This window comes from Sulfurimonas sp., assembly GCF_026991475.1.
Taxonomy (GTDB): domain Bacteria; phylum Campylobacterota; class Campylobacteria; order Campylobacterales; family Sulfurimonadaceae; genus Sulfurimonas.
Genome location: NZ_JALXBK010000096.1, coordinates 1 through 42,679, shown reverse-complemented (window position 1 = coordinate 42,679; position 42,679 = coordinate 1). Strand labels below are relative to the sequence as shown.

Annotated in this window: 37 protein-coding genes and 1 tRNA gene; 26 read left to right on the top strand and 12 right to left on the bottom strand. The window is 34.8% G+C overall.

The window, feature by feature from the left end; genetic code table 11:
- The 6 genes from MV589_RS08515 to MV589_RS08490 all read left to right on the top strand — a co-directional run.
- A partial coding sequence (locus MV589_RS08515) for an RNA polymerase factor sigma-54 (RefSeq protein WP_521966174.1) occupies window positions 1-470 on the top strand: 470 nt, incomplete at its 5' end.
- Complete coding sequence (locus MV589_RS08510; protein ID WP_297433875.1) at window positions 467-1,210, top strand: TIGR02757 family protein; 744 nt, start codon at window positions 467-469, stop codon at window positions 1,208-1,210. The genes MV589_RS08515 and MV589_RS08510, both read left to right, overlap by 4 nt.
- A 21-nt stretch (window positions 1,211-1,231) precedes the next feature.
- Window positions 1,232-1,417: a hypothetical protein gene (locus MV589_RS08505; RefSeq protein WP_297433872.1), complete on the top strand. Its 186-nt coding sequence runs from the start codon at window positions 1,232-1,234 to the stop codon at window positions 1,415-1,417.
- Between the two features lie 72 nt (window positions 1,418-1,489).
- Window positions 1,490-1,735: a hypothetical protein gene (locus MV589_RS08500; RefSeq protein ID WP_297433870.1), complete on the top strand. Its 246-nt coding sequence runs from the start codon at window positions 1,490-1,492 to the stop codon at window positions 1,733-1,735.
- A gap of 320 nt (window positions 1,736-2,055) precedes the next feature.
- Window positions 2,056-2,814, top strand: a complete 759-nt coding sequence (locus MV589_RS08495) for a patatin-like phospholipase family protein (protein ID WP_297433868.1) — start codon at window positions 2,056-2,058, stop codon at window positions 2,812-2,814.
- Window positions 2,808-3,260, top strand: a complete 453-nt coding sequence (locus MV589_RS08490; protein WP_297433866.1) for a YaiI/YqxD family protein — start codon at window positions 2,808-2,810, stop codon at window positions 3,258-3,260. The genes MV589_RS08495 and MV589_RS08490 overlap by 7 nt, the downstream gene beginning before the upstream one ends.
- Window positions 3,261-3,265: 5 nt before the next feature.
- Here the strand turns inward: MV589_RS08490 and MV589_RS08485 are convergent, their stop codons facing one another.
- Window positions 3,266-4,183, bottom strand: a complete 918-nt coding sequence (locus tag MV589_RS08485) for a hypothetical protein (RefSeq protein WP_297433864.1) — start codon at window positions 4,181-4,183, stop codon at window positions 3,266-3,268.
- A 103-nt stretch (window positions 4,184-4,286) separates the two neighbouring features.
- On the opposite strand from MV589_RS08485, the gene MV589_RS08480 reads away from it, so the two are divergent.
- From MV589_RS08480 to MV589_RS08450, 7 genes are all read left to right on the top strand, one after another.
- Window positions 4,287-4,715 (top strand): CoA-binding protein, encoded by a 429-nt coding sequence (locus MV589_RS08480; RefSeq protein WP_297433862.1) that lies wholly within the window; start codon window positions 4,287-4,289, stop codon window positions 4,713-4,715.
- A gap of 9 nt (window positions 4,716-4,724) precedes the next feature.
- Window positions 4,725-5,930, top strand: a complete 1,206-nt coding sequence (gene ilvA / locus MV589_RS08475) for a threonine ammonia-lyase (RefSeq protein WP_297433860.1) — start codon at window positions 4,725-4,727, stop codon at window positions 5,928-5,930.
- A gap of 4 nt (window positions 5,931-5,934) precedes the next feature.
- A complete protein-coding gene (locus MV589_RS08470; RefSeq protein ID WP_297433858.1) occupies window positions 5,935-8,061 on the top strand; it encodes a WD40 repeat domain-containing protein in 2,127 nt (708 codons plus the stop codon).
- A gap of 77 nt (window positions 8,062-8,138) precedes the next feature.
- Entirely contained in the window at window positions 8,139-9,836 is a 1,698-nt protein-coding gene (locus MV589_RS08465) for an acetolactate synthase large subunit (RefSeq protein WP_297433855.1), read from the top strand.
- Entirely contained in the window at window positions 9,836-10,312 is a 477-nt protein-coding gene (ilvN, locus tag MV589_RS08460) for an acetolactate synthase small subunit (protein WP_297433853.1), read from the top strand. Before MV589_RS08465 ends, ilvN begins: the two co-directional genes overlap by 1 nt.
- Window positions 10,313-10,316: 4 nt before the next feature.
- Window positions 10,317-11,267 (top strand): UDP-3-O-(3-hydroxymyristoyl)glucosamine N-acyltransferase, encoded by a 951-nt coding sequence (lpxD, locus tag MV589_RS08455; protein ID WP_297433851.1) that lies wholly within the window; start codon window positions 10,317-10,319, stop codon window positions 11,265-11,267.
- 18 nt (window positions 11,268-11,285) lie between these two features.
- Entirely contained in the window at window positions 11,286-11,489 is a 204-nt protein-coding gene (locus MV589_RS08450; RefSeq protein ID WP_297433849.1) for a hypothetical protein, read from the top strand.
- A gap of 10 nt (window positions 11,490-11,499) precedes the next feature.
- Here the strand turns inward: MV589_RS08450 and MV589_RS08445 are convergent, their stop codons facing one another.
- From MV589_RS08445 to MV589_RS08405, 9 genes are all read right to left on the bottom strand, one after another.
- The gene (locus MV589_RS08445; RefSeq protein ID WP_297433847.1) at window positions 11,500-12,672 is read right to left on the bottom strand and encodes a pyridoxal phosphate-dependent aminotransferase; all 1,173 of its coding nucleotides are present in this window, start codon (window positions 12,670-12,672) and stop codon (window positions 11,500-11,502) included.
- 67 nt (window positions 12,673-12,739) lie between these two features.
- Entirely contained in the window at window positions 12,740-13,441 is a 702-nt protein-coding gene (gene cysE, locus MV589_RS08440; RefSeq protein WP_297433845.1) for a serine O-acetyltransferase, read from the bottom strand.
- A gap of 9 nt (window positions 13,442-13,450) precedes the next feature.
- On the bottom strand, window positions 13,451-15,280 hold the full coding sequence (speA, locus tag MV589_RS08435; protein ID WP_297433843.1) for a biosynthetic arginine decarboxylase: 1,830 nt from the start codon (window positions 15,278-15,280) through the stop codon (window positions 13,451-13,453).
- A gap of 11 nt (window positions 15,281-15,291) precedes the next feature.
- Complete coding sequence (hisS, locus tag MV589_RS08430; RefSeq protein ID WP_297433841.1) at window positions 15,292-16,506, bottom strand: histidine--tRNA ligase; 1,215 nt, start codon at window positions 16,504-16,506, stop codon at window positions 15,292-15,294.
- 16 nt (window positions 16,507-16,522) lie between these two features.
- On the bottom strand, window positions 16,523-17,098 hold the full coding sequence (gene tmk, locus MV589_RS08425) for a dTMP kinase (RefSeq protein WP_297433840.1): 576 nt from the start codon (window positions 17,096-17,098) through the stop codon (window positions 16,523-16,525).
- Window positions 17,083-17,580 carry a pantetheine-phosphate adenylyltransferase gene (coaD, locus tag MV589_RS08420; protein WP_297433838.1) on the bottom strand — a complete coding sequence of 166 codons (498 nt, stop codon included), beginning with the start codon at window positions 17,578-17,580 and terminating at the stop codon, window positions 17,083-17,085. The genes tmk and coaD overlap by 16 nt, the downstream gene beginning before the upstream one ends.
- On the bottom strand, window positions 17,567-18,109 hold the full coding sequence (locus MV589_RS08415) for a UbiX family flavin prenyltransferase (RefSeq protein ID WP_297433836.1): 543 nt from the start codon (window positions 18,107-18,109) through the stop codon (window positions 17,567-17,569). Before MV589_RS08415 ends, coaD begins: the two co-directional genes overlap by 14 nt.
- On the bottom strand, window positions 18,106-18,984 hold the full coding sequence (flgA, locus tag MV589_RS08410; protein ID WP_297433834.1) for a flagellar basal body P-ring formation chaperone FlgA: 879 nt from the start codon (window positions 18,982-18,984) through the stop codon (window positions 18,106-18,108). The genes MV589_RS08415 and flgA overlap by 4 nt, the downstream gene beginning before the upstream one ends.
- A 39-nt stretch (window positions 18,985-19,023) precedes the next feature.
- A tRNA-Leu gene (locus tag MV589_RS08405) sits at window positions 19,024-19,107 on the bottom strand.
- Between the two features lie 133 nt (window positions 19,108-19,240).
- Here MV589_RS08405 and MV589_RS08400 point away from each other — a divergent pair.
- From MV589_RS08400 to acnB, 4 genes are all read left to right on the top strand, one after another.
- Window positions 19,241-21,310: a flagellin N-terminal helical domain-containing protein gene (locus MV589_RS08400; protein WP_297433833.1), complete on the top strand. Its 2,070-nt coding sequence runs from the start codon at window positions 19,241-19,243 to the stop codon at window positions 21,308-21,310.
- Between the two features lie 82 nt (window positions 21,311-21,392).
- A complete protein-coding gene (locus tag MV589_RS08395; protein WP_297433831.1) occupies window positions 21,393-23,603 on the top strand; it encodes a DNA translocase FtsK in 2,211 nt (736 codons plus the stop codon).
- Window positions 23,603-23,998 (top strand): putative quorum-sensing-regulated virulence factor, encoded by a 396-nt coding sequence (locus MV589_RS08390; RefSeq protein WP_297433829.1) that lies wholly within the window; start codon window positions 23,603-23,605, stop codon window positions 23,996-23,998. The genes MV589_RS08395 and MV589_RS08390 overlap by 1 nt, the downstream gene beginning before the upstream one ends.
- Before the next feature lie 125 nt (window positions 23,999-24,123).
- A complete protein-coding gene (gene acnB, locus MV589_RS08385) occupies window positions 24,124-26,670 on the top strand; it encodes a bifunctional aconitate hydratase 2/2-methylisocitrate dehydratase (RefSeq protein WP_297433828.1) in 2,547 nt (848 codons plus the stop codon).
- Window positions 26,671-26,711: 41 nt separating this feature from the next.
- On the opposite strand, the gene lolA is transcribed toward acnB, so the two are convergent.
- On the bottom strand, window positions 26,712-27,227 hold the full coding sequence (gene lolA / locus MV589_RS08380) for a LolA-like outer membrane lipoprotein chaperone (RefSeq protein ID WP_297433827.1): 516 nt from the start codon (window positions 27,225-27,227) through the stop codon (window positions 26,712-26,714).
- Between the two features lie 129 nt (window positions 27,228-27,356).
- Here lolA and secA point away from each other — a divergent pair, with 129 nt between their 5' ends.
- Complete coding sequence (gene secA, locus MV589_RS08375) at window positions 27,357-29,951, top strand: preprotein translocase subunit SecA (protein ID WP_297433825.1); 2,595 nt, start codon at window positions 27,357-27,359, stop codon at window positions 29,949-29,951.
- Window positions 29,948-31,150 carry an ABC transporter permease gene (locus MV589_RS08370; protein ID WP_297433824.1) on the top strand — a complete coding sequence of 401 codons (1,203 nt, stop codon included), beginning with the start codon at window positions 29,948-29,950 and terminating at the stop codon, window positions 31,148-31,150. Before secA ends, MV589_RS08370 begins: the two co-directional genes overlap by 4 nt.
- 17 nt (window positions 31,151-31,167) lie before the next feature.
- On the opposite strand, the gene MV589_RS08365 is transcribed toward MV589_RS08370, so the two are convergent.
- Window positions 31,168-34,296, bottom strand: coding sequence for a YhdP family protein (locus tag MV589_RS08365; protein ID WP_297433823.1), 3,129 nt, complete (start codon window positions 34,294-34,296; stop codon window positions 31,168-31,170).
- On the opposite strand from MV589_RS08365, the gene mltG reads away from it, so the two are divergent.
- The 7 genes from mltG to MV589_RS08330 all read left to right on the top strand — a co-directional run bounded on the left by mltG (window position 34,277) and on the right by MV589_RS08330 (window position 42,645).
- The gene (gene mltG, locus MV589_RS08360) at window positions 34,277-35,221 is read left to right on the top strand and encodes an endolytic transglycosylase MltG (protein WP_367271586.1); all 945 of its coding nucleotides are present in this window, start codon (window positions 34,277-34,279) and stop codon (window positions 35,219-35,221) included. The two genes, MV589_RS08365 and mltG, sit on opposite strands and share 20 nt — an antisense overlap.
- Before the next feature lie 132 nt (window positions 35,222-35,353).
- Window positions 35,354-37,546, top strand: a complete 2,193-nt coding sequence (locus MV589_RS08355; protein WP_297433822.1) for an NADP-dependent isocitrate dehydrogenase — start codon at window positions 35,354-35,356, stop codon at window positions 37,544-37,546.
- Between the two features lie 145 nt (window positions 37,547-37,691).
- Complete coding sequence (gene mdh, locus MV589_RS08350) at window positions 37,692-38,648, top strand: malate dehydrogenase (RefSeq protein WP_297433820.1); 957 nt, start codon at window positions 37,692-37,694, stop codon at window positions 38,646-38,648.
- 4 nt (window positions 38,649-38,652) lie between these two features.
- Window positions 38,653-40,044 carry a class II fumarate hydratase gene (gene fumC, locus MV589_RS08345; protein WP_297433818.1) on the top strand — a complete coding sequence of 464 codons (1,392 nt, stop codon included), beginning with the start codon at window positions 38,653-38,655 and terminating at the stop codon, window positions 40,042-40,044.
- A 40-nt stretch (window positions 40,045-40,084) separates the two neighbouring features.
- Entirely contained in the window at window positions 40,085-41,257 is a 1,173-nt protein-coding gene (gene sucC / locus MV589_RS08340; protein WP_297433816.1) for an ADP-forming succinate--CoA ligase subunit beta, read from the top strand.
- Between the two features lie 6 nt (window positions 41,258-41,263).
- Window positions 41,264-42,139 carry a succinate--CoA ligase subunit alpha gene (sucD, locus tag MV589_RS08335; RefSeq protein WP_297433814.1) on the top strand — a complete coding sequence of 292 codons (876 nt, stop codon included), beginning with the start codon at window positions 41,264-41,266 and terminating at the stop codon, window positions 42,137-42,139.
- Window positions 42,140-42,294: 155 nt separating this feature from the next.
- Window positions 42,295-42,645, top strand: a complete 351-nt coding sequence (locus MV589_RS08330; RefSeq protein WP_297433811.1) for a 4Fe-4S dicluster domain-containing protein — start codon at window positions 42,295-42,297, stop codon at window positions 42,643-42,645.
- Window positions 42,646-42,679 lie beyond the last annotated feature (34 nt).

Sequence of the window (42,679 nt, the reverse complement as noted above, 5' to 3'; positions counted from 1 at the left end):
AGATAAAAGAGGCAAAATCACTTGTAGATGCGCTCGATATGCGAAAAGCAACGCTCTACAAAGTAGGGCTGATGATAGTTGAGTACCAGTACGACTTCTTTACAGGCGGACAGATAATGCCGCTGACTCTCAAGACTTTGGCAGATGAGTTTGGACATAACCCTTCAACCATTTCACGCGCCATTGCCAACAAGTACATAGCGTGTGACAGAGGTGTGCTTGCTATGAAGGAGTTCTTCACCACAGCCATAGATGAAGATGTCTCAAACGCAGCCATAAAAGAGTTTTTGATTGGGCTTATAAAAGAGGAGAGCAGAGAAAAACCGCTGAGCGATATGAAGCTGCTCGATCTCATTCAAGAAAAATTCAAAGTAAAAATGGTGCGTAGAACCATTGCAAAGTACAGAAAACAGCTCAACATTGCAGGTTCAAGTGAGCGTAAAAAGCTCTACAAACTCGGACTCTCATGAGTATAAAAGCAAGACTTGATGCCGAAGTTGTCAAACGCAACAAAAGCGATGAAGTAAGCAGCGAAAAGCTCGACCCCATCATCGTTGCCAAACGCTACAATGATGCAAATATCGCACTTATTTGTGCGCTCTTCTCTTATGGAAATGTTACTCAAATAGTAAAGTTTTTGGACTCTTTGGACTTCTCACTGTTGCAAAAAAGTGATGAAGAGATAGCAAAAGCGTTGCAAAATCACTACTACAGATTTCAAAAGAGTGAGGACATCATCGCTCTTTTTATAGCACTCAAAAGGCTAAACGCAGTGACAACGCTTGAGGATGTTTTTGTAGAGAATTATACTCCTAAACGCAGTGTAATAGATGGGCTAAACGCTCTCATAAGCCGACTCAGAGAACTCTACCCACACAACTCAAGAGGCTATACCTTTTTACTTGGAAATGTAACGACTAAACGCAAGGGAGCAGGGGCACTCAAACGCTGGATGATGTTTTTACGCTGGGTAGTACGAAAAGACAACATAGATATGGGGCTGTGGAGTGGTGTAAATAAAGCAGACTTGATAATTCCACTCGATACACACACTTTTAATGTAGGGTTGCGTTTAGGACTGCTCAAAAGAAAAACCTACGACCTTGAAGCTGCGTTTGAACTGACACAGACGCTAAAAAGTTTTGATGCAGAGGACCCTTTAAAGTATGACTTTGCTCTTTATCGTTTGGGGCAGGAAGGGTTGGCGTGAGAATATGCTTTAAGGAATAATTTGTTTGTTATTGGCAAAATCTTGCAATTAACATACTCTGAAACAACTCTTTCATGGACTTCTTCAACTAATCCAATGATGGTTTTACAACTTGATGTATTTGCTGGAATTAAAAGATCGCAACTTGCTAACGAAGGTTCTGCAAAAGAAAATATCTATAGGCTTCTTAAAGAATTTCAAACATAATTATTGAAAAGTGACAAATAAGATTTAGTAAATTTTTGTTATAATGTACCTAATTAAAGATTGGAGTATATTATGCAAAATATAGCGATTCAGGTTCAAGATGATTATGTTAGTGATTTCATGAACTATGTTAACAACCATAGTGACAGCATAATAATAAAAAAAGATACAAATTTAGAATATGATCCTTATTTTTATGAGAGAAAAAAAGAACTTCATCAAATTAGAGATGCTGTTAAAAGTGGTAAGATGGAGATGTTATCAGAAGAACAATATGAAAAAGAAATAGAACAGTTTTTTTCAGAACTTGAAAAATAAATATGAAGATAATTCGTTCAAGAAAATTTCAAATAAATTTTTTGGTAACTTTGCAAAATATTGCCAAGGATAAAGTCAGCGCTAGTAAAAACTTTCAAAAATAGTTAGATAAACTCATCAAAAATATTCCAAACTTTCCCTATAAATATAGGCAATCCATTTATTTTAATGATAAAAATATGAGAGATTTAATATATAAAAAGCATACAATAAATTATGAGGTCAACCTAGAAGAAAATAGTATTGAAATTTTAAATATTTTTAATCAAAACAAACCATTACTCCAAGTTGTAAATTGACAAAACTTTAGGAGCATCAAAATGAAAAAGAGTGAGTTTCCAAAAGAAGTAGCACTTTGTCTCTCTGGTGGCGCAGCGCGTGGTGCGTACCATTTAGGGGTTATATCGGTTTTACAAGAGCATAACATAGGCATAAAAGCCATTAGTGGTACAAGTATTGGCGCGCTTATAGGTGCATCTTTAGCGTGTGGCAGGAGTGCCGATGATATATTTAACGTGCTAAAGTCCAAAGAGTTTCGGCGTGTATTTAAACTGAGTCTTGGAAAAGGTTACATTTTTAAGATTGACTATGCTGCAAAGGTTATTGAGAAGCTTATAGACAGAGCTGCGTTTGAAGAGTTGTCAATTCCGCTGAGCGTTTGCGTGTGTGATGTTGCGGACGAGTCGGCACTACATTGCAGCAGAGGAGAGGATCTTAAAGAGCTTGTTTTGGCATCGTGCTCCATCGCTCCTCTTTTTCAGCCCGTTTCTTTGCATGGCAAGATATATGTCGATGGTGGCGTGGTAGATAACTTTCCTGTAGAGGAGTTGCAAAAATATAACATGCCCATCATAGGAATAAACCTCCATCCCAAACAGAGATATATACCAAAAAGTATTTTTGGATGGCTGAAAAAGAACATACATACTGCTTGGCAGAGTCAGTATTATAAAAAAAGTGAACTGTGCCATCTCTATCTAAGCAATGAAAAGCTAAATGATGTTAAAATCTTCTCTTTTAGAGACTTAGACAAAGCTTATGCCCTTGGAGTGGAAGATATGAGAGAGATTTTATGTTAAAAATGTACATAGACGGAGATGCGTTTCCCAACCTTTTAAAGCCTATAGTCTTACGTCAAATAGATAAATACGCCATAGAGACCTACGCAGTTGCAAACAAAAAAATAAACATAGGTAAATCACCAAACATCCACTACATCATTGTAGAAGCCGGAGCGGATGAAGCCGACCACAAAATAGTAGAAATGGCAGAAGAGGGCGATTTGGTCATCACCGCGGACATCCCACTAGCAGACAGAATCATAAGCAAAAATGCCCACGCCATAGACCACAGAGGTGAGCTCTACAGTGAAGACAACATCAAACAATATTTGGCGATGCGAAACCTGATGGAGAGCATACGAGAGATGGGAGAAACCACCAAAGGACCAAAAGCTTTTGGGCAAAAAGATGCAGAGCATTTCGCAAATCAGTTGAATATGTTTTTACAGAAGTATATGAAATAGATATTCTATAAATTATCTCTAAACTTCGGATGATGAAAATGTAAACGTTTGTCACAAGATTCAGAAACCACCGAAGTGTCTAAAATAATCTTTCCAATTTTTTGCCATACTCTCTTTTCATCGATAATTTCACTCGAAACAGAGATGTCAAAAACTAACTCTTGCCCATCTTCTATTTTCAACTCATCTCGAAAATCTTTAGCGTTTGATACATTAGATTTTGAGATCTCTATTTTCATCCATTTTGGAGTTAAAATACCCTCTTTTGAATCTTCGCCCATATAAGAAATCTCATACAGTTGTCTTATTGTAGGGTTCTTGTTTGCCTCTGAAAAAGAAGAAGAGACTTTCATTGCATAGGCTAGATTTTTGACTACTTCATAGGTAATACTTACAGATGGTTCGTTGATCAGTGAAACGTCTCTATAAAACGCAGCGTCAGTGCCACCCAAATCATCGATGAGAAAGAAGTTTGCACTTGGTGTTACATTTACTTGCTGAGGGTTCATAGTACCAAAAAGTTTACCTGCAAAGCCAAAGGCGCGAGTGCTGCTACTCTTTGTATGACTCATAGCCGTTGAAGCCCTTGCAATAATGAGTGACTCACTCCCTTTTTTAAAGTAGCCGCCATAAGGATTTTCTTTTTCTATCTTCCATACCCCTTTAAAACAGATGCCATTAGGGTGTGCTAATTTTTCAAAAGGCTCTAGTAAGTCAGAGTCGTCATTTAGCGTTCGAATTGCATTTTCTAAAATAATATTTTCCCCATCTTTAGAGAGCTTAAAGTAAGAAACTTCTGTTTGTGGCAGTTTTATATAAGGGTCTGACTCAAGTTGAGACCAAACATTTGCAAAACTATGTTTCACCCCATTAGAACAAGTACCAAAAACAAACAACAGACAAATAAGAAATAGTGCTTTCATTTTCTCTCCTACAGCGGATCATAGCATATATTTGGATTTTCACATAAGCTCTTTTTAGCTATAATCACCAAAATTAAAATATCATTGACAAAAGGATGTAATTATGGAGTGTGAGTTCCCTACAGTAAATTCAAATATGGATGAAGTAAAAGAGATTTTTGATACGGTGAAGACCATTGCAGTTTTGGGTCTTTCTCCTGATGCGACAAAAGATTCTCATAGAGTTGCTGCATATTTGCAGGCTCATGGGTATAAAATCATTCCTGTATATCCAAAAGGTGATACTATTTTAGGTGAAAAGGTTTACACATCTTTGGCGGAGATTCCTGATCAGGTCGATATGGTAGATATTTTTAGAAAGCCTGCTGCACTTGATGCTATTGCCGATACATGCATCGCTCGTGGTGATGTGAAAGTATTTTGGGCACAAAAAGGCATAGTGAACAATGAAGCGGCGAAAAAAGCAGAAGATGCCGGTATGAAAGTTGTGCAAAATCAATGCTCTATGGTTGACCATAGAAATCTTTACTAGGGAGTTTCATTGATAGAACTTACAAAGATACAAGCAGCACAAGAGCGCATCAAAGATGTTGCAGTAAACACTCCTTTTTCGTATGCTCCCTATTTGAGCGAAGAGGCAGGGTGTAATGTTTACCTTAAAAAAGAGAATCTGCAGATTACCGGTGCATTTAAACTTCGTGGGGCTTACAATAAATTGGCAACACTTAGCGATGCACAAAGAGCAGCTGGTGTAGTAGCTGCAAGTGCAGGAAACCATGCACAAGGCGTTGCCTACTCTGCCGCTGCGTTTGATACAAAAGCTGTCATTGTTATGCCCGAGTCTACACCGCTTACAAAAATAGACGGCGTGAAACACTACGGTGCAGAGGTGATTTTAGCAGGCACAAATTACGATGAAGCTTATGCTTATGCCAAAGAGTATGGTGAGAAAAATCATCTTACTTTTGTGCATCCTTTTGAAGATGAAGAGGTTATGGCAGGGCAGGGAACTGTTGCATTAGAAATTTTAGACAAATGCCAAACGCTTGACGCTGTTTTAATACCAGTTGGTGGCGGTGGGCTTATAGGCGGTATGGCAAGTGCCATAAAAGCACTCTCTCCATCTACAAAAGTAATAGGTGTAAGTGCAAAAGGTGCTCCTGCGTTTAAGAACTCATATGAGCTTAAAAAAGCGGTAGATACTACAAGTGTTCGCACCATTGCCGATGGCATAGCAGTGCGTGACACTTCCCCTATGACACTTGCAACGGCACTTGAATGTGTTGATGAGATGATAGGTGTAGATGATGAAGAGATAGCGAGTGGCATTTTGTATCTTTTAGAGAAGCAAAAGCTTGTTGTTGAGGGTGCTGGTGCTGTTGGTGTGGCTGCATTGCTGCATCATAAGTTAGAGCATTTAAAAGGAAAAAATGTAGCTGTGGTGCTTAGTGGCGGAAATATGGATGTCACACTGCTGTCAGTTATCATCGAGAAAGGTCTTTTGAAATCGCATCGTAAGATGAAAGTTACGGTCACACTTATTGACAAGCCGGGCTCTTTAATGCGTTTTACGGAGATACTTCAAGAGCTAAACGCAAACATTGTTCACATTGCGTATGACAGAACATCTATCTCTCTTGATTATGGGGATGCAAATGTGACTGTACATATGGAGACAAAAGGAAAAGAGCATCAAGAAGAGATACGAAGAGCTCTTAAATCTGAGGGATACTTAAGAGAGCACTAGAGATATGAAAGTTGTAAACAGCCAAACTGTATCTAAGCCAGTTATTTTATTAAAAATACTCGACAACAATACTTTGGCAGCTATTAATGCTGATAGTGTGGTACGTATTTTAAATGTAGAGACACTTGAACTTATCAATGGTTTTAAAGTTGGAATTACACATCAACACTACAAAACACAAGTTGTAGACTATAGTCGTGATAGCAAGTATTTTGCAACACTCTCTGCAAATGCAAGGGAGTCTTTACTCTATAGTGCTGAGACAAAAAAAGTGTTGGGTATGGTTAAAAGACACCACGGAGAGGTTTCGTGTGTTGGTATAGATCCTCTTTCTCGTTTTATGTTTTCATGTGGAGATGATGGGAAAACTTTTGCAATAGATACCAAAAGTGGTAAGCTCGTTTTTACACTTCCTATGCATACCGACACCATAAATGACATAGCCTTTTCTCAAAATGCAAACTGGGTAGCAGTTGCAAGCTATGACAGAAAAGTCTCTCTTTTTAATCTTGTTACGATGACACCTGTAGAGAAATTTACCGGGCACTCTGCACCTGTAGTGAAATTAGAATTTCTTTCACAAAATGAGCTTCTAAGTATAGATAAAAAATCTTCTGCAATTGTCTGGGATATTCATACCAATAAAATCATACACAAACTAAAGGGTGTGCATGATGATGTAACACAAATTTGTGTTGCAACAGAGGAGAATCTTCTCTTTTTAGCAACAGAACTGGGCTATATTTTACTTTATCAGTTAGATACATATCAGCAACTCTCCGAAAAATATATTAAGATCTCTTCTATGGTTACGGCATTAGAGTTTGACACGCAGAGCAAACATCTAATAATAGGCACTGAAGATGGTTTTGTAACTCGTTATGATATTTATGAGGGGCAAGAAAAACTCAAAGCACTTTTAAAAGTGAAAAATTTTGAAGCTATTCATCTTGAAATTGAAAAAAATCCGGTATTGCAATTTACAAAAATTGCTGGATTGGTTTCAAATTTTTGGAAACATAGCTTTGAAAAAGCAAAAATATTGCTTGAAAATGGAGATAAGAAAACTGCTCACGCTCTTGTAAAAAGTTTTCAAAATATACCTGTAAAAAATAGAATAATTCAAAAACTATTTAAAGATTATGAACATTTTGATAAATTTAAACAGAGTGCACAAGAGGGAAAGCTGACTGTTGCATATAACTTGGTAAATACATATCCTATTTATAAAGAGTCAAAAATATATAAAGCCTTAGAAAATAGGTGGAAAAAGAGTCTTATTACTGCACAAAAATATGCGCTTGACCAAAAAAGTATGGCAAAAGCACAAGAACTTTTAACTCCCTATAGAGGAATAACTGAGAAGACAAAGTTTATTCAAGAAGTGATGAGCAAAGGGGAAATATACAAGCGTTTTCGTGTGGCAATAGGACAAAAAGACTTCAAGGTCTGTTTTGAACTTATTAAACATAACCCTTTTTTAAAAGAGTTTCCCGAGTATGACGCTTTGATGAAGTATGCTGATACACTTTATATAAAGGCAAATAAATTTTTGCAAGAGGGTGATACCCATTCGGCTATTAAAATTTTGAGAATTTTAACGGACTTTACAGACTTCAAAGAAGAAGCACAAATACTTATGAAAGAGCTTGTATCCAAGCAGAAATTTTTCAATACCATTGAGAATGATGACATTACAACAGCCTACAATATGATGGCTATAGCAGAAGAGTTACTTCTTAGCAATGAGGGAAAGGAGCTGCATGAAAAGTGGAATACAGACCTACAAAAGGCAAACACTTTTGCTGCTCTTGGAGATGCTCATAGTGTGCAAAAGAGTTTGGCAAAGTATATAAATATAAGTTCCAAATATAGATCTTTGGCGACTATTTTTGCATGGACATACATAGTACAGTTGGAAAATGCTCTGCAAGCTGGAGAGTCACAGGCAGAACTTGAAAATGGCATTAAAAATTACATTTTAAATTTTGGTTTGCAAGAGCAGATAGAGAGCTTTTTCACTGCGTTTAAGGAGAAATACCCCACTTCAAAATTAAATTCCGAACTCCTAACAAAAGGCTCTTTGGCCATGTGGAGACCTTCTATGATAGTAAATTCAATTTTAGACTGAAATTTTAACCTCAAATATAGCTCTTTTTGAGTAAAATCTGGCAATTTTTAAAATATAATATTTCTAGGAGACTTTTCATGCAAATTAGTGGTGCACAGATGGTCATTGAAGCGTTAATTGCTGAGGGTGTAGATACAGTATTTGGCTACCCTGGTGGGGCAATTATGAATGTATATGATGCAATTTACAAACAAGATAAATTTCGTCATATTTTAACTCGTCATGAGCAAGCAGCAGTTCATGCTGCTGAGGGTTACGCAAAAGTCAGTGCAAAAGTCGGTGTTGCTATGATTACAAGTGGTCCTGGGTTTACAAACGCAGTTACAGGTTTAGCAGATGCTTATATGGACTCTATTCCTTTAGTTGTTATCTCGGGACAAGTTCCTATGAGCCTTATCGGTACTGATGCATTTCAAGAGATTGATGCTGTTGGTATAAGTCGTTCATGTACAAAACACAACTATCTTGTAACAGATGCAGCAGATCTTCCACGCATTTTAAAAGAGGCATTTTATATTGCAAGAAGTGGTCGTCCTGGTCCTGTTCATGTTGATATTCCAAAAGATGTTACAGCACAGATTGCAGAGTATAATTATGACATTAAGCTTGATTTAGAGACTTATAAACCACATACAAAAGGAAATCCTCGCCAAATTAAAAAAGCGATACAGGCAATAGCAAACTCTAAGCGTCCTGTTTTTTATCTTGGTGGTGGTATTATTAATTCAAACGCAGCAGACGAAGTGCGTGAACTAGTACATAAAACCGGTATTCCTGCAGTTGAGACATTTATGGCGCGTGGAACACTTGTCCATGATGATGCGCTACTTATTGGTATGCTTGGTATGCATGGTTCTTACGCGGCAAATATGGCGATGAGTGAGACTGATATGGTCATTGCTTTAGGTGCTAGATTTGATGACCGTGTAACTGGGAAACTCTCGGAATTTGCAAAAAATGCTACAGTTATTCATGTAGATATAGATCCTGCTAGTATCTCTAAACTTGTAAATGCAAACTTTCCAATTGTTGGAGATATCAAAAATGTTGTAAATGATATGCTTGCGCAATCTTCAGTGATTGATGCACAAAATTATGAGCAGTGGAGAGAGACTATTATTAATTTTAATGAGTTACATCCACTCACTTACTATGAAGACAGTGAGAGACTTAAGCCTCAATGGGTTATTGAGCGTGTTGGTGAGTTGCTTGGTGACGATGCAAATATCTCTACAGATGTTGGACAACATCAAATGTGGACAGCGCAGTTTTATCCATTTAGCAGACCGCGTCAGTTTATTAGTTCTGGTGGACTTGGAACAATGGGTTTTGGTTTTCCAGCAGCAATTGGTGTAAAAGCGGCAGCTCCTGAAAAAACGAGTATAAACTTTACTGGTGATGGCTCAATCCTTATGAATTGTCAAGAACTTATGACTGCAGTTGAGAAAAAACTGCCTGTTATTAACATCATTTTAAACAATAATTTTCTTGGAATGGTGCGTCAATGGCAGACACTTTTCTATGACAAGCGCCACTCTGAGACAGATTTGTCAGTACAGCCAAACTTTGTAAAACTTGCAGAAGCATTTGGTGGAATTGGATACAGAGTTACTACAAAAGAGGAGTTTGACGCGGCGCTTCAAGATGCAATTAAAAAAGATGTTGTTGCGTTTATAGAGGTAAAAGTGGAACGATTTGAGAATGTAATGCCTATGGTTCCATCAGGTGGAAGTCTATTTAATATGATGTTATTAGAGAAAAAGGAGAGTAAATAATGAATGACAACAATGCAAGAAGAGTAGTTTCGGTTATCGTTGTTAATGAGGCAAGTGTTTTGTCTCGTATTACTGATCTGTTTTCCGGTCGTGGTTATAATATTACTTCACTTACTGTTGCACCAATTCCTGAGAGTAAATACTCTCGTTTGACAATTGTTACTTCAGGAAGTGTGCGTGTAATTGAGCAAATTACTAAACAGTTGCATAAACTTATTCCTGTTTTACGTGTGTATGAACATGAAGATATGGTTGAAAAAGAGATGGCACTTATTAAGTTTCCAATCAGTGAAAATTTGAGCGATATTAATACCATCTGTGAAGCATACAATGGAAAAATTGTAAATGTTGGTGAAAATGTAGTTATTGCAATGGTTTCAGATGAACCAAAACGCATTGATAATTTTCTTTGTGCAGTAAAACGCTACAATCCAAAAGAGATAGTGCGCAGCGGTGCTGTTGCACTTGAGAGATAATAAAATGAAATTAAGTGAAATAGCTTCCATAATTGGCGCAGAATTTCAAGGCTCTGATATAGAGATTATAGGTATGAATACCTTAAAAGATGCAAAAAAAAATGAACTCTCTTTTGTCTCTAATGCAAAATATGTTAAAGATATAAAAGAGACAAACGCAGCAGCCGTAATTGTCTCTGAAGATGTAAAGAATGAAGTTCCTTCTGACTCTTTGGCGCTTGTTGTTGCAAATCCTTACTGGTCTATGGCAATTTTGTCAAAATATTTTGCTCCTGTTATTGAAGATGAAAATTTACCTGTAGCCATCATTGGTAAAGGCTCTAAGGTATCTGCTAAAGCTGAAATAGCAAACGGTGCAGTGATTGGTGAAAATTGTACAATTTTGGCACATGTTTATGTAGGTACTGAAGCTGTTATTGGTGACAATACTATTTTATATCCAAGTGTTACTGTTTATAGAGACTGTAAAATTGGAAATGAGTGTATTATTCATGCAAACAGCGTTATTGGTTCTGATGGTTTTGGATTTGCTACCAACAATATGGGCGAACATAAAAAGATTTATCAAAATGGAAATGTAGTTGTTGAAGATGATGTCGAAATTGGCAGTAACACGAGCATTGACCGTGCTGTATTTGGTGCAACACTTATTAAAAAAGGTACACGTATCGACAATCTTGTCCAAATTGGGCATAACTGTGAGATAGGAGAATATAGCGTAATGGTTTCTCAATCTGGTCTTGCAGGTTCTACAAAACTTGGACGCAATGTTGTCATGGGTGGTCAAGCTGCAGCTGCTGGACATTTAGAAGTTGCACCATTTTCTACCTTTGCAGCGCGTAGTGGTATTACAAGTTCCATAAAAGAACCAGGTAAGACTTATGCAGGTTTTCCTTTGATGGGACATAGACAGTGGCTTAAACTTCAGGCAAAACTTGCTAAACTTGTTAAATAAAACTAGAAGGAGTGAGGGATGTCAAAAACAATTCCATTAAACGGTACAAAAAACGGTGTTATTTCTGTAACAAAAATTGAAGAGCCTTATGGGGCAGGGAGTGGTTCTGTAGCAAGTGTAGGTATCTCTTTAGCGGGAAATTCTAATGAACCAGAGTGGAAGGTGCATATTCCACTTGAAAATATTGATGCAGTTATAGAAGCTTTATTAGCGTTAAAGTAGGTTTTAAAACCTACTTATTTTTGAGTTCTTCAGTGAACTCAGCTATTCTTTTTATTCCTTCTCTTATAGTTGTCATGCCTGTCGCAAAACTAAATCTAAAGTAGCCTTCACTTCCAAAACCAACGCCAGGAACAACTGCAACACCTTTACTTGCAAGTAAATCTTTTGCAAAGTTAAGTGAATCATTGCTTACTTCTTGAATATTTACAAAGAGATAAAATGCACCATCTGGTTTTAAAACACTAAGACCCTCTACAGCATTGAAAAGTTCTACCGCTTCATCACGGCGTTTTATAAACTCTTTTCTCATCATCGCCACATCTTCATCGGCAGAACCATTAAGACCAGCAATAGCAGCATATTGTGTAATAGAAGAGATGTTTGATGTACTTTGAGACTGTAGTTTTTTCGTTGCTTGAATAAGCTCCGTATCGTAAGCTGCCATATATCCAAATCTCCAACCTGTCATTGCAACAGATTTACTAAGACCATTAATAGTAACAGTTCGTTTAAACATATCTTCACTAATTGCAGCAGCAGAGGTAAATTCACCATCATAAGTAAGTTTTTCATACATCTCATCACTAGCAACAATGATGTCTGTACCTTTTAAAACTTCTCCAAGCGCAGCCAGTTCTTCTTTTGAATAAATTGCACCAGTAGGATTTGATGGCGTAGTAAGTACTAACATCTTAGTTTTTGGTGTAATTGCATCTTTGAGTTGTTCAGGTGTGATTTTAAACGCAGTCTCATCACTTGTTTGGATCTCTACAACTTTTCCACCACAATATTTTACAAGTTCAGGATACGTAACCCAGTAAGGTGCAGGAATAATAACCTCCGCACCATCTTCAATAGTTGCTGAAAAAAGATTAAACAAAGAGTGTTTTGCACCATTACTAACTATAATTTGCTTTGGTGTATATTCAAGATTATTGTCTCGTTTGAGTTTGTTTGCAACTGCAGCTTTAAGTGCAGGAATTCCATCAACAGCAGTATATTTTGTAAAACCATCATTAATGGCGGTTATTGCCGCATCTTTAATAACTTGAGGTGTATCAAAGTCTGGTTCACCAGCAGAAAAGCTTAAGATGTCTTTTCCTTCATCTTTTAGCTCTTGTGCAAGTGCAGAAACAGCGATTGTAATTGATTCAGATAGTGTATTGATGCGTTTTGTTAGCATAAAAACCCTTTAAGCGAAATATTAAAGGAATTATACTAAAACTATTGTATAGATAAGTTTAGAGAGATTAACTTTTCATAGATTTTATGAAAGATTCGTAGATATTTTCAAGTTCTAAATCTTGATCGAGTAACTCATGGTGATCTTTGATAAGAATATGCTCAAGTACAGCAACCCTTTTTAGCATATATTCAAACATCTCTTTATTAATATCAGGAAGCATATTGTGCATAAAAGGGTCTTTACATCTTCCTTTTTCGATGATATGCGCAGGAATACCAATAGCAGTAGAACAATCTGGAACGGCTTTAACAACAACAGAGTTTGCGCCAACTTTTGCATACTCTCCAATTTCAATATTGCCAAGTATTTTTGCTCCAGCACCAATAACTGCGCCTTTTCTGATTGTAGGATGGCGTTTGCCGTGTATGAGTGAAACACCACCAAGAGTAACTCCCTGATAAATGAGCACATCATCTTCTACAATGGCTGTTTCTCCAATGACAACACCGACACCATGGTCAATAAAAACACGACTACCAATAACTGCAGCAGGATGGATGTCAATATTTGTAAGAATTTGGTTTATGCCCATAATGATTCTTGCTGTTCTTTTGAAGTTAGAAGTATAAAGTTTATGTGCTACTCTATACCATGCAACAGCCCAAACACCAGGATAGTTAAATATAAAATCAAGTCTAGAATTGAGTGCTGGATCATTTTTATAAGCGTTGGCAAAGTCTTCTCTAATATTTGCAAAAACACCCATTTTTATCCTTTAGTTTGTAGTTCTTAAATAGCCATTTTGACTTAAAAGTTTTTTTAATATCGCAAGTGTATCACTTTTTTCTTTTTCTGCAATAAATTCACTATTTTCAAGTTCTGAATTAAGTTTTGTTACAATATTATTGCCGTCATAGCCAATAGATTCTAGGATTTGTAAAATATTTTTTGATTCGACTGCGTTTGATATTTCATAATCTGTATCATTAATGATGATGGTATATTCATTTGGATGGGTAAAAAGATTGTGATTCATACCTAAGGTCTCTTGGTAAGCGCCGACATTAAAAAATCCAAGAAAATACTCCTCTTCATCAAGGTTTACATCGTGAAGATAGAGAGGCTTCTCAGGATTAAAGCCAATCTCTCCATCACTATCACAAGTTATGTCCCACAAAGAAGCAGCACGAAGTGGCGTAGTGTTGAGATGATGAATTGGCATTACTGGAAAATGTTGTCCTAGTCCCCAATAATCGGGCAGACTTTGAAAAATAGAGGCGTTTATAAGGTAGCGTTCTTGGAGCTTTGTTTGCAGTGCTTCAAGCTCATTTGTAGGATTTGAAGATTTTAAATAGAGTGCTTTTTTAATGATATTGTGGACGAGTATCTCTGCGTTTGAACGGTCTTGTAGGTCAATATAACCTAAATCAAAGAGTGTAAAAAGTGACTCCATATGGTCAAGTGCATCGTGGAGATACTCTATACAGTTTGCATTGTTTAAAAGACGGTTGAGTTCAATGAGCTCTTCAATAAGTGGCGGATTTTCCTCTTTAAAGTTAAGCAACTGCTCTTGGTAATCTTGTGAAAAAAGCTCTAGTACAGGGGTGATAAGCAGCGCATGTGAAGCCACCACAAAACGCCCTGATTCTGTAAATATATCTGGATGTGCTACATTTTTTGCATCCATAATTTCACCAAGCAGAAAAACAACAGAACTTGAAAACTCATCTATGGAGTAGTTTCTTGTGTCTGATTTGGTGTGTTGCTCATACTCAACTGCAAGTCCTCCTCCTATATTTATACTTGAGAGTGAAACTGCTCCCATTTTCTTAAGCTCTGCATAGATATTTCCCGCTTCACGCAGCGCTTTTTTAATGGGTGCAATATCTGCCATCTGTGAGCCAATATGAAAGTGAATCATAGTGAGTTTATCTAAAAGATTCGCACTTTTGAGCAGACTTATAGCCTCTATAATCTCTGTAGAAGTGAGTCCAAATTTTGCATCCATTCCACCGCTTTTTGCCCAGCTACCACTGCCCGCACTATGCAGTCTTACGCGTATGCCGATATTTGGAACTTTTAAATGATGTTTTGAGGCAACATTAATTATGGTCTCTAACTCGTTAAGTCCTTCAATAGTAACAGTAATATTGTGTCCACTTTGTGCTGCAATAAAACTGAGTGTAACCATCTCTTCGTCTTTAAAACCATTTACTGTAATGTTTGCGTTATGAGAAGTTTCACTCATAGCAATGATGAGTTCTGCTTTACTTCCTGCTTCAAGTCCATAGTTAAACTTTTGACCTTGTTTGCTTATTGCATCTACAACAGCTGGAAATTGGTTTACTTTGAGAGGAAAAACAGCATTAAATTTTCCCTGATAAGAATTTTCTTCTATTGCTTTTTCAAAGTAGTTGTAGAGAGTCTGTATCTGCTTGTTTATTAGATGTGGAAAACGTAAAATAATAGGACCTTTTACATCATTTTCGCGTATCTCTTTTGTTATATTTAAAATAGAAGGCATAGATTTATAGTTGAGTTTTATCTCACCATCTTCTATAATAAAATTTTTATTTGCCCAGATATTTAAACCAAAATTATTCACTTGTATGACCTTTAGAAATCTTTGAGTTTAACTGTTTCTTCTCTTTTTTCTTCTAAATCTTTTACCCAAATCGTACCATTTTCAAGTTCATTTGAACCGATGATACAGCAGTATCTTGCATTTGCTTTGTCTGCGTTTTTGAGGTGTGCTTTGAGATTTCTTGCACGGTATTCACACGTTGCTTTGTCAGATTTACGTTTTTTTTGTGTTGTAGTGATTATGAGATCAACCGCCTCATCGTCCATAGCACCAAGATAATAGCCGCTGCGTTTTTCTTGTGGCATCTCTATAAGCTCAATAAGACGCTCGATGCCCATAGCAAAACCAACAGCAGGAGTAGGGCGACCATCAAGAAATTCTACAAGTCTGTCATACCTTCCACCACCTGCTATAGCGCTTTGAGAGCCGATGTTGTCACTGACAAACTCAAACGCAGTCTTTGAGTAGTAATCAAGTCCACGGACAAGGTTTGTATCTATCTCATAGGCGATGTTATTTGCATCAAGGATCTTTTTGAGTTTGTTGAAGTCACTTTCACACCCATCACAAAGTGCATTGATGAGTTTTGGTGCATTTTCATAGAGTGCTTGACACTTCTCATTTTTACAATCAAGCACACGAATAGGGTTCGTCTCTTTTCTGCGTTTACAATCTTCACAGATCTCCTCTTCAACACTCTCAATGAAACTCACAAGACTGTCACGATACTGTGGCATACAGTTTTGATCACCCAAAGAGTTTAGTTGGAGTCTGTAACCAACGCCAAGCTCATTTAAAATGTCCGCAACCATCATAATCATCGCAGCATCTTCATAAACGCTATCAAGCCCAAAACTCTCTACACCAAACTGATGAAACTCTCTTAGACGTCCTTTTTGTGGTCGCTCGTAGCGAAACATAGGTCCATAGTAGAAAAAGCGGTGTGTACCACCTGCACGGTCAAGCTTTTTTTGTATAAAAGCACGAACCACACCTGCAGTTCCCTCTGGGCGCAGACAGACATCATTTTCACCTTTATCTATAAACTGGTACATCTCTTTTCCAACAATGTCACTACTCTCGCCAACGCTGCGTTTAAAGAGTGCTGTCTCTTCTAAAAGAGGTGTTTCAATGTAGTGAAAACCATATCTTTGTGCTACAGCAGTAGCAACTTGTAAAAAATATGTAAATCTTTTATACTCATTCTCTTCTAGTATGTCATTCATTCCACGGAGTGATTTTATCATGTCTGTTTCTTTCCTTTTAGTCTTTAATATTATTTAGTATGTCTAGTGTTATAGCCTCTATGCTCTTGGTTGCATCGATCTCTACAAGTTCAAGTCCCAGAAGCTTTGTTGCCTCTATAATTGCCTCTTGAATAGCTAAAAGATACTTACTTCCACGAAGCTCAATGCCGTCAAGCTCTTTTTGTGAGAGTCTAAATTCAAGCTCCTCTTTTGTCAAACGCAGTAAGAAGACCTTTTGTGGATAGATACTCTTTGTAGCAAAATTGTTAAGTTCTACAAGGCTTTTTTTGTCGATGTCACCTTGAATAAGAGCGTAAGCAACACCGCTCACCGCACTTCTGTCTGAGATTATCATCTTGTCGAGATTTGGCTCGATTACTTCTGCTACATGCTCTGCACGATCTGCTAAAAAGAGTAAAAATTCCGCTCTTTTACTTTTTGTTTTGGCACTGAGTACCATCTCTCGAATCTCTTTGCCTATGGCCGTGCCACCTGGTTCTTTTGTAATGACTGCGTTTGTAAAGTGCTTTGCAAGTGCTGCTATTTGCGTGCTTTTTCCCGCAGTATCTATGCCTTCTATAGCAATGTACATTGACTTGTCCGAATAACCATATCTTGAATCTCTGCAGGAAGAAGATGTTCTATTTTTCCATTGAATTTTAGTAAATTTCGCACAATGGAGGAACTTACAAAGGCATGTTTGAGTGTTGGCATGAGGTAAACTGTCTCAATTGTATCATCAAGAGAGTTATTAAGGTAACCAAGTTGGAGTTCATATTCAAAATCACTTACCGCACGAAGCCCGCGAATAAGGACACCAGCATCATGTTCATGTGCGAGTTCTATTGTGAGATTGTTAAAACCAACTACGCGAACATTATCAAGTTTCATAGTTGCTAAGCGTGCCATCTGGATTCTATCATCAAGATCAAACATAGGATTTTTATCTTTTGACTCAGCTATTGCAACTATAACCTCATCAAAAAGTTTTCCTGCACGTTCAATAATGTCAAAATGTCCATTTGTAATAGGGTCAAATGTCCCCGGATATAGTGCAATTTTACAACTCTTCACTCTGCCACCTTTTATATAAACTATTTTCAATTCCAAGCAAATCAAACCACTTTCCAATAACAAAATTTTCCATTTCATCAAGCGTCTGTTGCTCGGAATAATACGCCATTACAGGGGGTGCAATGATAATTCCAAGAGAAGAGAGTTTATGCATATTTTCAAGTGCTATTGGGGAAAAAGGCATCTCACGAGGTGCAAGAATGAGCTTTTTTTGCTCTTTTATCATTACCGCTGCACAACGAGTTGTAAGATTATCTGCAATGCCACAGGAAATTTTTGCTAAAGTATTCATAGAACAAGGTACTATTATCATAGCATCAACTCCAAAAGAGCCCGAAGCTATAGAGGCTGAAATATCTTCATTGTCATGAACATAAACATTTTTCATCTCTTTATCAAGTACAGTTTTTGCATTTTGTGACATCACAAAATGCTTTTCAACAGAAGAGGGAAGTAGTTCTAAAACTTTTATGCCTATATTGACACCACTTGCGCCACTAACAGCCACTACAATTTTTCTTTTTTTCATCTTACCTCTGCTCTGTTTTTACCAGTTACAACAACTTTTATTTTTCTTCCTTCTCTGTTAAGGACATTTATAGTCTCTCCTAACTCTCCGTTTTGTAGAGCTTTTGCCAAAAAAGAAATTTGCATATTTTCATCACCCATAAAAACATTGATTCGCGAGCCGCGTCTCACTAAATCAAGACCTGTTACATTACGCATTGTAATTGTACGCCCAGCTCTAATGTTATATTTACTCTGGTATTGATGTTTGTTTATATCTTGCACGGGCATAGCCCAAAATTTATCTAACATTATACTCTTTTTTTGACAATTTCTATTTTCTAAATGAGTACCTTTCCTTATATCTCTTTTTGCTTGGTAAATACCAACTTTTGCATTCACAAGATAATGAAAAAATATTTTTCTTCTTTCTTGTGTTTTAATATAAAGTACGCCTTTATTAGAGAGATAAGATTTTTCTTCAAAATGAACCGTATAGGATGAAGGAAGTTTTTCCAAATATACATTTGGTTGCACAGATATGTTTTTAATTGTAATAGAGTTATATTTTGTTTTGTAAAGTTTTCTAATTTTTGTAATGATTTTTTTTCTATTGATGGGACTGCGTTTGGTAAATTGAATATATCCCCTATGTTTTGAGACATATCCGCTATATCCATTTTTTTTTAATAATTTAACAAGCTCTCTTGTTTTGACTCTAATTGTATGCCTATCTGTTTCAAGTGAAAAAAGCTTTTTATCATTTGTTTTAGCACTATGCACTACATCTGAGAGCATTACGAAATCATTTTTAATATAATATTCATTTTTTAAAATATTTTGTGAATATAAAAAGGAAGAGATAAATAGGAGTAAAAGAATTGTTTTTATATGCATGACAATCTCTCAATTTGAGGATTTGTATTTGTTAAAAGATGGTACCAGAGAGGGGATTTGAACCCCTAAGCCGCGAGGCGGCGGATTTTGAATCCGCTATGTATACCGTTCCATCACTCTGGCATTTTATCTTTGAAGTGAAATAATAGTGATTTTTTACTTAAAAGTAAATAACTTTATGCCGATTTGGCTTGTAAGTGGAACTTTTATTGCTATAATTAGCCAAAAGAGTAAATATATTATATGGAGGTATATCATGCGTGTAACATCAAGTATGTATTACCACAGTTTATACGGTACAAATAATTCAAAAATTAATAATGAACTTTTCGATGTTAATAAACAAATAGCATCTGGATTGAAAATTCAATATGCAAAAGATGATGTTGCTACTTTTACACAGACAATGCGTCTTGATAATGAAATGACAACGCTGGGACAAGTGAAAAAGAGCACAGAGAGTGGTTACAAAGTTTCAAATCAATCTGATGTTGTACTCAATGAATTTGAAACTTCTATGAATAGAATGAGAACCCTTTTACTCCAAGCTGCCAATGGAGCTAGTGATGATATTTCTCAAGATGCTATTGCTGAGGAGTTAAAAGGAATAAAAAAGAACCTTAAATCTTTAGCCAATACTTCCATCAATGGACAGTATCTTTTTTCAGGCTCTTCTGTAAATGTTAAACCTATTGATGATAATGGAAAGTATCACGGTAATGATAAGTCTATGAATGCCTTTTTAGGTTCAAACAATCAACAGCAGTATAACTTAACGGGATCAGAACTTTTTTTAGGAGAAGAGCATAATACTAAAAGAGAGATTACATCTAATGTCATTAACAATAATTTAATTGACGATGGGGTAATCACAACAGATAGTAGTATTCGAGATCTTATGGGTGATATTGATAATGATAAAACTACAGTAAATAAAAATTATTTTTATATCAGAGGTATAAAAAGTGATGGAACTGCTTTTAAAAAGAAACTAGAACTTGATGACACTGCTAAGGTGAGTGATTTGTTAACTGATATAGGCAAAGAATATGGAAATAGTGGAAATTTAGATTTGGTGAATGTAACATTGAACTCTAATGGAGAGATAGTTGTACAAGATAAACAAAATGGTTCAAGTAAACTTGATTTTCATATGGTCGGTGCTGTTGATTTTAATGATACAGGTAGGGCGAATGTTGATGATATTGATGATTTAAATAGTGGAGAGAGTGATTACGATAAAGTAAAAGATGATAATGATGGAGATACGAATCATCTATTTGTGCATGAATTTATAAAATCAGGGTTGAAACCAGCATCAGGTGCAGCAGATAAGATAGAGGGTATTGTTTATGATAGAACACAATTTTCTCAAGATGGTGCGAAACTTTCATCAAATGTAACTCAGGTTTTAAAAGCAGATAATGCTTTTGCTTCTCCATCTACAAAAATTTCAGAGGTTGCTGATTTAACTCGGGGTGAGGGAACACTTGATGGTACTGTTTTTAATTTGAGTGGAAAAGATATTGGGGGAAATGATTATAGCTTTGAAGTTCATTTAGATAAAAATGATCCAAATGATTCTAATAAAAATGGATCTTATTTTACTCCAGATGGTGGAACTACTAAGTACCATATATATGATATGGATCCAAATGGAAGAAAAGCAGTAGATGCAGATGAAATGACCTTTCAACAGTTGATGGACACAGTAAATATGGCGGTAACTAATACTTTACCAGCGGCAGATACAGCTGATAAATATGATGAAGCTATACAAGAGTCAAATGTAAAGGGAAAAACAGAATTAAGTTATGATGGAAAAATAACTTTTTCTGATCAAACATCTAGTATTACAAAAGCAAGTATTGCTTTGTATGACTCAAATAGTGATAATTTTACTAAAGATGCATCAGTTATGACATTTAATACTAACAATGCACTTACAATCTCTGATCCAAAAACAGATTTTTTTAAGACAATTGATGAAGTAATTACTTCTGTTTCGGACCATACAAATTATCCTGATGCAGAAAATGCTAACCCTAATACAATTGGAATAGAAAATGCAATTCAGAAAATGGATGATCTGCAGTCACATGTTGCGCGTATGCACTCTAAGGTTGGTGCACAATCAAACACACTAAATACATCTTTACAACGAACACAACTTTTAGAAGTGAGTACGACGACACTCCGTTCATCAGTTATTGACACGGATGTAGCAGAAGCTTCTTTAAAACTGCAACAATTGACTTTAAATTATCAAGCAATGCTCTCTACAGTAGGAAAAATTTCAAAACTTAGCTTGGTAAATTATCTTTAAATTAATAGCTATACTTTTTTTAGCTATACTTCATTTAGACTTCTTCTAAGAAGTCTATAATTCATTTGAAAGGTTCTCTACTTTGAAAGATACGCTCTATATTATATTTTTTGGTTTACTTATTTACTTCGGATTTTCTACAATTTTTGGTGATACTGGTTTAATGGGCTCTTATGGTGCAACTTTCGCACTTTATAATAAACTCTATTTTGGTTATGTTGCTTATGCTTGGCTTTTTATGCTTCTTGTACCTCTATATTTTTCGTATAAAAATGCTCGTTTTGACTTTAGAGTTGCAGAATTGATTGTTGCATCTTTTTTGCTACTATACTCATTTTTACTTGCACAATCTCTTCTGGTACATGGAGCTTTTCGAGGGAAATTTGGGGCTGATTTTGTTGATTTTTTATCTCCTTATATTGGTGTTTTTGGTTTATGGGTTTTTTGGTTTATTATTACTGCAGTTTCTATCATAATTTTAGCAGATAAAAACTCATCTCAAATTCTATCCCTTGTACTCTCTTTAGTGAAAAATAAAACTTCAAAAATAGATTTTTCATCTGAAAAAGAAGAAGAGCCTAAAAAAGAGATAAAAAAGAAGAAAAGAGCAGCATTAAAACAAGAAGAAGCTATTGAAATAGAAGATAAAGCACAAAAGAAAGAAGAGGAAAATCTTCAAAATATAACGCCAGTAATTGACACTGAAATTGTTTTAGAAGAGGAGATAGATAAACCTGCATATCTTCGTCATGAAGAGAACAAAGAAGAAAAAAAGAAAAATATTCTTGATATTGCAACAGAAGTTAAAGAGAAAAAAGCGACTGTTATTGTCGATGAACTCGAAGAGAACACAAAGCTTTTGGCAAATATTGAAAAAGGAAAAGTTGCAAAGCCTAAGAATTTTAAACTCCCTTCTATTGATTTTTTACAAAAACCAAAAGTGAGCAAGCATACGATTGATGAGAGTGAACTTGATGATAAAATACGCTATCTTATAGATAAACTTGCACATTTTAAAATAGATGGAGATGTTGTACGAACTTATGCTGGACCTGTTGTTTCTACATTTGAGTTTAAACCTGCAGCGAATGTAAAAGTGAGTAAGATTCTAAATCTACAAGATGATTTAGCAATGGCACTCTCTGCAGAGACCATTCGTATTCAAGCACCAATTCCCGGTAAAAATGTTGTAGGAATTGAGATACCAAATGAGACAGTAGATACTATTTATTTAAGAGAATTACTTGATGATAAACTCTTTAAAGACTCCTCCTCACCACTTACTATTGCACTTGGAAAAGATATTGTTGGAAAACCTTTTGTAACAGACCTGAAAAAGCTTCCTCATTTGCTTATAGCTGGAACAACAGGAAGTGGTAAAAGTGTGGGTATAAACGCAATGATTCTCTCATTGCTCTATAAAAACTCTCCAGACCAGTTGCGTTTACTTATGATAGATCCAAAGATGCTTGAGTTTTCCATTTACAATGACATTCCGCATTTGCTTACACCTGTTATTACAAAGCCAAAGCAGGCAATAGCTGCTCTTAATAATATGGTAGCGGAGATGGAACGCCGTTATGAACTTATGGCAGAAAGTCGTACAAAAAATATTGAGAACTATAATGAAAAAATTAAAAAAATAGGTGGTGAGCATTTTCCTTACATCGTTGTTATCATAGATGAACTTGCTGATTTGATGATGACAAGTGGTAAGGATGTAGAGATTTCAATTGCGCGTCTTGCTCAAAAATCTCGTGCGTGTGGTATTCACCTTATTGTAGCAACGCAACGCCCATCTGTGGATGTTGTAACTGGTCTCATTAAAGCAAATCTTCCATCAAGAATATCTTACAGAGTAGGACAGAAGATTGATTCTAAAATTATTTTAGATCAAATGGGGGCAGAGTCACTTTTGGGACGTGGAGATATGCTTTTTACTCCTCCAGGTGCAACTGGTCTTGTGCGCCTGCACGCTCCATGGGCAACCGAAGAGGAGATAGAAAATATTGTTGAATTTATTAAGTCTCAAAGAGAAGCAAATTACGATAAAAGCTTTTTAGTTGAAGAGAGTGAAGGTGGTGCTTCATCATCAAATGAATCATACGAAGAGCTAGATCCACTGTATGAAGAGGCAAAAAGTGTTGTGCTTACAGACAGAAAAACTTCTATCTCTTACTTACAAAGAAAATTGCAGATAGGATACAACCGTTCTGCAAGGGTTGTTGAACAGTTAGAACAAGAGGGTGTACTCTCTGCTCCAAATGCAAAAGGTATAAGAGAGATACTTTAGTGAAAAAAATTGAGCTTGTATTTACGGAGTATTCAAACTCTTTTAGTGTCTTTGTAAAAAACTTAGAGCAACTCAGTGTTGTACAAATTCAAGAACTGCAAAAGTTTGTTCTTGTGCGACATGGATATTTTTATTTTAACAGTTTTACTTTTTCTATTCAAAAAAGAATTACATTTACAGAGTTTAAAAAGCTTATATCTTCGTTAAATATAGATGCTGTTATTACACAAAAAAAGCTGCCTAAAACAAATTCTTCTAAACAAGTTAGCTTTGGAAAATACAAGGGTATGCTCTATAGTGAAGTACCTGACTCTTATCTGCTATGGCTTAAGAAAAACTACAATGGCGAAGATAGAGCAATAATTGTTTCCGAACTGAAAAAGAGAAAACTTTAAAGGTGTTACATTTTTTCACATATTCTAAGTAAAATAAAATTATACTGTTCCATAGTGTAACACTGTTGTATAAGTCACAATTCTTTAAGATATAATGGCTAAATATTAAAAACATAGGAATTATTATGGGATTTATTGAAGAGTATAAAGCGCATGTAGCGCAAAGAGAAGCTTTAGGTGTTCCACCTTTACCACTTACTGCTGCACAAACTGTAGATGTAATTGAGTCAATCAAAGTAGGTGAAAATGTAGCAGAGATGCTTGAACTTTTACGTAACCGTGTCTCTCCTGGTGTTGATGATGCCGCATATGTGAAAGCAGCATTTTTAAATGAAGTTGCATCTGAGGAGCATCATGTAGCATCAATTGCACCAGAAGAAGCAGTTCAAATGTTGGGAATGATGCTTGGTGGTTATAACGTAAAACCTCTAGTAAACTGTTTATCTTCAAAAAACAAGAAAGTAGTTGAAGCAGCAGTTGACGCACTTTCACATACTCTTCTTGTTTATGATGCGTTTAATGATGTTGAAGAGTTACACAAACAGGGTCTAAACGCAGCTAGTCAAGTTTTAGCATCTTGGGCAGAAGCTGAATGGTTCACTTCAAAACCTGCTTTAGCTGAAAAAATCACTGTAACGGTATTTAAAGTTGCTGGTGAAACAAATACAGATGATTTATCTCCTGCCTCAGAAGCTTTTACTCGTTCAGATATTCCTCTGCATGCAAACTCTATGCTGGCAGCTAAAATGGAAGATCCAATAGGTACTATTAATAAATTAAAAGAACTTGGTCATCCAGTTGCTTATGTTGGTGATGTTGTTGGAACTGGTTCATCAAGAAAGTCGGGTATTAACTCTGTTCAATGGCATATGGGTGAAGACATTCCGGGTGTTCCAAATAAACGTACTGGTGGCGTTATTCTGGGCGGAACTATTGCTCCTATATTTTTTGCAACAGCAGAAGATTCAGGTGCACTTCCTTTAGAACTTGATGTAACACAAATGGAGACCGGTGATGTAATTGATATCTTTCCATATAAAGGGGAAGCACATAAAAATGGTGAGTGTATTGCAACTTTTAATCTTCGTCCAAATACAATTACTGATGAAGTTCGTGCTGGTGGACGTATTCCTTTAATTATTGGTCGTGGTCTTACTTCAAAAGCTCGCGGTGTTTTAGGATTTGATGCAACTGACATTTTCCTTACAGCTGAGCAACCAGAAGATAATGGAAAAGGTTACACTCTTGCACAAAAGATGGTTGGAAAGGCTTCTGGTTTAGCAGGTGTTCGCCCAGGTATGTATGTAGAACCTGAAATGAGTACAGTAGGTTCTCAAGATACAACAGGACCTATGACAAGAGATGAAATTAAAGAGCTAGCAGCACTTGGATTTAATGCTGATTTGGTAATGCAATCATTTTGTCATACAGCTGCATATCCAAAACCATCAGATGTAACAATGCACCATACACTTCCTGATTTTATAGCAAATCGTTCAGGTGTTGCTCTTCGTCCTGGTGATGGTGTTATTCATTCATGGTTAAATAGAATGGTTCTTCCAGATACTGTTGGTACTGGTGCAGATAGTCATACACGTTTTCCTATCGGTATCTCTTTTCCTGGTGGATCTGGAATTGTTGCGTTTGCAGCTGTTACAGGTTCTATGCCACTTACGATGCCTGAGTCTGTTCTTGTAAAATTTAAAGGTGAAATGCAAGCAGGTATTACACTTCGTGATCTTGTAAATGCTATTCCTCATCAAGCAATTAAAGAAGGACTTTTAACTGTTGAAAAAAAAGGTAAGAAAAATATCTTTGCTGGTCGTATTTTAGAGATTCAGGGGCTTCCTAATTTAAAAGCTGAGCAGGCATTTGAACTTTCAGATGCTTCCGCTGAGAGATCGGCTGCAGCATGTACAGTACAACTTAACAAAGAACCCGTTATTGAATATTTAAAATCAAATGTTGTACTTTTAGAGCAGATGATTGATGCTGGTTATGAAGATCATAGAACACTTCGTCGTCGTATTGCTAAAATGGAAGAGTGGTTAGCAAATCCAACCTTAATGACTGCAGATGAAAACGCTGAATATGCGGCAGTAATTGAAATTGATTTAAATGAGATTACAGAGCCAATTTTAGCATGTCCTAATGATCCAGATGATGTAGCAACACTTTCAGAAGTTTTAGCATCTGATAGACCGACGAAAATTGATGAAGTATTTGTTGGTTCTTGTATGACAAATATTGGTCACTATCGTGCATTAGGTGAAGTTCTAAAAGGTGAGGGTGCTGTACCAACACGCCTATGGGTATGTCCACCAACAAAAATGGATGCAAAACAGCTAACAGAGGAGGGATACTACTCTCTATTTGGTGCTGCTGGTGCTAGAACTGAAATTCCTGGATGTTCTTTATGTATGGGTAATCAAGCGCGTGTTGCTGACAATGCTATTGTATTTTCAACATCAACGCGTAACTTTGATAACCGTTTAGGTAAAGGTGCACAAGTGTATTTAGGTTCAGCAGAGCTTGCTGCGGTATGTTCTCTTCTTGGTAAAATTCCAACAAAAGAAGAGTATATTGCATTGACGCAAAAAATTCAAGGTAAAGAAGATGATATTTATAAATATCTTAACTTTAACCTTATTCAAGATTATAAACTTAACTAGTTTATAATCTTAACGAGAAGCAGAATCATTCTGTTTCTCTTTTACTCTTTAATCAAATCGTAATCTTCTGGGATTTGTGGTATAAAGCTTTTTTCTTCTATTTTTTTATCTGTATTTGTATTTGTAAAGTTTATAGTGATTTTATTGTCAAGCTCATCTTTGTATGATATAGAGACTAAAATACTATTATTTATAGTGATTAAATAATTTTTTCCTCGAAAATTCGCAAGGTAATGTTTATTGTCTATCTTTTTTGCATTTTTTATTAAAGAGAAAAAATCAAAATTATCGCCTATCCTTTTAATAATAGCCTGTTCTAATTCTGGTTCTACTATAACAATTTTATGAGGAAGTATATAAACTTGTTTATCTACTGGTGATTTATATTGCCACAGAGCATATTGTGGTTTTGCTGCTTTAATATGCCCTTTGTATGTAATGGTTTTATTTTCATCATCGACTATATTTTGAGTAAAATTAGCTTCAAAATATTGAATGTTTTTAATGCTTGCTTGAGCAGTAACTGTCACAAGTGCTAAGAATAGTAACTTTTTCATCTCTCTCCTTTGATAAGAAATTATAGCAAATTATCTATTTATACTTTTTATTATGTTTAATGTGATAAAATAAAGCAATTTAAATAACTACTATATAGTAAATTATATAGTATGACAATAAGGTTGCAAATGCTACAAGCATTCATGGGTAAGGTATTTGGTACTGCAAATGACCGAGAATTAAAAAAATATGTAAAAAAAGTTAATAAGATAAATGCGCTAGAAGAGAAATATAAAGCGCTTAGTGATGAGGAACTTCAAGCTGCGTTTGAAGCTTTAAAAGAGAGTGTGTTAAATGAAGAAAAAACACTTGATGATGTACTCTTTGATTCTTTTGCAATAACAAGGGAATCATCACATCGTGTATTGGGTATGCGTCATTTTGATGTACAGCTTATAGGTGGTATGGTTCTTCACGAAGGGCGTATAGCTGAGATGAAAACAGGTGAGGGTAAAACACTTGTAGCAACTTTGGCGATTACATTAAATGCAATGACAAACAAAGGTGTTCATTTAGTTACGGTAAATGATTATCTTGCTTCGCGTGATGCAAATGAGATGGCACCACTCTATAATTTTCTAGGCTATAGTGTTGGAACAATTTTAGAAGATATGAATGATCCTGCTCAAAAAAGAGAGGCTTACGAAGCTGATATTACTTATGGTACAAACAATGAGTTTGGATTTGATTTTCTAAGAGACAATATGAGTTATTCTCGTGATCAAATGGTACAACGCGGACATAATTTTGTAATTGTTGATGAAGTCGATTCCATTTTAATTGATGAAGCAAGAACGCCACTTATTATTTCTGGTCCAACAAATCAAAATATGCAAGATTATATCCGTGCAAATTCTATTGCTGTACAACTTGAAAAAGAGACACATTTTACTGTAGATGAGAAAGATAAAATAATTCTAATAACAGAAGATGGGATTACAAAAGCTGAAGAACTTTTCGGTGTTGAAAATTTATACTCTCCTGAAAATGCATCACTTCCACATATGCTCGATCAAGCCCTTAAAGCAAATCACCTTTTTGAAAAAGATGTGGATTATGTTGTAAATGATGGTGAAGTTGTTATTGTTGATGAATTTACAGGTCGTTTAAGTGAAGGACGAAGATTTTCAGAAGGATTGCATCAAGCGCTTGAAGCGAAAGAGGCAGTTGAAATAAAAGAAGAGACACAAACACTTGCAGACATTACATTTCAGAACTACTTTAGAATGTATGATAAGTTAGCAGGTATGACAGGAACAGCAGAGACTGAGGCAACAGAATTTGCAGAGATTTATTCACTTGATGTTGTCTCTATTCCTACAAATATTCCAATTTTAAGAGAAGATTTAAATGATCTTATCTATAAAACAGAAGAAGAAAAGTTTGGCGCAGCTATTGAGACAATAAAAAAACTTGCAAAAACTGGACAACCTGTACTTATTGGTACTGCTTCGATTGAAAAGTCTGAACTTTTACATGAGCTTTTAAAAGAGAAAAAAATTGCACATACCGTACTTAATGCAAAAAATCATGCTCAAGAGGGTGAAATTATTAAGCATGCTGGTGCTAAAGGTGCTGTAACTATTGCAACTAATATGGCAGGGCGTGGTGTTGATATTAAAGTAGATCAAGAGGTAAAAGATCTTGGTGGTCTCTATATTATTGGTACAGAAAGACATGAAAATAGACGAATTGATAATCAACTCCGTGGACGTTCAGGTCGTCAAGGTGATCCTGGTACTACACAGTTTTATCTCTCTTTAGAAGATAATCTCTTAAGAATTTTTGGTTCAGACAAGATTAAATCTATTATGGAAAGACTTGGTGTTGAAGATGGTGAATATATAGAGTCTAAAATGGTGACTCGTGCAGTAGAAAAAGCACAGAAAAAAGTTGAAAATATGCACTATGAAGGTCGTAAGCAAATCGTTGAATATGATGATGTTGCAAATGAGCAGAGAAAAATTGTATATAAATTTAGAAATCAACTCTTAAGTGATGAGTATGATATTACATCAAAAGTAAATGAAATTAGAGAAGAGTGGTTAATAAATCTTTTTTCTCTTGCGGATATATATGAAGGTTCAGATGCAGAAGATTTTAATCTTGAAAAACTTGCTGAATTACTCAAAGAACAAACGAATTTTGATCTAGATCTTGATGTTTTAAAAGATTTAGAATATGAAGAGTTATTTACAAAAGTTTTAGAAATTTTAAAAACATCTTATGATGAAAAAATGAGTGTTATAGATGAAGAAACACGCCAAGCAATAGAAAAAGAGTTTTATCTTAAAGAACTTGATAATTCATGGAGAGAACATCTATATGCAATGGATAATATGAAAACAGGTATTCGCTTACGTGCATATAATCAAAAAGATCCTTTAGTAGAGTACAAGAAGGAGAGTTTTAATCTTTTTGGTGAACTTATTAATGATATTAAGTTTAATACTATTAGAACGCTTCATATTATTCAATTTCAAGTTGAAACAGCAGAAGAAGAAGCGGCAAAACTTGCCCAACAACTAGAAGAAGAAAAACGTGCTCAAGAGGCGTTAATGCACTTTAACCTTCGTGATGATGTAGATATTGATGCTGAAGATGATTTACCAGTAATAGAGAAAAAAATAGCAAGAAATGAACCTTGCCCATGTGGCAGTGGAAAAAAATATAAACAATGTTGTGGTAAGAGTGGTCCTAAAAAAGGTGTATTTGCCTCTTGAAACACTCAGTAGTAACTTATCTTGTAAAAAGATTTTTACGCTTTGATAAAGAACAGCCTTTTATCTTTATCTCTGCGCTCCTCGCATTTTTAGGGATTACTTTAGGTGTTATGGTACTTCTTATTGCCATGGCACTTATGAATGGTTTTGATAAAGAATTTAAGCATAAACTTACTATTATGAATTATCCCTTGACTATACTTCCCAAATTTTATGGTTCAGTAAATCAAAACCTTCTTATAGATTTAGAATCAAAATTTCCAAATTTAAAATTTAGTCCTTATGTTCAATCGTCCGTTATGGCAAGAAGTGGAAGAAAACTAGAAGGTGGTTATCTTTTTGGTGTAAATTTTGATGATGAAAAGAGTGTTAATTCTGTCCTGAAAAAGGCTATTGATGGACATCATTTTAAGAAATTTGATGTGCTTATTGGACATAGCCTAAAAGAAGAGTTTGACCTCAATACCAACGATAAACTTATGTATATTTTTACAAATTTAGAACCAGGAGGACTCTCTGTAACTCCTAAAATAAAAAGATTTCATGTACGCTCTGTATTTGACTCTGGCTTGTCTGCTTACGATAAGGCTTACTCTTACACTACATTAGCATCTTTGCAACTTATTTTAAATATGCCACGAAATGAGTACGATGGAATCCATATATATTCACAAAATCCACATGAAGATATAAAAAGAATTCAAAAGGCACTTCCAATTACTACTACGGTCAAAGGTTGGTGGGAAGATAATCTTAATTTTTTTGCTGCTCTTGAAATGGAAAAAACTTCTCTTTTTATTGTTTTAATGCTCATTATTCTAATCGCAGCCATAAATATAATTTCATCTTTACTTATGACCGTAATGAATAGGCGTGGCGAAATTGCATTACTCTTGTCTCTTGGTGCAACAACGGGTGAGGTAAAAAAGGTATTTTTATATCTTGGTGTTGTTATTGGTATTGGAGGCATAATTGCAGGAACTGTTTTAGGCTTAAGTGGCATCTGGATTTTAAGTAATTTCGATATAGTTTCCTTACCCAAAGATGTCTACCCTACATCAACTTTACCCTTAGATTTAAGCCTTTGGGATTTTTTCATGATTATTGTTGGAGCTTTTGTAATTGTAGTTGCTTCTTCTTATTATCCTGCTAAAAAAGCAAGTGAAGTAGATATACTTACTGTTCTTAGAAACGAATAGTTATGATGCTTAGGTACTTATTGATGGCTAGTACCACTTACATTATCTACTGCCTTTTTAATTAGTCTGTATGGCAGAGTAAGTGTTCGTTTAATAATATTTAAAGGTGCTGCAACTATATCTTTTGCAAGTTGCGTTTGTATTTTTGGATTATTTAGTTTGCCCGTGACTTTTAATGTAGTAGAGAGGCTCTTACCATCAAATATAATATATCCTACTAATGGAATCTTTGAAACATCACTTGCTAAATCCGTTTTTAAATTTAATAACAAATTGATTTTATTTTGTTTTATATTTGCAGTTCCTTTCCCTACAATTTTTAACTCTTTTGAGTTAAGATAAAGGTTAGAAATATTCATTAATCCATTTTTAGATGAAAAATTAAGATAAGCATTTTTTACATAAAGTCCATCTTTATTGTAGTTTGGTAAAGAAAAAGTTACTAAAGAGGGAACAGTGTTGACAAAGGCAAGAATATTATTTAAGAGTTTATAATCAACTATTGTTGTATTGTTCATAAAGAAAACACCTGAGTAATCATCAAAAGTTCCTTGCATGGAAAAATCCAATCTCCCTCCTATAAATTTTGAAAATGCTGAGAATTGTTCCATAAATTTGTCATTAAAATCTTTTCCATAGAGATAAAATTTATTGTGAGCAAGTCTAAAACCGGCTTGTCCTTCTTTATATGTTAATTGTGCAGTAATGATATTGTTAATATATTGCATATATATTTTATCAGATATTGCATATCTATTTTTTCCTATGTATATATATGAATTTGTCGCGTTTAAATATATTTTAGGTGCTGGTGCAGAAGATTTTGTATTGGTTTGTGTTGTTTGAATGCTTTTAACTAGCTTGATTATTTCATTTATATTGATACCACAATTTTTGGGATTAATTTTTACTTTGTCGTCGATTTTTATTTTAACACTATTATTTACATTCATATATATTTTTCTATCTTTAGTAATTTTACCTACTATTTTATATTTATGAATTTGCTTGTTTTTATCCATAAGTATTGAATATGGATAGATGATATCTGCTTGGAACTTTGTACTTGTTTGTATGCTTTTTTTATAAAAACTTACTGAACCATTAGAAATATTCAACTGTTTTAAAACATCTGAATTTTTTGCTATTGTATTCAATGAAAATAGATTAAGTCCCCATTTTTCTTTATCTGAAAAAAATGTGGCATCGAGTTGAGGAGATTTAACTGTGATGTTTCTGTCACTAAAAAATGCTTGCACTCTAATCTTTTTATTATTATAAAGAATTCTTTGTGTTCTTGGACTCTTGAGTATAAAATTATTCAGTTCAATATTTACTTTATTGGAATTAAAGAGATATTTTGCATAGATTTTGGTAGTTATATATTTACCAATCTCAATTGAAGTACGTTGTAATCTAGCACTTTTATCATCAAAAATCATTTGAAGCTTCTTGATTTTATATTGTGAACCATTAATAGATATATAAATATTATTTGCTGCGTTTAAAGTAAGTTTAGTATCGTATTCTGCTTTAAGGTAGACATCTGTTTGTTCAAGTTTCAAACTCTCATAATTAAGTTTAAAGAGATCTATGTCAAAATTTAAATGTTTACTCTTTATATTTAGAGTACCGCTAACAAATGTTTGTGCGAGATTTTTAGCACTAATCATTACCGGAGGTACTACAATAGTAGCATCATTGATATCATAAGGCATAGAAAATGCGTCAACTATTATCTCTTGATTTTTATATTTCCATTGTGATTTACTAAGTTGTAAAAATTTCTTATTTTTTGAGAGGTGATATAAAACATAAAGTTTTGAGTTTGATTTGTCAAGTTTTAATCCTTTATATTTAATGCTATTAACTTTAAAACTAATGTCACCAAGCTCTTTTTTGACATTATAAATAGCACTTAAATTTGTATCGAGAATATTTTGATATTTAATCTGCATTTTATTAATTGTCACATCACTATTATGTAGATGAATATGACTATTAAAAAGATTGAGATTAAGACCTATATAGTCAATATTTGCTTTTTTAAGCGAAAAGTCTCCATCAACATTGACATGAATTGTGCGTAAATCTACATTCAAATGTAAATCTGTTTTTATTACACCACTATTTTGCTTAAATGGCAATATTATTTTATATACAGACAGAAGATGTAATATATCATTATTTACTTTTCCATCTAAGTACAAATATAGATCTAAAAACTCATGTTTTTTTGTAAAGTCGATTTTTAACCAACTGTTTTTTAAGTATGTATTATATGTATATGCTTTTTGTGGTTCAATATAAAGAACACCATTTTTAAATTTTAACTCTGTTTGCTTACTATCAATAGTTGCAAGTTTTGGATTGTATCTATATTTTAAAGAGTGAACCACTGCGTTTAAGTAGATATGTTTATAGGCATTCTTCATATCATTAAAGTTGATTTCCCCATTCACTTTTTTTATTGTTACATATTTTGCTTCAATTGCATCATTCGCCCAGTACTTAACATCTTTATTAAAAGGAATAAGATTAAGTAGATCTTTAATATTGTGAATATCATTGTGTGATTTTATAGTGTAACGCAGATGATTTTCATCAGATATAGCATTCAGAATCAAATTTGCATCATTATTTAGTGAAATATTTAATTTTGTATATTGTTTTAAAGTAGTGGTGTTTATAACAATATTGCCATTGATTCTAGTTTTATATCTGCTACTATTTAAGTCATGAATATGAATAGCTAAATTACTGTTTTTTGTAAAAAGTGTAGCATTGCAATTAATTAGGTTTTTATAGTGAAAATGGAGTAACCCCTTTTTTTTTGAAGAGTAATCAAAATTAGCTGTAAAATCATCTACCTCAATTTTACTAATAGTGAGAGTGCCTATATATGGTAAGATTTTAGGAATTAATTTTAAATAGTTGTTAATCTCTTCAAAGCTTAGTTTTTTACTAGATGCTGTTTGTTGTTTGATTTTCAGATCATCAATTGCAATATGAAGTTTATTGTCAAGTCTAATATAACTGTTTTTAAGATAAAAATTTGATATATGCAGATTATCAAGATATAATCCATTTTGTAAAACAAAAAATAAAAAGACTAGAAAGAGAATTATGAAAGAAAAAAAACTCACAATACTCATGTATATTTTCGATATAATTTTAATAATAACTCTATCTCTCATGTACTACCTAAATAAGCCAATTCAAACCGCTAAAATACTCTATATACCGAAGGGTTCTATAAATCAAATTATAGCACAATTAGAGCGAAATCATTATGATGTAAATAAATTAGATACATACTTTTTAAGACTAATTGGTTCACCGCAAAATGGATGGATAAATTTGAAAACTTCAAGTAATACAAAAGCAGATTTTTTATATAAATTAACGACTTCTAAAGCTGCACTACAAAAAGTAACACTTATTCCAGGTGAGACTACATATGTTTTTTTGAATGAATTAGCAAAAAAACTAAAGCTAAACGCAGTGACCTTACAAAAAGAGTATAAGCGCCAATCTCCTTATAGTGAAGGAGTATTTGTACCTGATACATATCAGTTGCCAATAGGTATACATGAAGCAACTGTAATAAAACTTCTGCTTAAACTTTCGCTACGTAAAACAAAACAGCTCTCCTATAAAATTTTTGGCACATACAATGAAAAAAAATGGTTTCATTATGTAGCACTTGCATCTATTATTCAAAAAGAATCAGCGAATAGTGCTGAAATGCCTATAATAAGCTCTGTAATTTATAATCGTCTTAAAAAAGGTATGAAGTTACAAATGGATGGCACTCTGAATTATGGGAAATATTCACATATTAAGGTGACTCCTAAGAGAATTAGGGAAGATATGAGTATATATAACACATATAAACATAAAGGTGTTCCTAAAATTCCAGTATGCAATGTTGGGTTTGATGCGATTAAAGCTGCGATATTTCCAGCAAAAACAGACTATCTTTACTTTGTAAAATCAAAATTAGGAACACATAAATTTGCATGTAACTATTCTACACATTTACGTAATATAAGGCATGCTACAAAATGAAACATATTTAAAATATCTTGACTTATTTTTATAAGGTTTACGCATATTATATATCTTAGTGTTATTATTGAACTTATAAAATTCATGGATTGTAAGATTGATGGATCTAAAATATAACTATGAGGACGAACAATGTCAAAAATCATTTGGACTAAAATTGATGAAGCTCCGGCTTTAGCAACATATTCATTACTACCAATTGTGCAAGCTTTTACAAAAACAGCTGGTATTGAGGTAGAAGAGAGAGATATATCTTTATCAGCTAGAGTGATTGCAACTATGGCAGATTATTTAAAAGAAGACCAAAAGATGGCTAATGAATTAGCATACTTAGGTGAAGTTGTGCAACAACCAGAAGGGAATATCATTAAACTTCCAAATATTTCTGCTTCAATTCCTCAACTTAAAGAGTGTATTGCAGAACTTCAATCAAAAGGGTATGCTTTACCGGAGTATCCTGAACATGCAGAGAGTGAAGAAGAAAAAGCACTTCAAGCAAAATATGCTACTTGTCTTGGTTCGGCAGTTAATCCTGTCCTTCGTGAAGGAAATTCAGATCGTCGTGCAGCACTAGCAGTTAAAAACTTTGCTAAGAAAAACCCGCATAAATTACGTCCTTTTTCTGAAAATTCAAAAACTTATGTAGATTCAATGTCATCGGATGATTTTTATGCAAATGAACAATCAGTGATTATTGATGGTGAGCAAAACGTAACTATTGAACTTAATGGTAAAGTTCTTAAAAATGTTGATGCAAAAGATAAAGAGATTTTAGATGGTACATTTCTATCTGCAAAAGCATTGCGTAAATTTTATAAAGAATCAATTCAAAGAGCAAAAGAGAATGGTGTTTTATGGTCACTTCATCTAAAAGCAACGATGATGAAAGTATCTGATCCAATTATGTTTGGTCATGCTGTTGAAGTATTCTTTGAAGATGTATTTGCCAAATATGCAGATGAATTTGAAAAACTTGGTGTAAATGCAAACCTCGGTCTTGGTGATTTAGAGAAAAAACTGGAGAATTCGGATAAAAAAGATGAAATTTTAGCAGCATTTAAAAATGTGATTAATAATGGTGATGTAAACATTGCTATGGTTGATAGTGACAATGGTATTACAAATTTACATGCTTCAAACGATATTATTATTGATGCTTCGCTTCCTGTTGTTGTTCGTGATGGCGGAAAAATGTGGAACAAAGATGGTAAAACAGAAGAGTGTGTAGCTGTAATTCCAGACCGTTGTTATGCTAACTTCTATCGTCCAATGATTGAGGATTGTGTAAAAAATGGTCAATATGATGTAACCACTATGGGTAGTGTTGCAAATGTTGGTCTTATGGCTCAAAAAGCTGAAGAGTATGGTTCTCATCCAACTACTATTGAAGTACCTGAAGATGGAACTATGGAAGTAAAAGATGCTGCTGGAAATGTTCTTATGAGTCATAAAGTAGAAGAAGGTGATATTTGGAGAATGTCTCGTGCAAAAGATATTCCAATCAAAGATTGGGTTCGTCTTGCAGTAGAGAGGGCTAGAATTGAAAAAGTACCAACAATTTTTTGGTTAGATGAAAATCGTGCTCATGATGCGAATATGATCAAAAAAGTTAATGAGTACTTAAAACTGCATGATACGGAAGGTTTAGACATTCGTATTATGGAAGTAGAGGAAGCTACAAAATTTTCTAATGCTCGTGTTAGAGAAGGGAAAAACTCTATTGCTGTAACTGGTAATGTTTTACGTGACTATTTAACTGATATGTATCCAATTTTAGAGCTTGGAACATCTGCAAAAATGCTTTCAATCGTTCCATTATTAGCAGGTGGTGGTCTTTTTGAAACTGGTGCTGGTGGATCTGCTCCTAAACATGTTGATCAGTTTCTTTCAGAAGGACATTTGAGATGGGATTCTCTAGGTGAGTTTTTAGCGCTTGCTGAATCTTTAAGATATATTGAGCAAAAACATCCAGATGAAAAATTAGAGGCTGTTACTGCTGCACTTGATGTTGCAAACAATAGATACCTTGACAACAACAAAGCTCCATCAAGAAAAGTTGGTGAGCCAGACAATAAAGCTTCTCATTTTTTTGTAGCTCAATATTGGGCACAAGATTTAGCTGATAGTGATAATGCTGAAATATCTGCTAAATTCCGCCCAATAGCAAAAGCTCTTATTGAAAACGAAGAAAAAATTATTGCTGAACTTTTAGCTTCAGAAGGTGAGGCAAAAGATATTGGTGGTTATTACCGTCCAGATAATGCAAAAGCTGTTGCGGCAATGCGCCCATCTGCTACTTTGAATGCTATTATAGATTCAATCTAGTTTTAAAAATAGTCATGTGTAAATTACACATGACTTTTTATGTTGTTAAATGGCATTTGATGTACTTAAGTGTTGTGTGTTCGCACATACTGTTTAAGTATATTTCAAACTCAATGCCATTGTAATTTAATTTTAAGGAGCATATATGAGTCAAGGGAAAAGAGTAGGTATTGTAGGAGCAGGGAACGTTGGTGCAACAGTTGCGTATTCTCTTGCTATGCAAGGATCTTGTCATGAGATTATTCTTCGTGATAATAAGATTGATGTAGCAAAAGGAAAAGCGTTAGATATGTCCCAAGCTGCTTCTGCTGTTAGAAGTCATACTGTAGTCTCTGTTGCTGAAGAGATGTCTGATCTTGTAGATTGTGATGTTGTAGTTATTACAGCTGGAAGCCCAAGATTACCGGGTATGAGTCGTGATGACTTACTTATGATAAATGCAAAGATTACAAAAGAAGTGGTGCTTGGTGTTGCAAAGTATTCACCTCAGGCTATAATTATTATGGTTTCAAATCCTCTCGATGCTATGACTTATGTTGCTCTTAAAGAGAGTGGATTTGAAAGAAGTAGAGTAATTGGTATGGCAGGAATTCTTGACAGTTCTCGTATGGCTGCGTTTATACAAGAAAAACTAGGCTATGGCGGAGGACAGATTCGTGCTTCAGTCATGGGTGGACATGGTGACGATATGGTTCCTCTTCCTCGTTACTCAACAGTAGCTGGTGTTCCTCTGACAGATGTTTTGAGCCAAACAGAAATAGATGAAATTGTTGACCGTACGCGCCATGGTGGAGCTGAAATTGTGGGTTACCTTAAAACTGGCTCAGCGTATTATGCTCCGGCAAAATCTGCAGCTATTATGGTTGATGCAATTCTTAAAGATACAAAACAGATTCATCCATGTGCTGTTTGTCTTGAAGGTGAATATGGTTATAGTGATGTTGTATCTGGTGTGCCTGTAATGTTAGGTGCAAAAGGTGCTGAAAAGATCATTGAAATCACATTAGATGATAAAGAAAATAAAATGTTTGCTCAGTCATGTGCTTCGGTAGAAGGTCTGATTAATACATTAAAATCAAACAATTTTTTTGAAGGAGAATAAATAGATGAAAACTCGTATTGAAAAAGATACAATGGGGGAAATTGAAGTTCCTGTTGATGCTTATTGGGCTGCACAAACGCAGAGAAGTATACAGAATTTTAAAATTGGTGCAGAGACAATGCCATATGAGATTACTCGTGCATTTTCATATTTAAAAAAGGCAGTAGCTCTTGTAAATAAAGATTTAGGTAAGCTTGATGCAAAAAAAGCAGATGCAATAGCGCAAGCTGCTGATGATATGCTTGCAGGTAAACTTGATGGAAATTATCCTTTAGTTGTATGGCAAACTGGTTCAGGTACACAATCAAATATGAACAACAATGAAGTGCTTGCAAATCGTGCCACAGAGATTTTAGGTGGAGATTTTAGAGTAGAAAAACTTGTTCATCCAAATGATGATGTAAATAAATCACAATCTTCAAATGATACTTATCCGACTGCACTTCATGTAGCTTCTGTTATTGCTGTTGAAGAGCAACTTTTACCTGCTATTGCAAAATTAAAAGCTACACTTCAAGCAAAAAGTGAAGAGTTTGCTCATATTGTAAAAATTGGACGAACACATCTTCAAGATGCTACACCTTTAACTCTTGGTCAAGAAATTAGTGGTTGGGTAGAGATGCTTAATAAATCTGAAAAAATGGCAAAAGATTCACTAGAGGCTGTAAGAGAGCTTGCCCTTGGTGGAACTGCTGTTGGAACAGGACTTAATGCACACCCTGAACTTGGTGAAAGAGTTGCTAAAAAACTTTCAGAACTTACTGGTCATGACTTTATAACAGCTCCAAATAAATTTCATGCCCTAACATCTCATGATGCACTTGTATTTGCACATGGTGCCCTAAAAGCACTATCTGCAGATATGATGAAAATAGCAAATGATGTGAGATGGTTGGCATCTGGTCCTAGATGTGGAATAGGGGAGATTGAAATTCCTGCGAATGAACCAGGCTCTTCAATTATGCCAGGAAAAGTAAATCCTACACAAAGTGAAGCCGTTACAATGGTAACTTGTCAAGTTATGGGTAATGATGCTACTATTGGTTTTGCAGCGTCTCAAGGTAATTTTGAGTTAAATGTATTTAAACCTGTAATTGCATATAATTTCTTACAGTCAGTAAGACTTTTAAGTGATTCTATTGTTTCATTTAATGATAATGCTGTAGTTGGTATAAAACCAGTTGAAGATAAAATTGATTACTACCTAAATAATTCACTTATGTTAGTAACAGCACTTAATCCATATATTGGATATGAAAACGCAGCAAAAATTGCAAAAACTGCACATGCAAATAACTCAACACTTAAAGAGACTGCAATTGAGCTTGGTCTTTTAACTGCTGAACAATTTGATGAGTATGTTAAGCCAGAAGAGATGATTGCACCAAAAGCATAGTGCTAGTGCGGAAAAAACTAATTTAAAATAAGGAGATTAAATGAATGTACATGAGTATCAAGCAAAACAAATTTTTGCTAAGTATGGTGTTCCAACACCAAAAGGTATAATGGTTGAAAGCGTTAAGGATGCAGTTACTGCTGCTGAGCAGTTAGGTGGTCCGGTATGGGTTGTTAAAGCGCAAATTCATGCAGGTGGTCGTGGTCTTGGTGGTGGTGTAAAACTTGCTAAGAGTCTTGAAGAAGTTGAAGAGTTAGCAAATGAAATACTTGGAATGACTTTAGTAACACATCAAACTACTGCAGAAGGTAAACTTGTTCAAAAGCTTTACATTGAAGATGGAGCAGATATTAAAGATGAATTTTATCTCTCTGTTGTTTTAGATAGAAAATTGGAAATGCCTTTAATTATGGCATCTACTGAGGGTGGAATGAATATTGAGGATGTTGCTGAAAAAACTCCTGAAAAAATCATTACAGTTCCAGTTGATCCATCTATTGGTTTTCAAGGATTTCATGGACGAGAATTAGCGTTTGGTCTTGGAATTACAGACAAAAATGAGCAAAAAAACATTATTAGTTTTGCATCAAAACTTTATAAATTATATATGGATAATGATGCAGAATTAATCGAGATTAATCCACTTGTAAGAACTGGAAATGGCGAGTTTTTAGCACTAGATGGTAAAATGGGATTTGATAATTCTGCTCTTGGTCGTCATCCTGATATCGCAGCGATGAGAGACTTAAGTGAAGAGGACCCAGATGAAGTTGAAGCTTCTAAATATGGTCTCTCTTATGTTGCTCTTGATGGTGAAATTGGTTGTATGGTAAATGGTGCTGGACTTGCTATGGGTACTATGGATACAATTAACCATATGGGTGGAACTCCTGCAAACTTCCTTGATGTTGGCGGTAGTGCAAATGCGGAGACTGTTGCAAAAGGATTTGAGATTATTCTTAAAAATCCAAATGTAAAAGCTATTTTTGTAAATATTTTTGGTGGTATCGTAAGATGTGACCGTATTGCAAATGGTATTATTGAAGCAACAAAAATTACTGATGTTAATGTTCCTGTTATTGTTCGTCTTGATGGTACAAATGCACCAGAAGCTGCTGAAATTCTTAAAAATGCAAATATATCAAACTTAATTGTTGGTGATGATTTAGGTGACGGTGCAGCAAAAGCTGTAGCTGCTGCAAAAGGAGAATAATTAAATATGTCAATTTTAGTAAATAAAGATACAAAAGTAATCGTTCAAGGTTTTACAGGTAAAGAGGGTTCTTTTCATGCTGAGCAGTGTCTTGCTTATGGAACTCAAATTGTTGGTGGTGTTACGCCAAACAAAGGTGGTCAAGAGCATTTAGGTAAACCCGTTTTCAATACTGTTGCTGAGGCTGTTAAAAATACAGGTGCAACTGTAAGTATGATTTTTGTTCCACCTGCATTTGTTGGTGACGCAGTAATGGAAGCTGCTGAAGCTGGCATAGAGCTTGCTGTTATTATTACAGAAGGTGCTCCAGTAAAAGATATGCAAATGGCAAAAGCTTATGCAACAAAACACAATATGAAAACTATTGGGCCAAACTGTCCTGGTATTATTACTGCTGAAGAGTGTAAAATTGGAATTATGCCTGGTATGATTTTCAAAAAAGGTAATGTTGGACTAATTTCAAAATCTGGTACACTTACTTATGAAGGTGCAAATCAAGTATGTAAAGAAGGTTTTGGAATTACTACTGCTGTTGGTATTGGTGGAGATCCAATTATTGGTCTTTCATACAAGCAAATTTTACCAATGTTTGAAGCAGATCCTGAAACTGAAGCAATTGTTATGATTGGTGAAATTGGTGGAGATCTTGAAATTCAAGCTGCTAAACTTATTAAAGAACAAATTACTAAACCAGTTGTTGCATTTATTGCAGGGCAGACTGCACCTAAAGGTAAAACTATGGGGCACGCGGGTGCAATTGTTTCAGGAACTGCAGGTACTGCAGCTGAAAAAATGGCAGCACTTGAAGCGGCTGGAGTAAAAGTTGTTGTTAGTCCTGCAGAAATTGGTAAAGCAGTAGCCGAAGTATTAGCTAAAAAGTAATTTTAATTTTTGTGTGAGCCATATTTGTTACATTATGTAGTGGTGTAGGGCGTTATTAGCACAACTTTAGAGTAAATTTATAGTAAGTTAGATACTCTTTTAAAATATTAGAGTAAAATGTGGTCTTAAACTACATTTTAAAATTAGGAGAATAAATGGGAACTTTTAAAACTGAAAACCCAGGAAACCAACCAGTTTGGGTAAATACAAGTAACTGTAAAGCATGTGATATTTGTGTATCTGTATGTCCTTCAGGTGTGCTTGGAATGGTCTATGAAAAGACTTCAACGCTTGGTGCAATGATTTCAATAGATCATCCAGAAGCTTGTATAGGCTGTATGGAATGTGAATTGTCTTGTCCTGATTTTGCTATTTATGTAGCAGATAGAAAAGAGCTAAAAGCAGCAGGTAAAGGTTTTGCTAAATTAACAGATGAATCAAAAGCGAGACAAGCAGCAATTGTTGCAAACAATTATATGTCTTTAGAAGAAGAAGGAGCTAAATAATGGCAAGAGAAGTAATTTCAACTGGTAATGAACT

What these genes read in the sequence shown, in the direction of transcription:
- MV589_RS08510 (WP_297433875.1), top strand. Translation starts at nt 467, where the DNA reads ATGAGTATAAAAGCAAGACTTGATGCCGAAGTTGTCAAACGCAACAAA.
- MV589_RS08500 (WP_297433870.1), top strand. Translation starts at nt 1,490, where the DNA reads ATGCAAAATATAGCGATTCAGGTTCAAGATGATTATGTTAGTGATTTC.
- MV589_RS08495 (WP_297433868.1), top strand. Translation starts at nt 2,056, where the DNA reads ATGAAAAAGAGTGAGTTTCCAAAAGAAGTAGCACTTTGTCTCTCTGGT.
- MV589_RS08490 (WP_297433866.1), top strand. Translation starts at nt 2,808, where the DNA reads ATGTTAAAAATGTACATAGACGGAGATGCGTTTCCCAACCTTTTAAAG.
- MV589_RS08485 (WP_297433864.1), bottom strand. Translation starts at nt 4,183, where the DNA reads ATGAAAGCACTATTTCTTATTTGTCTGTTGTTTGTTTTTGGTACTTGT.
- MV589_RS08480 (WP_297433862.1), top strand. Translation starts at nt 4,287, where the DNA reads ATGGAGTGTGAGTTCCCTACAGTAAATTCAAATATGGATGAAGTAAAA.
- MV589_RS08470 (WP_297433858.1), top strand. Translation starts at nt 5,935, where the DNA reads ATGAAAGTTGTAAACAGCCAAACTGTATCTAAGCCAGTTATTTTATTA.
- MV589_RS08465 (WP_297433855.1), top strand. Translation starts at nt 8,139, where the DNA reads ATGCAAATTAGTGGTGCACAGATGGTCATTGAAGCGTTAATTGCTGAG.
- ilvN (WP_297433853.1), top strand. Translation starts at nt 9,836, where the DNA reads ATGAATGACAACAATGCAAGAAGAGTAGTTTCGGTTATCGTTGTTAAT.
- lpxD (WP_297433851.1), top strand. Translation starts at nt 10,317, where the DNA reads ATGAAATTAAGTGAAATAGCTTCCATAATTGGCGCAGAATTTCAAGGC.
- MV589_RS08450 (WP_297433849.1), top strand. Translation starts at nt 11,286, where the DNA reads ATGTCAAAAACAATTCCATTAAACGGTACAAAAAACGGTGTTATTTCT.
- MV589_RS08445 (WP_297433847.1), bottom strand. Translation starts at nt 12,672, where the DNA reads ATGCTAACAAAACGCATCAATACACTATCTGAATCAATTACAATCGCT.
- cysE (WP_297433845.1), bottom strand. Translation starts at nt 13,441, where the DNA reads ATGGGTGTTTTTGCAAATATTAGAGAAGACTTTGCCAACGCTTATAAA.
- hisS (WP_297433841.1), bottom strand. Translation starts at nt 16,506, where the DNA reads ATGATAAAATCACTCCGTGGAATGAATGACATACTAGAAGAGAATGAG.
- tmk (WP_297433840.1), bottom strand. Translation starts at nt 17,098, where the DNA reads ATGTACATTGCTATAGAAGGCATAGATACTGCGGGAAAAAGCACGCAA.
- MV589_RS08415 (WP_297433836.1), bottom strand. Translation starts at nt 18,109, where the DNA reads ATGAAAAAAAGAAAAATTGTAGTGGCTGTTAGTGGCGCAAGTGGTGTC.
- flgA (WP_297433834.1), bottom strand. Translation starts at nt 18,984, where the DNA reads ATGCATATAAAAACAATTCTTTTACTCCTATTTATCTCTTCCTTTTTA.
- MV589_RS08400 (WP_297433833.1), top strand. Translation starts at nt 19,241, where the DNA reads ATGCGTGTAACATCAAGTATGTATTACCACAGTTTATACGGTACAAAT.
- acnB (WP_297433828.1), top strand. Translation starts at nt 24,124, where the DNA reads ATGGGATTTATTGAAGAGTATAAAGCGCATGTAGCGCAAAGAGAAGCT.
- lolA (WP_297433827.1), bottom strand. Translation starts at nt 27,227, where the DNA reads ATGAAAAAGTTACTATTCTTAGCACTTGTGACAGTTACTGCTCAAGCA.
- secA (WP_297433825.1), top strand. Translation starts at nt 27,357, where the DNA reads ATGCTACAAGCATTCATGGGTAAGGTATTTGGTACTGCAAATGACCGA.
- mltG (WP_367271586.1), top strand. Translation starts at nt 34,277, where the DNA reads ATGAAAGAAAAAAAACTCACAATACTCATGTATATTTTCGATATAATT.
- MV589_RS08355 (WP_297433822.1), top strand. Translation starts at nt 35,354, where the DNA reads ATGTCAAAAATCATTTGGACTAAAATTGATGAAGCTCCGGCTTTAGCA.
- mdh (WP_297433820.1), top strand. Translation starts at nt 37,692, where the DNA reads ATGAGTCAAGGGAAAAGAGTAGGTATTGTAGGAGCAGGGAACGTTGGT.
- fumC (WP_297433818.1), top strand. Translation starts at nt 38,653, where the DNA reads ATGAAAACTCGTATTGAAAAAGATACAATGGGGGAAATTGAAGTTCCT.
- sucC (WP_297433816.1), top strand. Translation starts at nt 40,085, where the DNA reads ATGAATGTACATGAGTATCAAGCAAAACAAATTTTTGCTAAGTATGGT.
- sucD (WP_297433814.1), top strand. Translation starts at nt 41,264, where the DNA reads ATGTCAATTTTAGTAAATAAAGATACAAAAGTAATCGTTCAAGGTTTT.
- MV589_RS08330 (WP_297433811.1), top strand. Translation starts at nt 42,295, where the DNA reads ATGGGAACTTTTAAAACTGAAAACCCAGGAAACCAACCAGTTTGGGTA.